Source organism: Enterobacter cloacae complex sp. IR5401 (genome assembly GCF_049238425.1).
In the GTDB taxonomy this organism is placed as follows: domain Bacteria; phylum Pseudomonadota; class Gammaproteobacteria; order Enterobacterales; family Enterobacteriaceae; genus Enterobacter; species Enterobacter hormaechei_C.
Genome location: NZ_JBMKHN010000002.1, coordinates 346,030 through 402,240 on the forward strand (window position 1 = coordinate 346,030; position 56,211 = coordinate 402,240).

Sequence of the window (56,211 nt, forward strand, 5' to 3'; positions counted from 1 at the left end):
TATTATCACCGGCATTTTTATCCAGTTTGAGAACGGGATGAATACCGGGGATCTGGTGACCATCGGTCCGCTCACCGGCACGGTCGAGAGGATGTCGATTCGCTCCGTCGGTGTGCGTCAGGATACCGGCGCGTACCACATTATTCCGTGGTCATCGATCACCACCTTTGCCAACTTTGTGCGCGGCATTGGTTCGGTGGTGGCGAATTATGATGTCGATCGTCACGAAGATGCAGATAAGGCGAAGCAGGCGCTGCGGGATGCGGTGAACGAACTGATGGAGATGGAGGATATTCGCGGGCTGGTGATTGGTGAACCATCGTTCGCGGGCATCGTCGGGCTGACGAACACTGCCTTTACCCTGCGCGTGTCGTTCACCACCCAGCCGCTGAAGCAGTGGACGGTGCGCTTCGCCCTCGACAGCATGGTGAAAAAACACTTCGATCTGGCGAACGTGAGAGCGCCGGTGCAGACGTATCAGGTATTGTCGCCGCCCGCTTCGCCGCTCCCTCCGCAGGAGCCGACGCTGTAAACGAGCCGGGTGGCGGCTTCGCCTTACCCGGCCAGAGAAACGATTATTTGCGGCGTTTGTTATCGTCCATAAAGGACCAGGCAATAAAGCGGCTCTGCTTCTGGCCCTGCGCCATCTCTTTTTTAACCACTTTCACCGCGCCGACGTCGGTCAGCGCGCGGTAAAGCGGCGGCAGGTTATCGCCACGGGAGACCAGCGTGGTAAACCATTTCACCTGACGACCGAAGCCCTTACTCTCGGCAATCATGCGCAGAATAAATGCCACTTCCCCGCCCTCGCACCACAGCTCCTGCTGCTGGCCGCCAAAGTTCAGCGCGCCATCTTCAGCCTGGCCCAGGTTACGCCGCTTGCGTTCACTTCCCGCACGAGCAGAGGCGGCGGAGTCGTGGAATGGCGGGTTGCACAGGGTGGCATCATATTGTTCGTTCTTATGAATAATGCCGTTGAAAATAGCAGCGGCATCCTTCTGACGACGCAGACGAACGGCCCGGCTTAACCCCGGGTTAGCGTTGATAATGGCCTGCGCGCTGGCGAAGGCCTCAGCACCGATCTCGCTGCCGGTAAACCGCCACTGATATTCATGTGCGCCTATCAGGGGGTAGATCAGGTTCGCGCCCGTACCGATATCAAGCACGGTGGCCTGTTTTGGCACCACGCCGCCATTGTCATCCGCCAGCAGATCGGCAAGATGATGGACGTAATCCGCACGTCCTGGCACCGGTGGGCAGAGAAAGCCATCCGGGATGTCCCAGTGCGTAACGCCATAAAAATGGGCCAGCAGCGCTTTGTTCAGCGTCTTAACCGCCAGCGGATCGGCAAAGTTTACCGACGGTTCACCGGCTGGTGTCTGAACAATAAAATCCTGCAATTCCGGGCAGCTCAGGCACAGGGCTTTCATGTCGTAGCGGCTACGGTGGCGGTTACGCGGGTGCAATCCCGGCTTTTGGGAAGTCATGGCATTCTCCTTTAAACAGCCGCGTAAGATACCCTGTGACGGCGCGGGGGTAAATAACTGTCTGAGACGCACAAAAAAACGACAAAAATCAGCGACCTGTATGTCTATGATCTGTCAACAAATTGTCAGAATTTATCGTTCAAAAAATAAGCAGATCATCATCAAATTTTTGCGCTAAATCACACGCGTCAGGCTTCTAAACTTAAGAGGAATCACCTGTTGTTTCTCCTGAGGATGTGATTATGAAAAAATATCTGACCTTTATTATTGCGGGTGCGCTGGCAGGCGCATCGTTCTCAGCCTGGTCCGTTCAACCTCTGACAGACAGCAACGATACCAGCCAGCTACGTGCGGCGGGGACGGTCTCTGTCAGCCGGGCAAGCAACCTTGATGACCTTCAGAACAAGCTGGCCGAAAAAGCGCGTCAGGAAGGGGCTAAAGGCTTCGTGGTGAACGCTGCCGGTGGCGATAACCATATGTACGGCACCGCGACCATCTATAAATAATCGATTCCTTCCCACACTGCATCTGCCAGGCAGATGCAGTTCTCATTCCCTTCCTTCGCCTTGACTGTGCGTTTTTTAACCCCATATTAAGATGAATGGCTTAAACAGATCAGGAGAACATGATGGCTTCCGGCTGGGCGAATGACGACGCCGTTAACGAACAGATCAACAGTACTATTGAAGATGCGGTCGCGCGTGCTCGCGGTGAAATTCCACGCGGCGAAAGTTTGACGGAATGCGAAGAGTGCGGAGATCCGATTCCTGAGGCACGGCGTAAAGCCATTCCTGGCGTACGGCTATGTATTGCCTGTCAGCAGGAGAAAGATTCGAAAAATGCGACACATTCAGGATATAATCGCAGAGGATCGAAAGACAGCCAGTTACGTTGACTTTCCTTTACCGAAGTTAACCGCGCCAGCCGTTTACTTTACGCTCACGACTTTTAGCGAAACGCGTAGCAAATCGTGCCCTTCCGATGGCTTCTGTAAAGCGCATCCACAAGAAGTGTCAATTCCGCTTCTGAATTTATTAATAATCAATAAGTTATTTGTCATTCAATTTTTTTGAGCAACCACGTCAATTCTCTTCGATTTTATCTTCCGCTAAAAACCGTGATACTTATCACATCGACGGAACATCGTCCCTTTAACAGAATAACCTGCGAGAATTGACCTATGAAAACCATCAAATATGCTGTTGCCGCTGTTGCCCTGTCCGCTCTCTCTTTCGGCGCTTTCGCCGTAGAGCCAGTCTCCTCTACTCAGGCACAGGATCTGAACAAAATCGGGGTGGTGAGTGCTGAAGGCGCGACCACGCTGGACGGTCTGGAAGCCAAACTGGCGGAAAAAGCAGCCGCTGCCGGCGCAAGTGGATACACCATCACGTCCACTAACGGTAATAACAAACTGAGCGGTACTGCGGTTATCTACAAGTAATCGAACGAATTATGCTCCACCCTCACCATACCCTCTGGTGAGATGCTCCAACCCTCATTGACCCTGTTGTTGTTACCCTTGTTTGCCCGTCCGCCACTGGACGGGCTTTTTTTGCTTAAAACGACTGTGCCACACGCTGCAATCCGGCTTCCACGGATGCCACTTCCCCTGCCGCCAGCAGGCAGCAGGCCATTTGCAGCTTGATCGACTGCGGAACCGGCACCTTTCCGGCCAGACACTGTACGATCCAGTGCGCGGTGACCTGCGGATCTTTTGACTCGGGCAAGATCACATCGCAGTTCTCCTCCCCACGTTCCAGTACGACCCGCGTCCCGGCAGGCTCAATCAGCATCAGCTGTGGACAACGCTGCGGGTTGGCATAAACCTCCCCTTCCGTCCCGTGCATCAGCAGCGCCCGCCCGCCGATTTCGGCAAAAAATTGTCCGACCCGCGTCACGTACTCCGGATGGGAGACGCTGGAAAGACGTAGCGCGGCGTCTTCGGCAAACGGCGTCGCCAGCTTCGCCAGGGTGTGGGCGCTGTTACGTACTCCCATTCGCCATCGCATGTCCAGCTGCTTTTCCAGCGGCGGGCAGAGCGCGCGCACGGGAATATAGACCGGCTGGTTCCCCTCCAGTTTGGCCTGCGCCTGGCCAGCATGGAGAGTAGGTTCGATGCCTAATAATTCCAGAATGGTTTCTGTCAGCACGCGCGTTGGATCTTCGCTCACGCCATGCACCACCACCGGGAAACCGAGTTTCTGCAACAGAATAGCCAGCAGCGGCGTGAGGTTTGCCTGCTTACGCGCGCCATTGTAGGTCGGGATCACTATCGGCATCGGCTTCGTGACGGGCGGGGTTAAACGCATCGTCTGCGACTGCATGGCCTCATAAAAACCCCGCATCTCCGCCTCACCTTCCCCTTTGATGCGCAGCGCAATCAGAATGCCGCCCATTTCCAGCTCCGGCACGTCGCCATTCAGCATATGCGTGTACAACGCACGGGCCGTTTCCTGGTCCAGATCGCGAGCATGGTTTTTCCCACGCCCTACCTCTTTGATAATTTTGCGGTAATCCACGACATTTCTCCTGACAGCATCATCTTGTTAACAATATAGCCCGATGGACACGCACCCGATAGTGTTTTGTGATCATTATCAACCTGCTGTTTTCAGATAAAAAAATAAACTCAAGCATTATTTGCAATATTTGTGATTGGGACAAAAGATTCGTCTCTGTCCTTTTTTTGATTAAATAAACATCGAAAAGTCATTAAAGGTCAACGGTGAAAACGTCCAGGCAACGTTTTTGCCAGAAACATATCGGGATTTACTATGAACAAGGTTGCATTAGGGTTGTTTATCGCCGCAACGGTGGGATGTTCTGCATCTGCATTTGCGGCAACCAACGGTGAAGGGCAGATTAATTTCACCGGAGAAATTATCGATTCTGCTTGCCAGGTCGTGAATGGATTAAGTAATCCATTAGATGTTCAGTTGGGAAAAGTATCTAAAACGGTATTTACCGGTGCAGGCTCTACCAGCACATTAACGAAGTTTGATATTAAGTTAACCAATTGTCCGGAAACCGTAACCTCGGCAGCGATTAACTTCGGTGGTACCCCGGATGCGGATAATAATGCCGCGCTGGCGTTAACGCCCGATACCGATGCGGCTACCGGTGTGGCTATTCAGCTGGTTGACACGTCCGGGCAGCCTGTCAGCCTGTATACCCCTTCGAAGCAATATCCTTTAGCCTCCGGCACGGCGGTTAACGATCTGGAGTTCGGTGCGCGTTATATTCAAACCCAGGCGGCAGTCACCGCAGGCCCTGCTAACTCTGTATCAACCTTCACCGTTATTTATAACTGATCTTATCAATCCTGAGATATTAATGCTTTTGCGAGCATTAATATCTCATCTTTTTATTGAGAAATCTTTATGCGCCACGGTTATTTACTGAGCACTCTTTTACTGGTAGCAGCCTCGGCACAGGCGGGGGTCGTGATTAATGGCACCCGGCTGGTCTATCAGGGAGATAAAAAGGAATCATCTCTCGGTCTTTCAAACCCTGATACCACGGATTATCTGGTGCAGTCCTGGGTCGATTCTGGCGGTAAAAACCAGGCCAAAGCCCCGTTCCTGATCACCCCGCCGCTTTTTCGACTGGATGCGAAAGAGGATAACGTCCTGCGCGTAGTCCGTACGGGAGGAAATTTACCGGAAGACAGGGAATCTCTGTACTGGCTGAATATTAAAGCGATCCCGTCCTCGAAGCATGTCGAAGGGGTAAATACGCTGCAAATTGCCATTAATACCCGCATTAAATTGCTCTATCGCCCGTCAGCGGTAAAAGGCAGACCAGAAGATGTGGCCGATAAACTTGAATGGCATCGCGAAGGGAATGATTTAGTGGTGAATAATCCCACACCTTTCTTTATGAATTTTCAGACCGTCACCCTGAATGGACAGAAAGTCAAAAAAGCCACCTGGGCTGTGCCGAAAACTGAAACGCATTTTGCTTTACCTGGCAACGTCGGAGGTTCTACCGTCGCGTATTCCATTATTACCGATTACGGCAGCATCAGTCAGACATGGTCTAAACCCGTTCATTAATCGTATTACCCGGTAATAAAATCATCATGTACAGCCATAAAAAGCCGTTCACCTGCCGATTTTCGTCATTGCTGATGGCTATTTGTTGCCTGGCAATGGCGATCTTTGCGCAGCAGGTTTTGGCTGATGATTATTTTAACCCTGCCCTGCTGGACATTGATAACCCGCAGCAGGGAAAGACCGATCTGTCTGTCTATGAAAAAGGTCCCGGCCAGGCACCAGGTAAATATCAGGTCGCGATCTTTATCAATAACAATAAAATTGATACCCGCGACGTGACCTTCAACTTAGTTAAAGATCCACAGGGCACCAGCACGCTCCAGCCTTGTTTTACACTGGACGAATTAAAGAGCCTCGGGATCAAAACGCAAAAATATCCGCAGCTGAGGGCAGAAGGTCAGTGCGCCGATCTACACGCCATCCCTTCGGCATCCGCGACCTTTCGCGTGCGCAATCAGCAGCTGCTGCTGAGCATTCCGCAAAAGGCGCTCGGTCAGGTACCTCGCGGTTACATCGACCCGAAAGAGTTTGACGAAGGGATCAACGCGGGCCTGCTTAATTACAGCGTCAACGCCAGCCAGAGCCATGCGCGCCAGCAGGGTGAAGAGAATAGCAGCAGCCAGTACGTTAACCTGCGTCCCGGCTTCAACATCGGGGCATGGCGCGTTCGTAACTACTCCACCTGGAATCGCAGCACCACGGGTCATGAGGAGGAACAGAAATTCACCTCCGTTTATACCTATGCGCAACGCGATATTGTGGCGATGAAAAGTGACGTGACGGTGGGCCAAAGCACCTCACCTTCCGACGTTTTTGACAGCGTCCCCTATACCGGCGTGGAGCTAAAATCCGACAGCGACATGCTGCCGGACAGCGAGAAAGGCTATGCCCCTATTATTCGCGGCAGCGCCCACAGTAACGCGCAGGTGGTGGTACGCCAGAACGGTTACATCATTTATCAGAACACGGTCGCCCCCGGCGCGTTCGAAATTAACGATCTCTACCCCACCGGCAGCAGCGGCGATCTCCAGGTCACCGTGAAAGAGACCGACGGCAGCGAAAGCCATTTCGTCGTGCCGTTTGCCTCCGTGCCGGTATTGCAGCGTGAAAAAAATCTGCGCTACAGCGTGACTGCCGGACGCTACCGTTCTTATGACAACGACGTCGAGAAGACCCCGTTTGCCCAGGGCAGCGCCATCTACGGTTTACCCTACGGTTTCACCGCCTACGGTGGCGTGCAGCAGAGCAGCCATTACCAGTCTCAGGCGGCTGGCGTCGGGAAAAACATGGGCGATTTAGGCGCCTTTTCCCTTGACGTGACCCGCGCGAAGGCCCTGTTGAAAAAACAGCAGGCCAGCAAAGGCCAGTCGTGGCGCGTGCGCTATAGCAAAGACATCGCCCGGTCAGGCACCAACTTCTCGCTGGCCGGCTATCGCTATAACAGCAAAGGGTTTTACACCCTTGAAGACACCATGGAGTCATATACCCGCTCCGACGACTGGTCTGCACCGCAGCAGCGCCGCGCCCGAACCGAAGCCACCATCGACCAGACGCTGCCGGAAGGCTGGGGATCCGTCACCCTGAGCATGGTGAAAGAGACGTACTGGAGTCAGAGCCAGAACATGACCTCGATGAGCGTCAGCTACAACAATAGCTGGCACGGGGTGAGCTACAGCCTCAGCTACAGCATGAACAAAAACACCCAGGACAGCGATGAAGACGGTAACGAGGTGACAAACGACAACCAGTTCTCGCTGAGCGTCTCGGTGCCGCTGGACCGCTGGATGCATAACACCTGGGCCACCTACAACCTGAACAACACCAAAGACGGCACGACGCAGAACATCGGCCTGAACGGCACGGCGCTGAAAGAGGACAACCTGAACTGGAACATCCAGGAAGGGCTGAGCAGCACCGGCAGCGGTAACTCCACCAGCATCAACGCCGATTATAAAGCGACCTATGGTGAAGTGAGCGCAGGCGTCAGTCAGGATAAATATCAGCAGACCGTGAACGTCGGTTTGCAGGGCGGCGTGGTTGCCCATGCGAACGGAATAACCCTGAGCCAGCCGCTCGGTGACACCATCGCGCTGGTGAAAGCGCCGGGCACGCACGGAACCCATATCACGAACCAGACGGGCGTCGAGACCGACTTCCGCGGCTACACCGTCGTGCCGTTTGTTACCGCGTATCGCCGCAACACCATCGCGCTGGATACCGAAACGCTACCGGACAACGCCGACGTCACCCACGCGGCGCAGATCGTGACGCCAACCCGCGGGGCCGTGGTGCGCGCCAGCTTTAACACCCGCGTGGGTAACCGCGTCCTGATGACGCTTACGCAAAAGGGTAAACCGCTGCCCTTCGGCGCAACGGTCACCACCGAGGATAAGGACAGCGAATTTATTGTCGGCAATGACGGCCAGACCTACCTCTCTGGTCTGCCGCAGCAAGGGCATCTCTACGTTTCCTGGGGACAGGGGGCGAACGAGCACTGCGTCGCTGACTATGCGCTAACGGATGAGAAAGAGAAAACCAGCATCATTAACGCTGCCGCGCAGTGTCACTGATCCACCGTTCAGGCTAACGATTATGCAAATGATTAAACAGTGCTTTTTCTTACTGGTTCTGGGAACCGCCGCGTTATTTATGCCGCATGCGAAGGCGACCTGCACCACGCCGGATCTGCCCAAAATGATTAACGTGGCCCCTATCTCCGTTCCCACGACGCTGGCCGTTGGCGAAACGATCCCGGGTACAGAGCAGAGCGTTCATGTTGCCGGGCACTGCGATCAGAGTATCGACAGCGGACTGGAAATTGTCTCGTGTTACTACGGTACCGGAGCGGAAATTCCGGGGCTGAAGGGAGTATACGAATCCGGCGTACCGGGTGTCGGGGTCGCATTGATGAACGATCAGGGTCAGCGAATCAGCGGAGCAGGCGGAGTACAGTGCGATTCACGCGGAACGCCTGTTGGCTATGTTTCTGGCGATGGCACACAGTCGTTTAACTTTGACGTCACGCTTGAACTGGTCAAAACAAGCGACGCCGTGACCTCCGGCACGCTGGTGCAGTCTCAGACCGAATTCGGCATTGGCGTTTTCGGTCACGAAGGGATCGGCAGCCCTAACCATATTGCGTATGCAGGTAACGTCATTTTGCATCAGGTCACCTGCTCTGTTTCGCCAAAAAATCTCACCGTTAATTTGGGTGATTTTCCCGTCAGTGATTTTATGAGCGTGGGTTTTTTATCCAGCCCCGCTCAAACGTTTAATATCACCGTTAACTGTGACACAACCGTTCAGCCTGAGCTAAAAATCACCAGTGCTAACGGCTACGAGACGGCATTCGAGGGGGTGATCAAACTGACGAAGCAGACAGGCATGGCAACGGGCGTCGGGGTGAGAATGCTGTTTGATGACCGCATTGCGACCTTTGATACCTACGTCAACACTCAAAGCCAAGCCGTTGCCAATGAAACGCTGGAGATCCCCTTTCAGGTTCGCTACGAGCAGATCAGCGATGTGGTGACGCCCGGCCCCGCCAACACCGTAGCAACCATCACTCTCGCCTATAAGTGACCAACATGAAAAAGACAATCGCGTTTCTGACGATGGGCTTACTGGCCCAGGCCCACGCAGACGATATTCAGATCCAGATGACGGGAAATATTTACGCCAATACCTGCATCATTGACAGCGCCAGCCGCAACCTGACGGTGGACTTAGGCCAGACGGTGTCGGGCAGTTTTAAAGACGTGGGGGATACAGGCGAGTGGAAAGACTTTTCCCTGTCAGTATCGCACTGTCCTGCCACGCTGGCGCTTGCCACGGCCTTTTTCTATGGCCAGGCAGACAGCGTGCATCCGACCAAATTTGCCAATATCGGCAGCGCAAAGGGGCTGGCGCTGGAGCTGGCAGACCGGCAGGACAAAATACTGATTGCCCCGCAGGCCGCCTTTAACGCCGCCATCAATCCGAGCGACCACACGGCAACCTTTCCCCTGTCCGCGCGCTACTACGCCACCTCAATGCCCGTCACTGCCGGGACGTTCAGCAGCGTGATTCAGGTGACATTCACTTACCAGTAGGACCGCGCCTCTTTGCACGGATGCTTTTTGTACGCCCGGCAGAGGGTTTTGCCGGGCGTTTTTTTACCTCCGGCACTTCTGGCTGCTCAATCGGGAAGATCGGCAGCGCATTCAGCAGCCGTTGGCCGTAGTTTTTGGTGAGCAGTCGTTTGTCATAAATCACCACCTCGCCCCAACAGCCGTGGCTACGGATCAAACGCCCGACCTGCTGAATAAGGTTAAACGACGCCGCAGGCAGGCTTTGCACTTCAAACGGATAACGGTTCAGGCTTTTCAGCCATTCGCCTTCGGTGATCACCACCGGGCTGTCGATGGGCGGGAAGGCAATTTTGTGGATATGCACCTGCGTCAGGTAGTCACCTTTCAAATCAAGCCCTTCCGCAAAGGACTGTAACCCCACCAGCACGCTGCGCTCGCCGTTATCAATGCGTTTACGGTGGGTTTCCACCAGCCGATAGCGCGGCTGATCGCCCTGCACCAGCAGGAGCAAGCGCAGATCGGTGACGTGCTCCAGGAAGCGTTGCATCGCGCGGCCGCTGACAAACAGCACCAGCATACCGGGGTATTTTTTACTCTCAACCTGCTCGCGGAAGTAGGCCGCCATTTCCGCAATATGCTGCTCTTCGTTATCGATAAGCGGCTCATAGTTCATGCGCGGGATCACCAGCTTGCCCTGCTCACAGTGGTTGAACGGCGAGTCCAGGGCCACAAAACGGTCCCCCGCTTTCTCTTTCAGGCCGCTCATTTCCTGCAACCTTGAGAAGCTGTTCAGTGAACGCAGGGTCGCCGATGTCACTACCACGTGCGGCACGCTGCGCCAGATCAGCTTTTCCAGCTGATCGGCCACGCGGATGCCCACGCAGTGGAAGAAAAGATGTACCTGCCCGTCTCGCACTTCGCGGGTGGCCCACTTTGTCACCGGCGCGCCGGACGCCTGCGCCATTGAGGCCAGCCGCCAGAGTTTGCTCTGCGCCTCAAACATGCCCAGCGCGCGGTTCATTTGCAGCAGAATGCGGTGCAAACGCACCACGTCATGGGTACCGGTTTTCTCGCTGAGATCATTTAAGAACATCTCCGCCAGCCCGCGCAGCTTTTCAAGGTGCTTCGCCAGCTGCTGACAAATTTCCATCACTTCCTGCGGCAACTCCCCCATCGCAAAGCGGTGTTCCGCCTCCTGGGTGGCGGGGAGATACAGGTTAAGAATGTTATTCAGCGAGGCGATGAGGCCGTACACCTCTTCACAGTGCTCGCTCAACCGCTCCGGAACCGCCAGCGGCGGCGTGGTTTTCGGGCGGAACTGCTCCATGCAAGTTGCCACCAGCTTACAGAACAGATCCAGTTGCAGGCGAAACCACGGGGCGGTAATTTCCGCGCTCATCTCCAGCGCATCCCGCGCCACGTCGGGCAGATGATGACCTTCATCGAGCACCAGCAGCAGGTTTTTGGGCTCCGGCAGGACCGCTTCACTCTCCAGTGCGGCCATCACCAGCGCATGGTTGGCGACAACCACCTCCGCTTCCTGAATCTCACGCCGGGCAACAAAGAAAGGGCATTCGCGGTAGTAGTGACAGTTGCGGTTCAGGCAGCTCGCTTTATCGGTGCTGAGCCTGCGCCACAGGTCGTCGCCGATCGCCTGGCTGGTGTGATCCCGCAGGCCGTCCCACCTGTAGCTGTCGAGATCGGCCTTCAGCTTTGCGCACTGCTCCTGCTCCGCCTTGTTGTTTGGCGTCAGCTCGTCATCAAGAAACGCGAGCAGATCCTGCTGGGCGGGTTCACTGCTGGCCAGCGCCGCCAGATTGCGCGGGCAGACGTAGCGCCCGCGACCAAAGGCGGCGGTGAAGCGTAAATCGGGGATAATTTTGCGCAGCAGCGGCAAATCTTTGCTGAAGATCTGATCCTGCAAGGCCACGTTGGCGGTGCTGACCACCAGCGTTTTGTCCTCCTCCCGCGCGATGGCGATGCCGGGAATGAGATACGACAGGGTTTTCCCGACGCCGGTCGGGGCTTCAATCGCCAGATGTCGCCCGTCGTCCCCGGCGAGCGTTTTTGCCACGTCGGCAATCATCTGCCGCTGCGGCGCTCGGGGGATAAAATCGGGGATCTGCTGCTGTAGCGCCTTATACCAGGCGCCTATTTGCGCTTTCAGCGCAGCGGTTAAAGCCATCGGAAAACCTGAAATACTGTATAAACAGCCACTATTGTGGCACTTTCTCTCCGCTGCCGCAAAAAGAAAAGCCCGGCTTTACGACCGGGCTTCCAGATTACTGCGGGTTAGCAGGTTTACGCGGGCGGCGTCGGCGCTGCCCCTCGCCTGCCGGTTTCCCTTCGCCGCTACGCCACGGGTTTTCACCGGCTGGTTTGCTATCGTTATTACGACGCGGCGGTTTGCCCGAAGATTTCGGCGCGCCACCTTCTGAACGACGCGGCTGCTGACCGCGACCACCGCCGCCCTGACCGCGTCCGCCACCCTGACGACCGTTCTGAATTGGCTCGGCTTTGATCGACGGGTCCACTTCATAGCCCGGGGTTTCAATGCGCGGGATCTCTTTCTTCAGCAGGCGTTCAATGTCGCGTAGAAGCTTGTGTTCATCCACGCAAACCAGAGAGAGCGCTTCCCCGGTTGCCGCCGCACGGCCGGTACGGCCGATACGGTGAACGTAATCTTCCGGCACGTTTGGCAGCTCGTAGTTCACCACGTGCGGCAGCTCTTCGATATCCAGACCGCGTGCGGCGATGTCGGTCGCCACCAGCACGCGAATGTCGCCAGATTTAAAGTCCGCCAGCGCGCGGGTACGCGCGCCCTGGCTCTTGTTGCCGTGGATCGCCGCGCTGCGGATGCCGTCTTTATTCAGCTGTTCCGCCAGGTGGTTGGCGCCGTGCTTGGTGCGGGTAAAGACCAGCACCTGCTGCCAGTTGCCCTGTCCGATCATCTGGGAGAGCAGTTCCCGCTTGCGCTTCTTATCCACAAAGTGAACGTGCTGCGTCACCTGCTCGGAGGCGGTGTTGCGGCGCGCGACTTCCACTTCCAGCGGGTTATGCAGCAGCTTTTCCGCCAGCGCCTTGATCTCGTCGGAGAAGGTCGCGGAGAAGAGCAGGTTCTGACGACGCGTCGGCAGCTTCGCCAGCACGCGGCGAATGTCGTGGATGAAACCCATGTCCAGCATACGGTCGGCTTCGTCCAGCACCAGGATTTCGATGTTATCGAGCTTCACCGCGTTCTGGTGTTCCAGATCCAGCAGACGTCCCGGTGTTGCCACCAGCACGTCCACGCCGCCGCGCAGCTTCATCATCTGCGGGTTAATGCTTACCCCGCCGAAAACTACCAGCGAACGAATGTTGAGGTAGCGGCTGTATTCACGCACGTTCTCGCCAATCTGGGCCGCCAGCTCGCGGGTTGGGGTGAGGATCAGCGCACGCACCGGACGACGGCCTTTGGCGTGCGGCTGGTTTTTTACCAACAGCTCCAGCAGCGGCAGGGTAAAGCCCGCGGTCTTACCGGTACCGGTCTGCGCGCTTGCCATCAGGTCACGGCCCTGCAAAACGGCCGGAATGGCCTGCTGCTGGATAGGGGTTGGCTCAACGTAGCCCTGCTCTGCGATGGCGCGCAGAATTTCCGGGTTCAGACCAAGGGAATCAAAAGACATAAAAACTCCGAACCGCCCCGACCATCACAGGTGTAGTTTTCAGGGAGATATAACGAATAGAAGGACAAAAACCACAATGTCGCGAAGGAGCGGAGTGTAGCAGCTTTTGTGACGTGGCGCATAAAATATCCCCGGCGATGACTCGACGTTTGCGCAAATCAGGCATAATCTTAATCAATCGATTGATTAATTTTTAATGCTGCTATGAATACAACCCCAACGACAACCAAAGGCGAACAGGCGAAAAGTCAGCTTATCGCCGCCGCGCTGGCGCAGTTTGGCGAGTATGGTCTGCATGCCACCACGCGGGATATCGCCGCTCAGGCCGGGCAGAATATTGCGGCCATCACCTACTATTTTGGCTCAAAAGAGGATTTATACCTCGCCTGCGCCCAGTGGATCGCGGATTTTATCGGCACCAGCTTTCGCCCGCACGTGGAAGAAGCCACCGCGCTGTTCAGCCAGCCAGAGCCTGACCGGGCTGCCATCCGCCAGCTGATCCTTAACGCCTGTCACAACATGATCCGCCTGCTGACGCACGACGATACGCTGAACCTGAGCAAATTTATCTCCCGCGAGCAGCTCTCCCCCACTGCCGCGTACCAGCTGGTGCACGATCAGGTGATCGCCCCGATGCACAGCCATCTGACCCGGCTGATCGCCGCCTATACCGGACGGGACGCGAGCGATACCGACACCATTTTGCATACCCACGCCCTGCTGGGCGAAGTGCTCGCCTTCCGTCTGGGGCGTGAGACCATCCTGTTACGTACGGGCTGGACACAATTCGATGAGGATAAAGCCGCGCAAATTAGCCAGGTCATTACCTGTCACGTTGATCTGATCCTGCAAGGCTTAACGCAAAGGAGCCAGAAGTCATGAAAAAACCTGTCGCCATCATTCTGGTGGTTGTTGTCTTGCTTGCCGCGGGAACAGGCGGCTGGCTGTGGTATCAGAGCCAGCAGGATCGTGGCCTGACGCTGTATGGCAACGTGGATATCCGCACCGTGAACATGAGCTTCCGCGTTGGCGGACGGCTGGCCTCGCTGAACGTTGACGAAGGCGATGCCATCAAAGCCGGGCAGACGCTGGGGATGCTGGACAAAGCCCCGTTTGAGAACGCGCTGATGCAGGCAAAAGCAGGCGTCTCCGTCGCACAGGCGCAATACGACCTGATGCTGGCGGGCTATCGTGACGAAGAGATCTCCCAGGCGGCCGCTGCCGTTAAGCAGGCAAAAGCCGCCTATGACTATGCGCAGAATTTCTATAACCGTCAGCAAGGCTTATGGAAAAGCCGTACTATTTCCGCCAACGACCTGGAAAACGCGCGCTCATCCCGCGACCAGGCACAGGCGACGCTGAAATCTGCCCAGGATAAGCTAAGCCAGTACCGCACCGGTAACCGTGCGCAGGACATTGCCCAGGCGAAGGCCAGCCTTGAGCAGGCGCAGGCGCAGTTAGCCCAGGCGGAGCTGGATCTGCACGACACCACGTTAATCGCCCCGTCTGACGGCACGCTGATGACCCGCGCCGTGGAGCCGGGCAGCATGCTCAGCGCGGGCAGCACCGTGTTAACGCTCTCCTTAACCCGTCCGGTGTGGGTGCGCGCTTACATTGATGAGCCGAATCTTGGCCAGATGCAGCCGGGCCGCGAACTGCTGCTCTATACCGACGGTCGCCCGGACAAGCCATATCACGGCAAAGTGGGCTTCGTCTCTCCTACCGCCGAGTTCACGCCAAAAACCGTTGAAACCCCGGATCTGCGTACCGACCTGGTGTATCGCCTGCGCATCATCGTCACCGATGCGGACGACGCGCTGCGTCAGGGCATGCCTGTTACCGTGACCTTAAACGACGGGGAACGACATGAATGACGCGGTTATCCAGCTCAACAATCTGGTCAAACGCTTTCCGGGAATGGCTAAACCGGCGGTCGCACCGCTGAATTGTACGATTCAGAAAGGCTATGTGACCGGGCTGGTGGGGCCGGACGGCGCGGGTAAAACCACGCTGATGCGGATGCTGGCGGGATTGCTGAAGCCGGATGAAGGCAGTGCCAGCGTGCTTGGCCTCGATCCGATCAAAGACGACGCGGCGCTCCACGGCATACTCGGCTATATGCCGCAGAAGTTTGGTCTGTACGAAGATCTGACGGTAATGGAAAACCTCAACCTGTACGCCGACCTGCGCAGCGTCACCGGCGAAACCCGGCAGAAAACCTTCGCCCGCCTGCTGGCGTTCACCTCCCTCGGCCCGTTCACCGAACGGCTGGCGGGCAAACTTTCCGGCGGGATGAAGCAGAAGCTGGGGCTGGCCTGCACGCTGGTGGGCGAACCGAAGGTGCTGTTGCTGGATGAACCCGGCGTCGGCGTGGACCCGATTTCCCGCCGTGAACTGTGGCAGATGGTGCACGAGCTGGCGGGTGACGGCATGCTGATCCTCTGGAGTACCTCATACCTTGATGAAGCAGAACAGTGCCGCGACGTGCTGCTGATGAATGAAGGCGAACTGCTCTATCAGGGCGAACCCACCGAGCTGACGCAAACCATGGCCGGGCGAAGTTTTCTGCTGCACAGCGCGCAGGAATCCAACCGCACGCTGCTGCAACGGGTGCTGAAGCTGCCCCAGTTGAGCGACGGGATGATTCAGGGCCGTTCGGTGCGCGTGATCCTCAAAAAAGAGGCCACCGCCGACGATATCCGGCGTGCGCAGGGGATGCCTGAGATCGACATGACAGAGACCGCGCCGCGCTTTGAAGATGCGTTTATCGATCTGCTGGGCGGGGCGGGAACCTCAGAATCACCGCTTGGCGCCATTCTGCACACGGTGGAAGGTACGCCGGGCGAAACGGTCATAGAAGCGAAATCGCTCACCAAAAAATTCGGCGACTTCGCCGCCACCGATAACGTCAATTTTGCCGTGAAGCGCGGCGAGATATTTGGCCTGCTCGGGCCGAACGGCGCAGGGAAATCCACCACCTTTAAAATGATGTGCGGCCTGCTGGTACCAACCTCCGGCAAAGCGCTGGTGCTGAACATGGATCTCAAAGTCAGCTCCGGCAAGGCGCGCCAGCACCTGGGCTATATGGCGCAGAAGTTTTCGCTCTACGGCAACCTGACGGTGGAGCAAAATCTGCGATTTTTCTCCGGCGTCTATGGCCTGCGGGGACGGGCGCAGAACCAGAAGATCGGCCGCATGTGCGACGCCTTCGGCCTGACCGATATCGCCTCGCAGGCGACCGACGCGCTGCCGCTTGGCTTCAAACAGCGGCTGGCGCTGGCCTGCTCACTGATGCACGAGCCGGATATCCTGTTTCTTGATGAACCTACGTCAGGCGTGGATCCCCTCACCCGCCGTGAATTCTGGTTGCATATCAATAGCATGGTGGAAAAAGGCGTGACCGTGATGGTCACCACCCACTTTATGGACGAGGCGGAGTATTGCGACCGTATCGGGCTGGTCTATCGCGGCAAGCTGATTGCCCACGGCACGCCGGATGACCTGAAAGCGCAGGCCGCCGACGACTCGCAGCCAGACCCGACCATGGAGCAGGCGTTTATCACCCTCATTCACGACTGGGATAAGGAGAATACTCATGCGCAGTAACGCCCTCTCCTGGCGCCGGGTGCGCGCCCTGTGCGTTAAAGAGACGCGTCAGATCGTGCGCGATCCCAGCAGCTGGCTGATTGCGGTGGTGATCCCCCTGCTGCTGCTGTTTATTTTCGGCTACGGGATTAACCTCGACTCCAGCAAGCTGCGGGTCGGGATTTTGCTGGAGCAGCAGAGCGAAGAGGCGCTGGACTTCACCCACGCCATGACCGGCTCGCCCTACATCGATGCCACCATCAGCGACAATCGGCAGGAACTGATCCAGAAAATGCAGGCCGGGAAGATTCGCGGTCTGATCGTCATTCCGGTGGATTTCGCGGCCAACATGGCGCGCCCGGGCGCCGATGCGCCGATCCAGGTGATTACCGACGGCAGCGAGCCGAACACCGCGAACTTTGTGCAGGGCTACGCGGAGGGGATCTGGCAGCTCTGGCAGATGCAGCGCGCCGAGGACCGGGGGGAAAAGTTTGAACCGCTGATTGACGTGCAGACACGCTACTGGTTTAACCCCGCCGCCATCAGCCAGCACTTTATTATTCCGGGCGCGGTAACGATTATTATGACGGTGATTGGCGCGATCCTCACCTCGCTGGTGATCGCCCGCGAATGGGAGCGCGGCACCATGGAGGCGCTGCTCTCGACCGAAGTGACGCGCGTCGAGCTGCTGCTGTGCAAGCTTATTCCCTACTACTTCCTCGGCATGCTGGCGATGCTGCTCTGTATGCTGGTGTCCGTCTTTATCCTCGGCGTGCCGTACCGCGGCTCGCTGGTGGTGCTGTTCTTTATCACAAGCCTGTTCTTACTCAGCACGCTGGGGATGGGACTGCTCATCTCCACCATCACCCGCAACCAGTTTAACGCCGCGCAGGTGGCGCTGAACGCCGCTTTTCTGCCGTCGATAATGCTCTCCGGGTTTATCTTCCAGATAGACAGTATGCCTGCCGTCATCCGCGCCGTGACCTACATTATCCCGGCGCGCTACTTCGTGAGCACGCTGCAAAGCCTTTTCCTGGCGGGGAATATTCCGGTGGTGCTGATTATCAACACGCTGTTTTTAATGGCGTCGGCGTTGATGTTTATCGGGTTGACGTGGATGAAAACCAAACGGCGGTTAGATTAAGGAGCGCGCATGTTTCACCGTTTATGGACGTTAATACGCAAAGAGCTGCAATCCCTGCTGCGCGAGCCGCAAACCCGCGCCATTCTGGTGTTGCCGGTGCTGATCCAGGTTTTACTGTTCCCGTTTGCCGCCACCCTTGAGGTGACCAACGCCACCATTGCCATTTACAACGAAGACAACGGCAAACACTCCGTCGAGCTGACGCAGCGCTTTGCGCGTGCGAAAGCCTTTACCCACATCCTGCTGCTGAAAAGCCCGCAGGACATTCAGCCCACCATCGACACGCAAAAAGCGCTGCTGCTGGTGCGCTTCCCGGCGGATTTCTCCCGCAATCTGGATACCTTCCAGACCACGCCGATGCAGCTGATCCTCGACGGGCGTAACTCCAACAGCGCCCAGATCGCAGCCAACTACCTCCAGCAGGTGGTGAAGGATTACCAGCAGGAGCTGATGGACGGCAAACCGAAGCCCAACAACAGCGAACTGGTGGTGCGCAACTGGTATAACCCAAATCTGGACTACAAGTGGTTTGTGGTGCCGTCGCTGATCGCCATGATCACCACCATCGGGGTGATGATCGTCACCTCCCTCTCCGTCGCTCGCGAGCGCGAACAGGGCACGCTGGATCAGCTGCTGGTCTCTCCGCTCGCCACCTGGCAAATTTTCGTCGGCAAAGCGGTGCCGGCACTGATTGTCGCGACGTTCCAGGCCACCATCGTGCTGGGGGTGGGAATTTGGGCCTACCAGATCCCGTTCGCCGGATCGCTGGCGCTGTTTTACTTCACGATGGTGATTTACGGGCTGTCGCTGGTGGGGTTTGGGCTGCTGATCTCCGCACTATGCTCAACGCAGCAGCAGGCGTTTATTGGGGTGTTTGTCTTTATGATGCCGGCGATTTTGCTTTCTGGGTACGTTTCGCCAGTGGAGAACATGCCGGTGTGGTTACAGGATTTGACGTGGATAAACCCGATTCGTCACTTCACGGATATCACCAAGCAGATCTATCTGAAAGATGCGAGTCTGGATATTGTGTGGGGAAGTTTGTGGCCGCTACTGGTCATCGCGGCCACTACGGGCTCAGTGGCCTATGCGATGTTTAGACGAAACATCGCGTAGCTTTTTCTCTTTGGTGAGCAACGACACCACCGCGGGTCCTGCGAGGATAGCCAGACCCGCCAGGGCCAGCAGCAGGTTGTTTTGCAGCACGCGTGACAACAGCCACAGGACGATCATTGCCGCACCAAAATACCAGGTGGTGGTGAGCTCTTCGAGCACATCTCCCACTTCGCGCCAGCGCGCGTCGTGATGACGCTGTAAAAACAGCATCGACAGCACGGTCACGCCGTAAACCACGCATAACCCTAAGCCAACACGCACCAGCGTGCCGCTCATCCAGCCCATCACCAGTACGGCCACGACCAGTAAATGCAACATTATCTGCCAGCAACTCAAACCGGTTGCGACACGAACGCGTTGTTGCCACTTCATGGCTTCTCTCCTGAAGGATTTTTCTCTGCTAATTCAGACTACCGCACTTTACGGAAAATTCCGTAACGCCGCATCTTTTTGTGACGCCTACTACACTTTATTTTCATCGGGATAGTCACCCAGGAAGGTGTTTATGAGCAAAAAAACGCAGCATTTCTCGCTTAAGGTGCTGACGATTAACATTCATAAGGGCTTCACAGCATTTAACCGCCGCTTCATTTTACCGGAGCTGCGCGACGCGGTGCGCACCGTCAGCGCCGATATTGTCTGCCTCCAGGAGGTCATGGGCGCGCATGAAGTGCACCCGATGCATTTCGAAAACTGGCCCGACACGCCCCACTACGAGTTTCTGGCGGATACCATGTGGAGCGATTACGCCTACGGGCGCAATGCGGTCTACCCGGAGGGGCATCACGGTAACGCGGTGCTGTCGCGTTTTCCTATCGAGCATTATGAGAACCGGGACGTCTCCGTTGGCGAGAGTGAAAAACGCGGGCTGTTATACTGTCGTATCACCCCCCCAGAGCTCGATTTTCCCATTCATGTAGGCTGTGTTCATCTTGGCCTGCGTGAAGCCCACCGTCAGGCCCAGCTACAGATGCTGGCAGACTGGACAAATGCGCTGCCGGAGGGCGAGCCCGTGGTGGTGGCCGGTGATTTCAACGACTGGCGACAGCGTGCCAACCATCCGCTGAAGGTGAATGCGGGGCTGGAGGAGATTTTTACCCGCGCACGCGGTCGTCCCGCGCGAACGTTTCCGGTGCGCTTCCCCCTGCTGCGCCTTGACCGCATCTACGTAAAAAATGCCCACGCCAGTAGCCCGACGGCGCTGGCCTTGCTCAACTGGCGACATCTCTCCGACCATGCCCCACTCAGCGCGGAGATCCACTTATGAAATGCACATGGCAGGAAGGTAACCGTATTACGCTGCTGGAAAATGGCGATAACTATTATCCGGCGGTTTTTGAGGCGATTAGCCACGCACAGCAGAAAGTCTTTCTGGAAACGTTTATCTGGTTTGAAGATGACGTGGGCAGGCAGTTGCATAGCGCACTGCTGCATGCCGCTCGTCGCGGTATAAAAATCGAGGTCCTGCTCGACGGATATGGTTCGCCGGATCTCAGCGACGAATTTGTTAACGAGCTCACCGCCGCAGGGGTGGTGTTCCGCTATTACGATCCCGGCCCGCGTCTGTTCGGCATGCGCACCAACCTGTTCCGCCGTATGCACCGCAAAATTGTGGTGGTGGATGAAACGGTGGCCTTCGTGGGCGGCATTAACTACTCCGCCGAGCATATGTCGGATTACGGTCCCGAAGCGAAACAGGACTACGCGATCCGTATCGAAGGGCCGGTAGTGCAGGACATCCAGCTGTTCGTGCTGGAAAACTTACCCGGCAAGGAGGCCGTCCGCCGCTGGTGGCGACGCCGTCACCGCCCGGAGGAGAACCGCAAGCCCGGCGAGGCGCAGGCCCTGTTCGTCTGGCGTGATAACGAGGAGCATCGGGACGATATCGAGCGTCATTACCTGAAGATGCTGGCGAACGCGAAGCGCGAGGTGATTATCGCCAACGCCTATTTCTTCCCCGGTTACCGGATTTTGCATGCCATGCGCAACGCGGCCCGACGCGGCGTGAGCGTGAAGCTTATCGTGCAGGGTGAGCCCGATATGCCGATTGTGAAGGTGGGCGCGCGTCTGCTCTATCGCTATCTGGTCAAAAGCGGCGTGCAGATCTATGAATATCGCCGCCGCCCGCTGCACGGCAAAGTCGCCGTGATGGATGACCACTGGGCGACCGTCGGCTCCAGCAACCTTGATCCGCTGAGCTTATCGCTGAATCTGGAAGCGAACCTCATCATCCACGATCGCCAGTTTAATCACACCCTGCGCGATAACCTTCAGGGTCTTATTAATAAAGACTGCGTGCGTGTGGATGAGTCCATGGTGCCGAAACGGAGCTGGTGGAACGTGGGCATCGGCGTGGTGGTGTTCCACTTCCTGCGCCACTTCCCGGCCATGGTGGGCTGGCTGCCCGCGCATACGCCGAAACTGGCGCTGGTGGATCCGCCTGTGCAACCCGAAATGGAAACCCAGGACCGCGTAGAGGCGGAAGATGGAGGGAAAACCTGATGTCGAAATCTCATCCTCGCTGGCGGCTGGCGAAAAAAATCCTGACCTGGCTGTTCTTTATTGCCGTCGCGGTCCTGCTGGTGGTGTATGCCCAGAAGGTGGACTGGGAAGAGGTGTGGAAAGTTATTCGCAACTACAACCGGACAGTCCTGCTGGGTGCCGTTGGGCTGGTGATTGTGAGCTACCTGATGTACGGCTGCTATGACCTGTTGGGACGCGCCTACTGCGGGCATAAGCTTGCCAAACGGCAGGTTATGCTGGTGTCATTCATCTGCTACGCCTTTAACCTGACGCTGAGCACCTGGGTGGGCGGGATTGGTATGCGCTATCGCCTGTACTCCCGCCTTGGCTTACCGGGTGGCACCATTACGCGTATTTTCTCCTTAAGCATAACCACCAACTGGCTGGGGTATATTCTGCTGGGCGGGGTGATTTTCACCATCGGCGTGGTGCAGCTGCCTGCGCACTGGTACATCGATGAGGCCACTCTGCGCATTCTGGGCATCGTACTGCTGCTGATCATCGCGGCCTACCTGTGGGCCTGCGCCTTTGCCAAACGTCGTCACATGACCATTAAAGGCCAGAAGCTGGTGCTGCCGTCATGGAAGTTTGCCGTCCTGCAAATGGTGGTTTCCAGCGCCAACTGGATGGCGATGGGGGCCATTATCTGGCTGTTAATTGGCGAAGATGTGAATTACTTCTTCGTGCTGGGCGTGTTGCTGGTAAGCAGTATTGCCGGGGTGATTGTGCATATTCCGGCGGGTATTGGCGTACTGGAAGCGGTGTTTATCGCGCTGCTTGCGGGGGAGCATGTGTCTCACGGGACGATTATCGCCGCCCTGCTCGCGTACCGCATGATCTACTACTTCCTGCCGCTGGCGCTGGCAACGGTCTGTTATCTGGTGCTGGAGAGTCGGGCGAAGAAGCTGCGCGCGAAGAACGAGAAGGCGATGGCAAAATAAAAGCAAAACGGCAACTTCGTTGCCGTTTTTAGGGTTTGTTCCCTCTCCCTGTGGGAGAGGGTCAGGGTGAGGGCATCAGACAGCGCCACCCTCACTAACGACGGTTGCCGAAGATACGCAGCAGCATCAGGAACAGGTTGATGAAGTCCAGATAAAGCGTCAACGCGCCCAGAATCGAGTATTTGCGCAGGTTTGAACTGTCACGAACATCAATTTGCTCACCGATGTTTTTCAGCTTCTGGGTGTCGTAGGCGGTTAAGCCCACGAAGATCACCACCCCGATATAGGTCACCGCCCACATCAGCGCGTCACTCTTCAGCCACAGGTTCACCAGCGACGCCAGCACAATCCCAATCAGCCCCATAAACAGCATGTTGCCGAAGCCGCTCAGGTCACGTTTGGTGGTGTAGCCGTACAGGCTCATCACACCGAACATCCCGCCGGTCACCACAAAGGTGCTGGCGATGGAGGAGTAGGTGTAAACGATGAAAATACTGGAAAGCGTCAGCCCGGTCAGCGCCGAATAGAGCATAAACAGCGTGGTCGCCATACCCGAGCTGAGCTTGTGCACCAGCCCGGAGAGCACAAATACCAGCGCCAGTTGCGCAATAATCAGCCCAAAGAAGGTGATTTTGCTGGAGAAGATAAACATCATCAGTTCAGGCGTGTTTGCCGCATACCACGCGATAAACGCGGTAAGCAGCAGGCCAACCGTCATCCAGCCATATACCTGAGCCATGTAGGTTTGCAGCCCGCTACGGGTCTGCTGAACTATCGAATCGGAACGCGGAAATCGGTCCATGATTCACTCCTGATTAAGTAAACACACATGTTAAGACTAACACATCCACGTAAACCTGTTACCAACGGCTGGCGGCATGCTTATCGCTGTCGCGTGATTCCACCCAGCGCTCACCTTCCGGCGTCGCTTCACGTTTCCAGAACGGCGCTTTGGTTTTAAGATAATCCATGATGAACTCCCCCGCCGCAAACGCACTCCCGCGATGGGCGCTGGTGACGCCGACAAACACAATCTCTTCGCCGGGCCACATTTCGCCGATGCGATGGATAACCGTAACGCGTCCCAGCGGCCAGCGGCCTCGCGCCTCTTCGACAATGGCCGCCAGTGATTTTTCGGTCATCCCCGGATAGTGCTCCAGCGTCAGCGCTTTTACGCTGTCGCCGAGGTTGTGGTTACGCACTTTTCCGGTAAACGTCACGACCGCGCCGTCTTCATCGCGCTCTGCCAGCCAGCTGTATTCGGTACCGACGCTAAAGCGCTCAGGGCCGACCAGAATTCGGGTTTCCGTCATCTTAACCCCCTGTTACCGGCGGGAAGAAGGCCACTTCGTCCCCATCGGCCAGCGGGTGGGTCAACTCCACCAGCGTCTGATTCACGGCGGCCAGCAGTTTGCCTTCATCCAGCGCCAGCGCCCAACGGTCGCCTTGCGCCGCCAGATGCGCGCGCAGGGCGGCGACGTTTTCGAAAGAGCCGTCCAGCGTCAGGCTGTCGGTATTGACCAGCTCACGGACCTGGGCAAAAAAAAGCACCTTAATCATGGCTTTCTACCTTAAAATCGCCGGATTTGCCGCCGCTTTTTGCCAACAGACGCACCGGGCCAATCACCATATCTTTCTGCACCGCTTTACACATGTCGTAAATGGTCAGCGCCGCCACGGAGGCCGCCGTCAACGCCTCCATCTCCACGCCGGTTTTCCCGGTTAAGCGGCACAAGGACTCGATACGCACGCGATTATGCGCCGGCTGCGCCTGCAAATTTACCTCCACTTTGCTGAGCATCAGCGGATGGCAGAGCGGAATGAGGTCCCAGGTACGTTTAGCGGCCTGAATACCAGCGATACGGGCGGTGGCAAACACATCACCCTTGTGATGGCTGCCGTCGATAATCATCGCCAGCGTCTCCGGCAGCATGGTGATGAACGCTTCAGCACGCGCCTCGCGCACCGTTTCGGCTTTGGCGGAGACATCCACCATATGCGCTTCGCCAGCGGCGTTTATGTGGGTCAGTTGTGACATAGCTTATTTCTTTAAATGGGGATGGAAATTACACGGACGGGTACGAGCATCCAGCTGCGGGGCAATAATGTTTTCCCACGCGGTGCGGCAGGCTTTGGTCGACCCCGGCATGGCGAAGATCAGCGTCTTGTTCGCCACCCCCGCGACAGCACGGGACTGAAGCGTAGAGGTACCAATCTCTTCAAACGAGAGCATGCGGAACACTTCGCCGAAGCCTTCCACTTCGCGATCGAACAGCGGGAGCAGCGCTTCCGGCGCCTGGTCGCCTGCGGTAAAGCCGGTGCCGCCAGTGATCAGCACCACCTGGACGTCATCGTTCGCAATCCACTGTGAGACCTGAGCGCGAATGGCGTAACGGTTTTCTTTGACGATCGCTTTATCAACAATCTGGTGTCCGGCTTCGTGTGCCGCCTCGCGCAGCCAGTGGCCGGAGGTATCATCCTCTTCACCACGACGTTCGGAAACGGTAAGAATAGCAATGCGTGTCGGGATAAATTCCGCGCTTACTTGACTCATCTTCTGGTTCCTTCTAAAGCCTGATTACCCGCCGATATAGGACAGGTTCTGAGTAATGCCGGTGTTGCCCTGATGCAGGAAATGGGTCTGCTTTTTGTGCGTCAGCGCCTCGGAAATACGTGCTTCAAGCGCGTCCTGCTGGGCGTCATCTTCCAGCAAATCGCGTAGATCGACGCCGCCATCCCCGAACAGGCAAAGATGGAGCTTGCCGACGGAGGAGACGCGCAGGCGGTTGCAGCTGGCACAGAAGTCTTTTTCATAGGGCATGATCAGGCCGATTTCGCCTTCATAATCCGGATGACAAAAGACCTGCGCCGGGCCATCGCTGCGCTGACGGATCTGGTGGATCCAGCCGCGTTTCAGCAGTTCGTCGCGCAACACCATGCCGGAAATATGGTGACGGCGGAACAGCTCGCTGCCCTCGCCCGTTTCCATCAGCTCGATAAAACGCAGTTGAATGGGACGGGATTTAATCCACGCCAGGAAGGTGTCCAGCTGATGGTGGTTTACGTCGCGCATCAGCACCGTGTTGACTTTGACTTTTTCGAACCCGGCGGTAAACGCCGCATCGATGCCGTCCATCACCTGGCGGAACTTGTCCTGACCGGTAATGGCGTGAAACTGCCGGGCATCAAGGCTGTCCACGCTGACGTTGATCGCCGTCAGCCCCGCATCGCGCCAGTTCGCCACGTCACGCGCCATGCGGTAACCGTTGGTGGTCACCGCGATCTGGCGGATACGTTCGTTTTCACGCACGGCGGCAATAATGTCAGGGAAATCACGACGCAGGGAGGGCTCTCCCCCGGTAAGACGCACTTTTTCCGTGCCGAGTTCCGAGAACGCACGCGTAACGCGGCGTACTTCATCCACGGAGAGAAAGCCATTATTGGTGACGCTGCCCGGCTTGTAGCCATCGGGCAGGCAGTAGGTGCAACGGAAGTTGCACACATCGGTAATCGACAGACGCAAGTAGTAAAACTTACGCGCGAAAGCATCAGTAAGTTGTGAAGCCATGTACACCTTTCCAGATCGGGAGGCACAGTCATTTCTTTCTGTACCCTGGTGGCAAATCCGCCACGGCCAGGGCGCCATATCTCTCGACACAGGCGCCAGGGCTAGAGTGTATGTTTTCAGTTTTGAAAACGTGGTTATGGCGATAGTAGCGTGGAAATCGCCACTTCGCCATTGTCGCTTTTCGCTATATAAATTTATACATAACGATGTTATCGTGCATTTTCACTACAGAATACGCAAAAACAGCGCTTTCGCATTGATATACGTCATTATGGATTGTGAGAGGCATCGTCTTTTAGGAGTAGTTGCGTTACTGTGACGCAAGCTTAACAGGATAAGGAATAGGTATGCGCAATCGCACTTTTGCGGATCTGGACCGCGTGGTCGCTCTTGGCGGAGGTCACGGGCTGGGACGGGTTATGTCGTCGTTATCGTCACTGGGCTCACGCCTGACGGGCATCGTGACAACAACGGACAACGGCGGCTCAACCGGGCGGATCCGACGTGCTGAAGGCGGGATAGCCTGGGGCGACATGCGCAACTGCCTCAACCAGCTCATCACTGAGCCAAGCGTGGCCTCGGCGATGTTTGAGTACCGTTTTGGCGGGAATGGCGAACTTTCAGGCCATAACCTTGGAAATCTGATGTTAAAGGCGCTGGATCACCTGAGCGTGCGCCCTCTGGAAGCGATCAATTTAATTCGTAACCTGCTAAAAGTGGATGCGTTCCTGATCCCAATGTCCGAACAGCCGGTAGATTTGATGGCGATCGATGCTGACGATCACGAAGTGTATGGTGAAGTGAATATCGACCAGCTTCTTCTGCCGCCAAAAGAGCTGATGACCTACCCCAGCGTACCCGCAACGCGTGAAGCGGTAGAAGCGATTGGCGAGGCCGATCTGATCCTGATTGGGCCGGGAAGTTTTTACACCAGCCTGATGCCGATCCTGCTGGTGAAAGAGCTGGCGCAGGCGCTGCGCAGAACGCCTGCGCCCATGGTCTATATCGGTAATTTAGGCCGCGAACTCAGCCCGGCGGCGGCAAGCCTGTCGCTGGCGGATAAGCTGGACCTGATGGAACAGTACGTTGGTAAGAAAATTATCGATGGTGTCGTGGTCGGACCGAAAGTGGATGTATCAGGGATTGGCGATCGCGTGGTGGTACAGGAGCCGCTGGAAGCCAGCGATATTAAATATCGCCACGACCGCCATCTGCTACGCGAGGCGCTGGAGAAGGCGATTCAGGCATTAGGTTAGGTTCGTTTTGTGCGGCCTGATGCCCTCACCCCGGCCCTCTCCCACAGGGAGAGGGAGAAAACGCCACCGGGCAAAAAATTCACGATGCCGCAATAAACAGATCCCGCAGCTGATGCAGCTGATCGCGGATTTGCGCAGCCTCTTCGAACTCCAGGTTCTGCGCATGCTGCATCATCTGCCCTTCCAGCTCGTGGATCTTCTGCTGCAACGCTTTCGGCGTCAGCGCGACGGTATCCTCTTCCACCACTGAACGGGCCTTGCCGCGGCCTTTCGCTTTGGTCTTCGCAATGTTCTGACCCAGCGCCAGGATATCCACCACCTTCTTGTTCAGCCCCTGCGGCGTGATGCCGTGCTCTTCGTTATAGCGCTGCTGCTTCTCGCGACGACGTTCCGTTTCGCCAATCGCTTTGGCCATCGACGGGGTGATTTTATCCCCGTACAGGATCGCCTTCCCGTTGACGTTACGCGCGGCGCGGCCAATGGTCTGGATCAGCGAGCGCTCGGAACGCAGGAAGCCCTCTTTGTCCGCGTCCAGAATCGCCACCAGCGACACCTCAGGCATATCCAGCCCTTCTCGCAGAAGGTTAATCCCTACCAGCACGTCGAACTCACCCAGACGCAGATCGCGGATGATCTCCATACGCTCCACGGTATCGATATCCGAGTGCAGATACCGCACCTTCTCACCGTGTTCTTCCAGATACTCCGTCAAATCTTCCGCCATACGTTTGGTGAGCGTGGTAACCAGCACGCGCTCGTTGATGGCGGAACGGGCACGTATTTCCGAGAGCAGATCGTCCACCTGCGTCGCCACCGGACGCACCTCGATAATCGGATCCAGCAGCCCGGTCGGACGCACCACCTGGTCCACCACGTCATCACCGGATTTTTCCAGCTCGTAGTTGCCCGGCGTCGCCGATACGTAGATGGTCTGCGGAGCAAGCGCCTCAAATTCTTCAAACTTCATCGGACGGTTGTCCAGCGCTGACGGCAGTCGGAACCCGTACTCCACCAGCGTCTCTTTACGCGCGCGGTCACCGCGGTACATCCCGCCTATCTGGGGGATCGTAACGTGGGATTCGTCGATCACCAGCAGGCCGTCCGCCGGAAGGTAGTCAAACAGCGTCGGCGGCGCTTCGCCCGGCCCGCGCCCGGAGAGGTAGCGCGAGTAGTTTTCGATGCCGGAGCAGTAGCCCAGCTCGTTCATCATCTCCAGATCGAACTGGGTACGCTGGCTCAGGCGTTGCTCTTCCAGCAGCTTATTGTTCGCCAGCAGCACCTTGCGGCGGTCCGCCAGCTCAATTTTGATCTCTTCCATCGCCTGCACGATACGCTCGCGTGGCGTCACGTAGTGCGTTTTCGGGTAGATGGTGAAGCGCTGGATCACCGACTCGACGTGACCGGTCAACGGATCGAACAGCGACAGGCGTTCAACCTCTTCGTCGAACAGCTCCACGCGCAGCGCCATGTCGTCCGATTCCGCCGGGAAGATATCAATCACCTCGCCGCGCACGCGGAAGGTCCCGCGCTGGAACGCCTGATCGTTACGGGTGTACTGCAACTCCGCCAGACGGCGCAAAATCGCCCGCTGATCGATGATCATCCCCTGCGTCAGGTGCAGCATCATCTTGAGATAAAGATCCGGATCGCCCAGGCCGTAGATCGCCGACACCGAGGCCACCACCACCACATCACGACGCTCCAGCAGCGCCTTGGTCGCCGACAAACGCATCTGCTCGATATGTTCGTTCACCGAGGCATCTTTCTCGATAAACGTGTCGGAGCTGGGAACGTAGGCTTCCGGCTGGTAGTAGTCGTAGTAGGAGACGAAATACTCCACCGCGTTTTCCGGGAAGAACTCTTTCATCTCACCATACAGCTGCGCCGCCAGCGTTTTGTTCGGCGCGAGGACCATCGTCGGACGCTGGAGATCGGCAATGACGTTGGCAATGGTAAAGGTTTTGCCCGAACCGGTAACCCCCAGCAGGGTCTGGTGCGCCAGCCCGTCCTCCAGCCCCTCTTCCAGGCGACGAATAGCCTCGGGCTGATCCCCGGAAGGACGGAAAGCAGAATTCAGTTTAAACGGTTTACTCATGGGCGACGACCTGATGACAGAATAAGCGGCAGGTGAGTAATTTTACTCGTTGTGGCCAGGATTGCCAGTAAAAAACACTGGATGAAAAACCAGTAGCGTGTCAGGATATTTAGCGTAGCGCAGAGAGGATTAGTGCGTTCGCGAGCCAAATTTCGACTGTGACAAAATAAAACACCAGCCTCAGGGGGTTATCCCCAGAACTATTACTTTTTTAACATTTGTCAAGGGCGGTTATGAAAGTTTTATGGCAACAGGTGTCGCTGGCGTTGAGGGAATTGCTTTTATCTAATTCTTTAAAAAATAAAGACTAATTTATTAAGCCGCGTTTCCCATCAATTTGGTCGTAACCCGCGTATTCTCTCGCTTATCGCGTGTTTTCTAACTCTAATGCACAAGGTTATCCACAGGAATAGTGGATAACTGCCTCCAGCCCGTACAGCATGCACTTCAGCAAATTCCCGGTTTTTCCCACGAAGCGGCAGTAAAAAATTTTTATCACTCTTTTTTGCCTGGAAAACGTTCATTTTTTCATAAGCAACTGGCGAGATCTTAATCACAATTCTGTCATTTCTCCTGCACCACGATTCGACATACGCGGCACCGGGAATGTGCATTTCGTATAAACGTACTGCTTTTGATAGTGAGTTATTCCTAAAAATGGCCTTTTTTTAATCATTATGAAGTTCCTGGCAGGCGTTTTGCAGACATCACTCTGTGCATCACCCCCACACATTTTTAAGGAGAGAAAGATGTTGAGTCTGCGTGCTGTAAATCAGTTTTACGGAAGCCAACATACGCTATGGAACGTGAATATCGATTTCCCGCAAGGCATCTGTACGGGCATTGTTGGCCTGCCTGGCATGGGTAAATCCACGCTCATGAACTGCATTACCGGAAAGGTGCCCGTTGAGAGCGGCACCATCATCTGGCATGAGGCTGGCGCGCCGCCGCATAACTTGCTCAACCCTGCGTCAGCATTCCCGGCGCCGCCGACGATAGGCTACGTCCCGCAGGATCGGCGGATATTTTCCCAGCTGACCGTCGATGAAAATCTGCATATCGCTATGCGGGCGACGGGGAAATCCGACCCGACATCAAAAAATGACGTGTACGCCCTGTTTCCGGAGCTCTATCCGCTGCGACAGAGCCGTGCCTCTGCGCTGTCCCCCGACGACCAGTATCAGCTGGCTCTCGCCAGTGCGCTGGTTAATCGCCCGCGCGTGTTGATTCTGGATGAGCCCATGTATGGCGCAGGGCATGGTTTCGCGCGCAGGCTGGGGCAGTTGCTGGTGCGGCTGAATCGGGAGCTGGGAATGACGGTGCTGTTAGCTGAGCAACAGCTGTCGTTTATCCGCCGGGTAGCGGATCGTTTCTGCATGCTCTATCGCGGGCGTAACGTGGCACAGGGCCACGTTAACGAGCTGGATGACGACCTTATTGCGCACTGGATGGCGCGGGACATAAGGCGCTAAGGTCAAGATAGCGTCCGGTTTCCGCCTGCTCTGCGCCGTCGGCAAGCCACGGGATCTCGCCGAGAAACGGCGCAGGCAGCCCCCGCTTCAGCGTCGCCAGGTACTCAGCATGACGTTTACCCGGCGCAACCACGTCATTGGCAATCCACCCTGCCAGACGCAACCCGGCCTGCTGCACGGCCTGAGCGGTCAGCATGGCGTGATTGATACAGCCAAGCTTCACGCCGACCACCAGAATGACCGGAAGCTGCTCGGCCTGCACCCAGTCAGCAAATGTCTGCTCGTCGGACAGCGGGGTAAACCAGCCGCCAGCCCCCTCCACCAGCACCCAGTCGGCCTGCGTTTCCAGGTCGCGTAACCCGGAAGAGAGCACCGAAAAATCAATCGGACGATCTTCATCGGCGCTGACGATGTGCGGCGAGGTGGGTTCAGCAAAGGTATAGGGGTTCACCGCAGAATAGGCCAGCGCAAGGCTGCTATTACGCTGTAGCGCCAGCGCATCGGTATTGCGTAAGCCTTCCGGCGTCATCTCGCTGCCGGAGGCTACGGGCTTATACCCGGCAGTTGTTTTCCCCAGCAGACGCGCCGCCTGCAACAGCGCGGCGCTGGCAACCGTTTTACCGACTTCAGTGTCCGTGCCGGTAACAAAATAACGTTCAGTCACGTTCAATAATCCCATGAAAAAGATGATAAGAGAGCGGGAACCGGCCCCGCTCCTGCGGCCAGGTCAGCTCGAGACGCTGGAGTTGGCCGCGGGTAAGGGGTTTCTTCTCCCGTCCGGCGTGCAGGTGCGTCGCGCCTATGCCCTTAAGCGATCGCATGGCGCTTAACGCATCGCTAAATTCGAGGGTGACGGTCTGGACCACGCTGCGATAGCGCCAGCCTGCCAGCGCCTGAGTGACCTGTTCGTGCGAGAGAAACCGGTTGGCATGAGGCTGTGCATCCACTGCCCTCCACGCCTGATTCAGCTCCGGCAACGAACTTTCCAGCAGGGTGGTAAAGGCCACCGCTCCGCCGGGCCGCGCCACGCGGTATAACTCGCGTAGGGCCTGCGGCAGGCTGGCGCACCACTGCACCGCCAGATGGCTCCAGACGAGGTCAAACAGCGCATCCTCCAGCGGGATGGCCTCGATATCGGCCACCAGATAACGGTCTGCTGACTGCTGCTGGCGGGCTTCATCCAGCATCTGCGCGGATAAATCCAGCGCCGTGACGTGGCTACCTGTTGCGCGCCAGTAACGGCTATTGCCGCCTGGCCCGCAGCCTGCGTCGAGCACCTGCGCAAAACGCCCGTCACCGAGCGCGGCCAGCAGCCCGCGGGCGCTCAGGCGTTGCAGCTCATCGTGCCGTGAATAGCTTTGCGCTGCCCGGCCAAACGCGGCGGCAACGGCCTGTTTATTGACGGGAGACATACAGTGCCTCCAGAAGCGTATCGATATCCTGCGGCTCATGCGCTGCCGTGAGCGTCAGACGCAAGCGCGCGGTGCCTGGTGGCACGGTGGGTGGGCGGATCGCCGTGACCCACTGCCCGCGTTCTCGTAGCGCCTGTGCCAGCATCAGCGCCCGATGGTTTTCACCCACAATCACGGGCTGAATGGCGCTGTGCGAGTCGGTAAGCCGGTAAGACAGCTCGCTTATCCCTCGGCGAAAACGCTGAATATGGTCGGCCAGGCGCGCCCGGCGTTCAGCGCCGTCTTCGCCGCGGATCACCGCAAGCGACGCAGAGAGCGCCACGGCCTGCGCCGGGGGCATGCTGGTGCTGTAGATCAGGTGCCGGGCGAACTGCACCAGGTAATCGGCCACCGGCTCGCTGCACAACACCGCGGCGCCGCTGACGCCGAAGCCTTTGCCGAAGGTGACCACCAGCAGTTCCGGCCTGACGCGTTGCTGGTGCGCGCTTCCGCGCCCCTCCTCGCCGGTGACGCCAATGCCGTGGGCATCGTCGACCAGCAGCCAGGCGTTCTGCTGTTTTGCGACGTCATGCAAGGTGGCAAGGGGCGCGCTGTCGCCGTCCATGCTGAATACCCCTTCCGTCACCGCCAGCTGAAGCCCTGAACAGGGTTTACCCAGCAGGACGTTCAACTGAGAGGCATCGTTATGGGCAAAACGCCGCAGCTGCGCCGGGCTGAGACTGGCCGCTTCAAGCAGAGACGCGTGGCTCAGGCGGTCCGCGATGATGCGGTCGTCTTTGCCCATCAGGGCGGCAATCACCGCCTGATTCGCGGCAAAACCGGAGATAAACAGCAGCGCCCGCGGGTAGCCCAGCCAGTCGGCCAGCTCTTCCTCCAGCGCCTGATGCGCCGTGGTGTAGCCGCTGACGTGCCCGGAGCCACCGCTGCCCACGCCGTAACGATCCGCGCCCTGCTGCCAGGCGCGAACGATCTGCGGGTGCTGGCTCAGTCCCAGATAATCGTTGCTGGAGAAATTACAGAACCGCTCTCCTTCCCGGGTGAGAAAACGGCCTGCACCGTTTTCCACTACCCTGCGCACCCGAAACGCATCCGCCGCCCGCCGCTCGTCGAGCGCGGTCCTGATACGTGCCTGCCAGGTCATACGGCTGCCGCGTTGTAGAACTGGTCGGTGTCGGCGTTAAAAATCTGCTGCTCCAGCTGCTGCTGTTGCTCGTTATCCCCCGCCTGTACCCCGGTCTGGTGTGGGTTCAGCCCCAGCTTTCGGAACAGCTGGACGTCTTTGTCCTCTTCCGGGTTTGGCGTGGTCAGCAGTTTGCAGCCGTAAAAGATGGAGTTGGCCCCGGCCATGAAGCACATCGCCTGGGTCTGCTCGCTCATCTGCTCGCGACCGGCAGAGAGGCGAACGTAAGAGGTCGGCATCATGATGCGCGCCACCGCGATGGTGCGGATGAAATCGAAGGCATCCACGTCCTCGTTATCCGCCAGCGGCGTGCCTTTTACCTTCACCAGCATGTTGATGGGCACGCTTTCCGGCGGGATCGGCAGGTTTGCCAGCTGTAACAGCAGGCCGGCACGATCTTTTACCGTCTCGCCCAGTCCCACGATCCCGCCGGAACAGACCTTGATCCCCGCATCACGCACTTTATCAAGCGTGTCCAGACGCTCCTGATAGGTGCGCGTGGTGATGATGTTGCCGTAGAACTCCGGCGAGGTATCGAGGTTGTGGTTGTAGTAATCCAGCCCCGCCGCCGAGAGACGCTGCGCCTGCTCCTCGTTCAGCGTGCCCAGGGTCATGCAGGCTTCAAGCCCCATCTCCTTCACCCCCTTCACCATCTGCTCCAGATAGGGCATGTCGCGGTCATGCGGGTTTTTCCACGCCGCACCCATGCAGAAGCGGGTCGAGCCAGCGTTTTTGGCCTTGCGCGCGGAGTCGAGCACTTGCTCGACTTCCATCAGGCGCTCGGATTCGAGACCGGTTTTATAGCGCGCGCTTTGCGGGCAATATTTGCAGTCTTCCGGGCAAGCCCCGGTTTTGATCGACAGCAGCGTGCTGACCTGAACATGACGCGGATCGAAGTGCTGGCGGTGCACCTGTTGCGCCTCAAACATCAGCTCCAGGAAAGGTTTATTGAATAATTCAGTGACTTGCGACATCGTCCAGCGTGCGTGGTGAGCCATCGGGCTTCTCCAAAGGGTTTTGTTAATTGTCGGTTCGGTTTATACTTGTAAACCTAAAACTTTTCAAAATGGTTTACAAGTCGATTATGACCCAGGACGATCTCGCCTTCGACAAGCAGCATATCTGGCACCCTTACACCTCCACGACCCGCCCCCTTCCCGTCTATCCGGTAGCCTCTGCCCACGGCTGCGAGCTGCATCTCGCCAGCGGCGAGCGGCTTGTTGACGGGATGTCCTCCTGGTGGGCGGCGATCCATGGCTACAACCACCCGCGTCTGAACGCGGCGATGAAAGCGCAGATTGACCAGATGTCACACGTGATGTTTGGCGGGATCACACATCAGCCCGCGGTGGATTTATGCCGTCGCCTGGTAGCGATGACGCCTGAATCGCTGGAGTGTGTTTTCCTGGCCGACTCCGGCTCGGTGGCCGTGGAAGTGGCGATGAAAATGGCGTTGCAGTACTGGCATGCGAAGGGCGAAACGCGCCAGCGGTTCCTCACCTTCCGCAACGGCTATCACGGCGACACCTTCGGGGCGATGTCGGTGTGCGATCCGGACAACTCCATGCACAGCCTGTGGAAAGGCTACCTGCCGGAAAACCTGTTTGCGCCAGCCCCGCAGAGCCGCTTCGACGGCGAATGGGACGAGATGGACATGGTGGGCTTCGCGCGGCTGATGGCGGCCCATCGCCACGAGATTGCCGCCGTTATTCTCGAACCGATTGTGCAGGGCGCGGGCGGAATGCGGATCTATCACCCCGAGTGGCTGAAGCGCATTCGGAAGATGTGCGACCGCGAAGGAATTTTGCTGATTGCCGATGAGATCGCCACCGGCTTTGGCCGTACCGGGAAGCTGTTTGCCTGCGAGCATGCGGGGATCGCGCCGGATATTCTGTGCCTGGGGAAAGCGCTCACCGGCGGCACCATGACGCTCTCCGCCACGCTTACCACGCGCCAGGTTGCCGACACCATCAGCGACGGCGACGCGGGCTGCTTTATGCACGGCCCGACGTTTATGGGCAACCCGCTGGCCTGCGCCGTGGCAAGCGAAAGCCTCGCCATTCTGGAGAGCGGCGCGTGGCAGACGCAGGTGGCGGCGATTGAGGCGCAGCTGAAGCAGCAGTTAAGCGCGGCGGCGGAAGCGGAATACGTCGCGGACGTCCGCGTACTGGGCGCCATCGGGGTAATCGAGACAACGCATCCGGTGAACATGGCCGCGTTGCAGCGCTTCTTCGTTGACCAGGGCGTGTGGGTGCGACCTTTCGGTAAGCTGATTTACCTCATGCCGCCGTACAGCATTTCTGCGGATCAGCTCCGCAAGCTGACCGGGGCAGTGGTTGAAGCCGTTAACACTTCAGCGCATTTCGCGATTTAACCCCATGCGTTACACTTTCTGAATGAGTGAGTAACGAGGGAAATCGGATGAAAATCATCAGTAAAGATTTGCGCGACGGCGAAAAGCTGCCGGAACGTCACGTGTTTAACGGGATGGGTTATCAGGGGGATAATATCTCTCCCCATCTGGCGTGGGACGATGTGCCAGCGGGAACCAAAAGTTTTGTTGTGACCTGCTACGATCCGGATGCGCCAACCGGGTCGGGCTGGTGGCACTGGATCGTGGCAAACCTGCCCGCCGACACGCGCGTATTACCGCAGGGCTCCGGTTCCGATCTGGTTGCTCTGCCTGACGGTGCGATTCAGACGCGCACTGACTTTGGCAAAGCGGGCTACGGCGGCGCGGCGCCGCCAAAAGGGGAAACGCACCGCTATATCTTCACCGTGCACGCGCTGGATGTGGACAAGATTGAGGTCGACGAAGGGGCGAGCGGCGCGATGGTAGGCTTTAACGTGCATTTCCATTCGCTGGGTAGCGCGTCGATTACGGCGATGTATTCGTAATCGTGCGGGCTGATGCCCTCACCCCGGCCCTCTCCCACAGGGAGAGGGTTAGGGTGAGGGTAAAAATCACAGCACGGAAGGCAATAACCCCACCAGCCGCCCTTCTTCCAGAAGCTGCATCGCCTTATCAATATCCGGCGCAAAGAAGCGGTCGTCATCGTAGTGCGTAACGTGCTCGCGCAGCGTATGACGCGCCTGCTCCAGCAGCGGGCTGGATGTTAGCCCTTCGCGCAAATCAATACCCTGACACGCCGCCAGCCACTCCACCGCCAGCACGCCGCGGGTGTTAGAGGCCATCTCCCACAGACGACGCCCGGCAGCCGGGGCCATCGACACGTGATCTTCCTGGTTGGCTGAGGTTGGCAGGCTGTCCACGCTGTGCGGGTGCGACAGCGCCTTGTTCTCGCTTGCCAGTGCCGCGGCGGTGACCTGGGCGATCATAAAGCCCGAGTTCACGCCGCCGTTACGCACCAGGAATGGTGGCAGCTGGGACATGTGCTTATCCATCATCAGCGCGATTCGACGCTCAGACAGCGCCCCGATTTCGGCAATCGCCAGCGCGATATTATCTGCCGCCATCGCCACCGGCTCGGCGTGGAAGTTGCCGCCAGAAACCACCTCGTTTTCCTGGGCAAACACCAGCGGGTTATCGGACACCGCATTGGCCTCCACCAGCAGCACTTCTGCCGCCTGGCGCAGCTGAGTCAGGCATGCGCCCATCACCTGCGGCTGGCAGCGCAGGGAATACGGATCCTGCACCTTCTCGCAGTTATGGTGTGATTCGGCAATGTCGCTGGTATCGGTAAGTACGTGGCGGTACATGGCAGCGGCATCAATCTGACCGCGCTGGCCGCGCACCTCGTGGATGCGGGCATCGAACGGACGACGCGAGCCGAGCACCGCCTCAGTGGTCAGTGCACCGCACACCACCGCCGAGGCGAACAGATCTTCCGCTTCAAACAGACCGCGCAGCGCGAAAGCGGTCGACGCCTGCGTGCCGTTGAGCAGCGCCAGCCCCTCTTTTGCCGCGAGGGTGATCGGCGTTAAACCGGCTTTTTTCAGCGCCTCTTTCGCAGGCAGCCACTCCCCTTGCCAGCGCGCCTGGCCTTCACCCAGCAGGAGCAGCGACATATGCGCCAGCGGCGCCAGATCGCCGGAGGCGCCGACGGAGCCCTTCGCCGGGATCCACGGATAAACTTCCGCATTGACCAGCGCCATCAGCGCCTGGATCACGCTCAGACGAATGCCGGAAAACCCACGCGCCAGGCTGTTGATTTTCAACACCATCATCAGGCGGACGATCTCATCGTCCAGCGGCTGGCCAACCCCCGCCGCGTGCGACAGCACCAGCGAACGCTGTAAATTCTCCAGATCGTGCGTGGCGATGCGGGTCTGCGCCAGCAGGCCAAACCCGGTATTGATGCCGTAGGCGGTGCGCCCCTCCCCCACAATCGCCTCCACGCAGGCCACGCTGTCGTTAATGGCACGGTGGGCGCTTTCATCAAGGGAGAGTGTCACCGGCTGACGCCAGACGTGACGCAGCTGTTTGAGCGTCAGCGAGCCGGGAGTAAGTGTTAACGCGTTCATGCAGGCTTTCCTTGTGTGGCGGGGATCATCGGCAGGTTCAGGCCCTGCTCTTTGGCACAATCAATGGCAATCTCGTAACCCGCATCCGCGTGACGCATCACGCCGGTTGCCGGGTCGTTGTGCAGCACGCGAGCGATACGCGCGGCCGCTTCATCAGTTCCGTCACAGACGATGACCATCCCGGAGTGCTGGGAGAAGCCCATCCCGACGCCGCCGCCGTGGTGCAGCGACACCCAGGTCGCGCCGCTGGCGGTGTTCAGCAGGGCATTCAGCAGCGGCCAGTCGGAGACCGCATCCGAGCCGTCGCGCATGGCTTCGGTTTCACGGTTCGGACTGGCGACAGAGCCGGAGTCCAGGTGGTCGCGGCCAATGACGATCGGCGCGGAGACTTCGCCGCTGCGCACCATTTCGTTAAAGGCGAGGCCGAGTTTTTGCCGCCACTCCAGCCCGACCCAGCAGATACGCGCCGGCAGGCCCTGGAAGTTAATGCGCTCGCGCGCCATATCCAGCCAGCGATGCAGGTGTTCGTCATCGGCGACAATCTCTTTCACTCTGGCATCGGTTTTGTAGATATCCTCCGGATCGCCGGACAGGGCAACCCAGCGGAACGGCCCAATGCCGCGGCAGAACAGAGGACGGATATAGGCGGGCACGAAGCCGGGGAAGTCAAAGGCGTTATTCACCCCCATTTCTTTCGCCATCTGGCGGATGTTATTCCCGTAATCAAAGGTCGGAATACCCATCTTACTGAAGGCCAGCATCGCGGAGACGTGTTCCGCCATGGCGCGTTTAGCCGCCAGTACCGTGCCCTCAGGATCGGTTTCCGCTTTTTGCTGGTAGTCTTCCCACGTCCAGCCTTTTGGCAGATAGCCGTGGAGCGGATCGTGAGCGCTGGTCTGGTCGGTGACCAGATCCGGACGCACGCCGCGCGCCACCAGTTCCGGCAGAATATCCGCCGCGTTGCCGCACAGGGCAACCGACACGGCTTTGCCTTCAGCGGTGTACTTTTTGATGCGCGCCAGCGCGTCATCGAGGTTGTCGGCCTGTTCATCGACATAGCGGGTACGCAGACGGAAATCGATGCGGCTCTGCTGGCACTCAATGTTCAGGGAGCACGCGCCCGCCAGCGTCGCGGCCAGCGGCTGCGCGCCGCCCATGCCGCCCAGTCCGGCGGTGAGCACCCAGCGGCCTTTCAGTGAGCCGTTATAGTGCTGACGGCCCGCTTCCACGAAGGTTTCATAGGTGCCCTGCACAATCCCCTGGCTGCCGATGTAGATCCAGCTACCGGCGGTCATCTGGCCGTACATGGCCAGCCCTTTTGCGTCCAGCTCGTTGAAGTGTTCCCACGTCGCCCAGTGCGGCACCAGGTTGGAGTTGGCAATCAGCACGCGGGGCGCATTTTTATGGGTTTTGAATACGCCAACCGGTTTGCCGGATTGCACCAGCAGCGTTTCGTCGTTTTCGAGATTCGTCAAAGACTCGACAATCGCGTCATAGCACGCCCAGTTGCGTGCGGCGCGGCCAATGCCGCCGTAGACCACCAGCTCGTGGGGATTTTCTGCTACCTCAGGATCAAGGTTGTTCATCAACATGCGCAGCGGTGCTTCGGTGAGCCAGCTTTTTGCGGTGAGCGTGGTGCCGCGCGCGGCGCGGACATCCTGCTTGCGGTATTTATCTGACGACATTGTGTGTTCCTCATAAGGGACAGATGATGCATTTAGATATACTTGTATAGACAAGCACACACAAGGTCGGATTTAACAAAAAAGATACAATTTTGCTATATTGCGTTAGCGATCACGCTTATAAAACTTATGACATAAAGTGGCCCTGCAACCGGTAGCGATTTCCCGGGAACAGCAGCTTCGCATGCGACACAATTTGCGAGGACGACCAGGTACGACGGCGGATCAGCAGGCAGGGATCGTGCTCTTTAATACGCAACAGCTCGCATTCCTGCGGCGTGGCGCGCACGGCTTCCACAATATGCTCCCCTTCCGTCAGCGGGGCGACGAGCGAGAGATACGCATGCGGTGTGGTTTGGGTGTAATCCTGATTCAGATAGTCCGGTATCCGCTCCGCGTTGACGCAGCGATCTTCAATCTGGACCGGAATGTCGTTCTCATAGTGCACCATCACCGAATGGAAAATCCGGGTGCCCTCGGTAACGTTCAGCTCGATGGCCTGTTCGGCGCTGGCCTGCGTCTCTTCAAGCACCAGCACCTCGCAGTGGTGCTGATGGTTGCGGGCGGCAATTTCATCGGCAATGCTGCGGATTTCAAACAGCGCCGACTGTCCTTTTGGCTCCGCCACAAATGTCCCGACCCCTTGCAGGCGCACCAGCAACCCTTCATCGGTCAGTTCACGCAGTGCGCGGTTGATGGTCATTCGGCTAAAGCCAAACTGCGCCACCAGCTCGGCCTCGGACGGAATGCGGTCGTGCGGGCGCCAGACGCCGGCGGCGATTTTTTCGCTGATCGCCTGCTTCACCTTTTCGTAAAAAGGCGCGGGAGGACTCGGCTGCGGCAGGGGCGAGCGTGAAAACATCATGACTCCTTGAATGTTGTTATGCCCACCAGTGAGCAATTTGCCAGGCCAGTCGGGCGGCAAGCTTCGCCCCCTGACCGTCCCGATCGTAGTGCGGATTAAATTCCACCAGATCCGCCGCCTGTAGTTTACCGCTTCGGCAGATACGCTCAATCACCGGGAACAGATCCAGCGCCGGGATCCCCAACGCCGCAGGGGCGGACACGGCGGGCATTTCTGCGGCAGGCAGCACATCGAGGTCAACGGTGAGATAAACCCGGTCTGCCTGCGTAAGCACGCTATCCAGCGCGGATAGCGCATCCCGGCGAAAATCGAGATCTTCAACCAGCGTCACGTTCAACCGCTCAGCTTCCTCCCACAGCGCCTGAGTATTCGCCGCACGGCTTACCCCCAGGCAGGCGTAGTGAAACACCCGAGACTGAGACGCGCAGTAGTGCGCCAGCTGGCGGAACGGCGTGCCGGACGTTGCCCGTTCAGCCTTGCGTAAATCGAGGTGCGCATCCAGGTTGATCACCGCAATGCGATCGTTCGGAAAGGCGTCCAGCACGCCGCGCCCGTGCGCCCAGGCGGTTTCATGTCCACCGCCGAAAACCAGAGTACGCATCCCGGATTGCTGGCACGCGGTTATGGCCTCGCTCAGCGCCTGCTGTGCCGCCTCCAGCGCGTGGCCTTCAACATAAACAGAACCCATATCCACGAGGCGCGCATGCCCCTGATGGCTCGCCATATTCGCCAGCGCGCCGCGCAACACATCGGGCGCCTGTGCAGCACCGGGCCTGCCCTGGTTACGCTTAACCCCTTCATCACATTCAAAGCCCAGCAGGGCAATGCCTGACGGCACGGGAGAAAAGTGTTCGCGCTGCTGTATGGTCTGGAAGAGACGTTTCGCGGTGCTGGACTCGGCGCTGTCGTCACGCCCCTGCCAGACCTGCGGGGAGACGGGATGCCACAGTTTCATGCTACCTGCCCCCGAAACACGCGTTGATACAAAGGATTCCGCCCCGGCTCGTAAACCATCTCAACCGGATGATTCGCCTCCCAGACGACGAAATCAGCCACATAACCGGGCTTTAACTGCCCGTGCGTCGCAGCACGTCCTAGCGCCTGCGCCGCATGCCGCGTCACGCCAGCCCAGGCCTCTTCCGGCGTGAAGCCAAACTGGACGCAGGCCATGTTCATTGCCAGATGCAGGCTGGCAAACGGACTGGTGCCCGGGTTGTAGTCGGTAGCCACCGCCATCGGCACACCCTGCTCTCTGAGCTGCGCCACCGGTGGACGCTGGCGCTCCTGAAGAAAATAGAACGCGCCGGGGAGCAATACCGCCACCGTGCCGCTTTGCGCCATCGCCTGAATACCTGCATCATCGAGATACTCAATATGATCGGCCGACAGCCCTTTATACTGGCTGACCAGCGCCGCGCCGCCAAGATTCGACAGTTGTTCTACATGCCCTTTTACCGGGATCCCGAGCGCGGCGGCGGCCCTGAACAGGCGCTCGGTTTGCGCCGGGGTAAAGCCGACGTTTTCACAAAACACGTCCACCGCTTCAAATAACTCTTTTTGCCACAGCGTGGGCATGATCTGCTCACAGACCAGTGCCAGATAGGCATCCGGATCCTGTCGGTACTCGGCAGGAACGGCGTGCGCGGCCAGCAGCGTCGGGCTGATATCGACCAGATTATTCAGGCTGAGCTGGCGGGCAACCAGCAGCATTTTCTCTTCGGCTTCGGCATTCAGACCGTATCCTGATTTGATTTCAACGGTCGTTACGCCTTCATTCATCAGCCGCTGGAGTCGCTGCTGCGCCACCGTCAGGAGCGTTTCCGGCGAACTGTTGCGGGTGACCGTGACCGTGGCGTTAATTCCGCCGCCCTGCGCGCTAATGGTCTGATATGACACGCCGTTAAGCCGTTGCTCCCATTCCGCTGCACGATCGCCGCCGAACACCAGATGGGTGTGGCAATCGATCAGGCCGGGAGTAACCAGACGCCCGTCGAGATCGACACACTGACGATGCCCGGAGGGGATCTCGGATTCAGGAATAATGGCCAGAATCGTCTGGCCGCGCACAACGAGGGCATGTTGTTCTCTCAGGCCGTAGGGTTCCGCCTCGCCTGTCGCCAGGGTTGCCAGTCGCGCATTTCGCCATATAACATCATCGGGATTAAGCTGCTGCATGTGCCTTCCACTTGTCATGGGTTGTATAGACATTTATTTTCATCTGCCGCCTGCTGTCAACCGCATTGGGGGAAAATGTTATTTATTTGTGATGACTTTCCCGTCGCCTGCGGGCAAAAATGCAACTTTTCCGGTTTTTATCTTCCCGTTTCGCTCAACTTAGTATAAAAAAGCAGGCTATTTCGTCTATCCAGATAAGACTTGCATACCCAGGAGCATTACCTTGAATATTTCCAGGATTTCCCGTCTGGCGTTGGCACTCGCCTTTGGCGTGACTTTATCCGCTTGCAGTTCAATACCACCGGATCAGCAACCTTCTGAGCAGGTTGCTCCGGGCACCGCTTCCCGTCCGATCCTGTCAGCGGCTGAAGCGAAGAACTTCACCCGGGCGCACTATTTCTCGGCGATGGATCCCAATGCAGCCCCGTGGACGCCTTCTTCTATTAACCTGCCGAAACAGCCAGACTTCGTTGTCGGCCCGGCCGGGGCGCAGGGCGTTACACACACCTCTATTCAGGCAGCCGTTGATGCCGCAATCACCAAACACAGCGCCTCTCGTCAGTACATTGCCATCCTGCCGGGTGAATACGAAGGAACCGTTTATGTTCCGGCGGCACCGGGAAGCATTACACTTTACGGCCTGGGCGAAAAAGCGGTCGACGTAAAAATTGGCCTGGCGATTGATTCAGAGATCGACAGCACCACCTGGCGCCATCTGGTGAACCCGGCCGGTAAATACATGCCAGGTAAACCGGCGTGGTATATGTTTGATAACTGCCAGCGCAAGCGTGCCGCCACCATTGGCGTGATGTGTTCGGCGGTATTCTGGTCACAAAACAATGGCCTGCAATTGCAAAACCTGACCATTCAGAACACCCTGGGCGACAGCGTTGACGCAGGTAATCATCAGGCCGTGGCGCTGCGTAGCGATGGCGACAAGGTACAGATTAACAACGTCAATATCCTGGGCCGCCAGAACACCTTCTTCGTGACCAACAGCGGCGTGCAGAATACCCTTCAGAACAACCGTCTGACGCGTACTCTGGTCACCAACAGCTACATTGAAGGCGACGTGGATATGGTCTCTGGCCGCGGCGCGGTGGTATTTGATAACACCGACTTCCGCGTGGTGAATTCACGTACGCAGCAGGAAGGTTACGTCTTTGCACCGGCCACGCAGTCTAACCTGTTCTATGGCTTCCTGGCCGTGAATAGCCGCTTTACTGCTGCTGGCGATGGCGTGGCGCAGCTTGGTCGCTCTCTGGACGTGGACTCCGCCACTAACGGCCAGGTCGTGATCCGCGACAGCGTGATTAACGAAGGCTTTAACATGGCGAAACCGTGGGCGGATGCGGCGATCTCGAAACGTCCTTTCTCCGGCAACACCGGCACGGTGGATGATAAAGACAACGTGCAGCGTAACCTGAACGACGCTAACTTCAACCGCATGTGGGAATACAACAACCGCGGTCTGGGTAGCAAAGTGGTTGCTGAGCCGAAGCAGTAAAATGCCTGCTGCCGGGTGGCGGCTGCGCCTTACCCGGCCTGCCACATGCATTAACCGCGCATAAAAAACCTCGCATTTGCGAGGTTTTTTTCGTCTACGGATCAATGAGCGTTAATCACAACCCACATCGGCCCTTGTCCGACCGCATAGCGTCCTTTCTCTTCCAGTAGACCCTGCAAGCCCTGGATTTCATAGAGCGCAATGTGGTGGGATTTCTGCCCCGCCGCAATCAGGTATTTGCCGCTGTGGTCGACATTAAAGCCGCGCGGCTGGGTTTCTGTCGGCTGGAAGCCCTCAACTGCCAGAACGCTGCCGTCTTCGGAGACGCTGAAGACGGTGATCAGACTGGAGGTACGGTCACAGGCATACAGGTGACGGCCATCCGGCGTGATGTGAATGTCTGCCGCCCAGCGTGTGTCAGAGAAATTAGATGGCATCATGTCCAGCGTCTGTACGCACTCGATCTGCCCGTTAGGATCGTTCAGCTCCCACACGTCTACCGAGCTGTTCAGCTCGTTAACGACATAGGCATACTGCTGATTCGGGTGGAAGACCATGTGGCGCGGGCCTGCGCCTTCAACGGTGGTGACTTCCGCCGGGCTCTGCGCGACCAGATGGCCGTCATCGCTCAGGGTAAACAGGCAGATGCGGTCCTGCTTAAGCGCTGGCACCCACAGCGTGCGGTTATCCGGCGAAATGTTGGCTGAGTGGCAACCTTCGAGCCCTTCTACCACGTCGACGGTTTCAACGGGAATACCGTCTTCCAGGCGGGTGACGCTCACGCAGCCTGCATTGTAGGAGCCGCTGAAGATAAAGTTGCCTTTATGGTCAGTGGAAATATGGGTCGGGCTGCCCGGCAGCGGGGCTTCTGCGGTATAGGTCAGCGCGCCGTCATCCGGGGAGATGCGGTATGCCAGTACGCGGAATTCGGGGCGTACGCCGACATAAAGAAAACGTTTATCCGGGCTGACGACCATCGGCTGCACCTGGCCTGGCACATCAACAACCTGAACCAGCGTAAGCGAACCTTCTGTATTCAAACGCCAGACATGGATCTGCTGACTTTCAGGACTGGCGGTATAAACGGTTTGTTTCATGAATACTCCTGATTATTTTTAACGGTGAATGCTGAATTGTAGTCCGGGATTTTGCAGGGTTCCGCTCTCGGTGTACCATCCCGACAGACCTTAAATTCAACATTAACCCGGAAGAAAAAATGACCTCGCGAGTGATTGCCCTGGATTTAGACGGAACACTGCTTACCCCTCAGAAAACCCTGCTCCCCTCTTCTCTTGAGGCCCTCAAACGAGCCCAGGAAGCGGGGTATCAACTTCTCATCGTAACGGGTCGACATCACGTAGCCATTCATCCTTTTTATCAGGCACTGGGCTTAGATACACCTGCAATTTGTTGTAATGGCACCTATTTGTATGATTATCAGGCAAAAAAGGTTTTAGCCTCCGATCCGCTTCCCGTTACGCAGGCGCTGCAATTGATTGATTTACTGGATGAGCACGCCATTCACGGCCTGATGTATGTGGATAACGCCATGGTGTATGAACGCCCTACCGGCCATGTGATCCGCACCAGCAACTGGGCCCTGTCTCTGCCGGAAGCGCAGCGTCCGGTGTTTACTCAGGTTTCCTCCCTGCGCCAGGCGGCGGAAGACGTCGAAGCAATCTGGAAATTTGCCCTGACCGATGAAGACACCGCCAAACTGAATACCTTCGCAAAACATGTCGAGCATACGCTGGGTCTGGAATGTGAATGGTCCTGGCACGATCAGGTGGATATCGCCCGCAAAGGCAACAGCAAAGGAAGGCGTCTGACTCAGTTCGTTGAATCGCAGGGCGGATCAATGCAGGACGTAATTGCCTTCGGCGATAACTATAACGACATCAGCATGCTGGAAGCGTCCGGAACGGGCGTGGCGATGGGTAATGCCGATGACGCGGTGAAAGCGCGCGCTGACGTGGTGATTGGTGATAACACCACCGACAGCATCGCGCAGTATATCTATACCCACCTGCTGTGATCAGGCGGTTATGGAAACGCTCTTGATTTGCGCGTAAAGCCACAGGCCAGGCTTGATACCCAGCTCATCCCTGGCCCACGGGCTGATGCGCGCCCACAGCGTTCTGCTGCCTACTTCCAGCTGCACTTCCACCTGGCCGTTATCATCAAAACACTGCGCCACTTTTGCGCGCAAAATATTGCGGATACTGGTTTGCAGCGGCGGTTGCAGCACCAATGAGACATCCGACGCCTGAATGCGGATCCGTAACGTGGACTGAATCGGCGTATCGATTTTATTCACCCACAAATGCTGATCGCCCAGCGCCAGCGCGGTCATCGCGTAGTGCGGATGGTGCTCCAGCACGCTCACCTTCAGAATGCTGCTCTGCTGCTCCTTTGGCAGCCATGGATGCATAACGCTGCTGCCCCACACCTCCTCCAGATTGCCGAATGCCTTCACCCTGCCCGCTTCGAGCACCAGCACTTTGTCGGCCAGATGTAAAATCTCATCCAGCGAATGGCTGACGTAGAGCATTGGCACATTGATTTCCCGCGCCAGACGTTGCAGATACGGCAGCAGCTCGCGCTTGCGCGGAATATCCAGCGAGGCCAGCGGCTCATCCAGCAGCAGCAGTTCCGGCGCGGTTAACAGGGCGCGGCCAATCGCCACACGCTGTTTTTCACCACCCGACAGCGACGACGGCAGACGATCCAGCAGCGGTTCGATGCCCAGCAGCGCCACCAGCTTATTGAACTGTCCGGCCATGCTTTTTGCCATGCCGTAACGCAGGTTCCCGCGAACGCTGTAGTGCGGAAACAGGCGCGCATCCTGAAACACATAGCCGATACGGCGTTTGTCCGGTGACAGGCAGACCTTCTTCTCCGCGTCATTTAAGACGCGGTTATTTAGCACAATACGGCCAGACTGGGGACGCGTCAGGCCGCTAATCGCATTAATCAGCGACGTTTTCCCCGCCCCGGACACGCCAAAAATGGCGGTGATACCGCTGGCAGGCAGCGTTTCGTTCAGCGTCAGGGTGTGACTGCCCAGGGTTTGCGTAAAGTTGAGTTCCAGCATCACGATTTCCCCATCCGTTCACGGCTGAGGCGCGCCAGCCACTCAGACACCAGCAGCGAGACCAGAGCGAGCACAATCGAAATAATACACAGCCGGGCCGCCGCACCTTCGCCGCCCGGGGTCTGAATCAGGGTATACATGGCCGACGGGATGGTCCGCGTCTCGCCGGGAATGTTGGACACAAAGGTGATGGTCGCGCCAAACTCACCCAACGAGCGGGCGAAGGCTAACACCGTACCGACGATAATGCCTGGTAACGTAAGCGGAAGCGTAATGGTCAGGAATACCCGCCAGCGGCCTGCGCCCAGCGTGCGGGCGGCCTGTTCTAACCGGATATCCACCCCTTCCAGCGCCAGGCGGATAGCGCGCACCATCAGCGGGAAGGACATTACTGCCGCGGCCAGAACCGCGCCGCGCCAGCTGAAAGCAAAGGTCAGTCCGAACCAGTCGTACAGCCATTCGCCGATAAAACCGCGTCGCCCCATGGAGATCAGCAGCAGATATCCGACCACCACAGGCGGTAAGACAAGCGGAAGATGGAGAACACTGTCGAGCAGGGCTTTGCCTGGAAACTTCACGCGAACCAGTAACCAGGCAAAGAACACCCCAAAGGGCAAACTCAGCGCAACCGCCAGGGAAGAGACTTTCAGGCTCAGCAGCACGGCCTGCCATTCAGGTTCGGTCAATATCATTCGTGAGTCGTAAATCCGTAACGTTTAAAGATAGCGGACGCTTCCGGCCCCTTCAGGTAGTCAACGAAGGCCGTCACGCTCGCATTTTTATGCCCATCAACTATCGCAACAGGATATTCCACTTTCTTATGCGAGTCTTCCGGGAAGGTACCCACTACCTTCACGCCTTTACTGGCGACGGCATCGGAGCCGTAAACGATCCCGAGTGGCGCTTCGTTACGCTCCACCAGCGCCAGCGCGCCACGCACATCTTCTGCGGGAGCCAGCTTCGGCGATAAGGTTTCCCATGCGCCAAGTTTTTGCAGCGCTTCTTTCGCATAAATCCCGGCAGGAACATGCTCCGGATCGCCCACCGCCAGACGACCACCGTTGAGCAGACGGGTCCAGTCCGTCTGTTTGTTGATGGCGATGTCGCCCTGCTTGCTGTTTGCGGGTGCAACCACCACCAGGCTATTTCCCAGCAGCGTTTCGCGGGTAGCCGTATCAACAGATTTTTTCTCCACCGCGTAATCCATCCATTTCTGATCGGCAGAGATGAACAGATCCGCGGGCGCCCCCGCTTCAATCTGGCGGGCCAGCGTGGACGAGGAGGCAAACGACGAGACCACCTCGACGTTTTTCTCTTTTTTGTATACCGCAGCAATATCCTGCATCGCGTTAGTCAGCGACGCCGCCGCAAAGACCGTGATTTTTCCTTCATCCGCCAGCGCGTGGCCGGTGAGTGAGAGAGTCAGCGTTGCCCCTGCGAAAAGGCGTACCCATGAACGTGCCATTTGAAGCTCCTGTGCGTATCGTTATATACAAATAAATATAACGATATATCGCAGGCGTTCCTAGCGCTAAATCGTACCCATTAATGCGTAAACTCAAGGAACGTTGTAAAAGATATCGGCGGGAGAGGAATAAACTTGAGAGCAAAACGCCCGGGCTGGCCGGGCGTTTTGGAGGAAATCATTGCTGCTTTTTAGGCTGGTCACGACGATGACCAATGTTCGAAAAGACGTTGAACACTTCACCCAGGCCGTAGATGGCACCGAGGATGATAGCCATCACTACTGGCACCATGATTACCGCGAATACCAGACTTTTCAACAACTCTAACATGGTTTTCTCCAGATCTTGTGAACGGCTTATTCTACCCTGAAAAGTAAGAAAAACATCCCCTTTTGTGCGGTGCGCTTTCCGCCCCCGGGCATTTGGGTCACAATAGCCTTTTTGCCGGGACACTGTTATGCAGGCCGAAATTCTCCTCACCCTACGACTTCAGCAGAAGCTTTTCGCCGATCCGCGACGTATCGCCCTGTTAAAACAAATAGAACAAACTGGCTCGATTAGCCAGGGAGCAAAAAACGCCGGCATCAGCTATAAAAGCGCCTGGGATGCGATTAACGACATGAACACCCTGAGTGAACACACGCTGGTTAAGCGCGCCACCGGCGGGAAAGGCGGCGGCGGCGCCGTGTTGACGCGTTACGGGCAACGTCTGATCCAGCTCTACGATTTACTGGCGCAGATCCAGCAAAAAGCATTTGATGTGCTGAGCGATGACGACAACCTGCCGCTGGACAGCCTGCTGGGCGCCATCTCCCGTTTCTCTTTGCAGACCAGCGCCCGTAACCAGTGGTTTGGTACGGTGACGGGGCGCGATCATTCGCAGGTGCAGGAGCATATTGAGATCCTGCTCGCGGACGGCACGACGCGCCTGAAAGCCGCCATCACCGCGCAAAGTGGTCAACGCCTTGGGCTGAACGAAGGTCAGGAGGTGCTGGTATTACTCAAAGCCCCCTGGATCAGCATCACGCTTAACCCTGAGCAGGCCGCAGAGGCCGACAACCAGCTGCGGGGACGCATCAGCCACATCGAGCGCGGCGCAGAACAGTGTGAAGTGCTGATGACCCTGCCGGATGGACAGTCGCTCTGCGCCACCGTTCCGGTGAACGACGCGACCGAATTAGACGAAGGTGCTGTGGTGACCGCATATTTCAATGCAGACAGGGTAATTATCGCCACATTGTGCTAAGCGCATTGACAACCCTGCTTACACTGAGTATCCCTGACATCTGTTGCTGCAAAAAATGGGATAACACATGTCATCATTGCATATTTCGCAAGGCACGTTTCGTCTTAGCGATACCCGTACCTTATCGCTGCCAGAGTTAACCCTTCGCGCCGGAGAAAGCTGGGCGTTTGTGGGCTCTAATGGCAGCGGAAAATCCGCGCTGGCCCGCGCTTTGGCTGGCGAAATAACCCAACTGAAGGGTGAACGTCGGTGCACCTTTACCCGGCTGACGCGCCTTTCCTTCGAACAGCTGCAAAAGCTGGTCAGCGATGAGTGGCAGCGTAACAATACCGATTTGCTCAGCCCCGGCGAAGAAGATACCGGCCGCACGACGGCGGAAATTATCCAGGATGAGATAAAAGATCCTGCCCGCTGTCAGCAGCTGGCGGAGCAATTTGGCATTACCGCCCTGCTTAACCGCCGTTTCAAATATCTTTCTACCGGTGAGACGCGCAAAACGCTGCTGTGTCAGGCGCTGATGAGCGAGCCGGAACTCTTGATCCTGGATGAACCGTTTGACGGACTGGATGTACAGTCCCGCGCGCAGCTGGCAGCGTTGCTGGCGTCGCTTAACCAGCAGGGATACACCCTTGTACTGGTCCTGAACCGCTTTGATGAGATCCCGGATTTCGTACATTATGCAGGCGTGCTGGCGGACTGTAGCCTGACCGAAACCGGCGAGAAAGCCGTACTGCTTCGGCAGGCGCTGATTGCGCAGCTGGCCCACAGCGAGAAACTGGACGGTATTGCCCTGCCGGAGCCGGATGCGCCTTCGGCGCGCCACGGGCTGGATCCTGACCAGCCGCGCATTGTGCTGCGCGATGGGGTGGTTGCTTACGACGATCGCCCTATTCTTAATCACCTCAGCTGGACGGTTAATCCTGGTGAGCACTGGCAGATCGTCGGCCCCAACGGGGCGGGTAAATCCACGCTGCTGAGCCTGATCACCGGGGATCACCCGCAGGGATACAGCAACGATCTCACCCTGTTCGGCCGTCGCCGCGGCAGCGGGGAAACCATCTGGGATATCAAAAAGCACATCGGCTATGTCAGCAGCAGCCTGCATCTGGACTACCGGGTGAGCACCACGGTGCGAAACGTGATCCTCTCTGGCTTCTTCGACTCCATTGGTATTTATCAGGCGGTATCCGACAAGCAGCACAAGCTGGCGCAGCAGTGGCTGGATATTCTGGGTATGGATAACCGGGTCGCCGATGCACCCTTCCACAGCCTGTCGTGGGGGCAGCAGCGGCTGGCATTGATCGTCCGCGCGCTGGTTAAGCACCCTACGCTGCTGATTCTGGATGAACCGTTGCAGGGGCTGGATCCGCTCAACCGTCAGCTGATCCGCCGCTTTGTGGATGTCCTGATTAGCGAAGGTGAAACCCAGCTGCTGTTTGTGTCCCACCATGCTGAAGATGCCCCGTCCTGCATCACCCATCGGCTGGAATTTGTGCCTGACGGCGAGCAATACCGCTACCTGCTGAACAAAATCGATTAACGCTAGGAGGGCGCTGCCCTCCGCTTTTCAGACAACCTGCAACAATACATCTCTATCTCTTTGATCTACAATGCACTCAGTCTGAGAAAAAGCGCGTGTGAAAACCAGTGTAAACGATACCACTATTTTATCCCATGTCACACTTTTCGCGTCTCTGATATGCTATGGTTAATTCATACCATAAGCCTAATGGAGCGAAATATGCGAGTTCTGGTAACAGGTGGTAGCGGTTACATAGGAAGTCATACCTGTGTGCAACTGCTGCAAAGCGGCCACGATGTTGTCATTCTTGATAACCTGTGCAACAGTAAGCGCAGCGTGCTGCCGGTCATTGAACGCCTTTCGGGTAAACAGCCGACTTTCGTTGAAGGCGATATCCGCAATGAAGCATTGATGACTGAAATCCTTCACGATCACGCGATTGAAACCGTTATCCACTTCGCGGGCCTGAAAGCGGTTGGCGAATCGGTGGCAAAACCGCTTGAGTACTATGACAACAACGTCAACGGTACCCTGCGTCTGATCTCCGCCATGCGTGCGGCCAACGTTAAAAACTTTATCTTCAGCTCTTCCGCAACCGTCTACGGCGATCAGCCAAAAATTCCTTACGTTGAAAGCTTCCCGACCGGTACGCCGCAAAGCCCGTATGGCAAAAGCAAGCTGATGGTAGAGCAGATCCTGACCGACCTGCAAAAAGCCCAGCCTGAGTGGAGCATCGCGTTGCTGCGCTACTTCAACCCGGTCGGCGCGCATCCTTCAGGTGATATGGGCGAAGATCCGCAGGGCATTCCTAACAACCTGATGCCGTATATCGCGCAGGTTGCCGTAGGGCGTCGCGATTCCCTGGCGATTTTTGGTAACGATTATCCCACCGAAGATGGCACCGGCGTGCGCGATTACATTCACGTCATGGATCTGGCCGACGGCCACGTGGCGGCGATGCAGCAACTGGCGGACAAACCGGGCGTGCATATTTACAACCTCGGCGCCGGGATTGGCAGCAGCGTGCTGGATGTGGTGAATGCTTTCAGTAAAGCCTGCGGCAAGCCGGTGAAGTATCACTTCGCTCCCCGCCGTGATGGCGACCTCCCGGCTTACTGGGCCGATGCCACCAAAGCGGATAAAGAGCTCAACTGGCGTGTCACCCGCACGCTCGATGAAATGGCACAGGATACCTGGCACTGGCAATCACGCCATCCGCAGGGCTATCCGGACTAAGGATTTGTCATGACGCAATTCAATCCCGTCGATCACCCGCATCGTCGTTTTAACCCGCTCAGCGGGCAATGGATTTTAGTTTCACCGCATCGCGCCAAGCGCCCCTGGCAGGGGGCGCAAGAGACGCCTGCCAAACAGACGCTGCCGCAGCATGATCCGGACTGTTTCCTCTGCCCGGGCAATACCCGCGTGACGGGCGATAAAAACCCGGACTACAAAGGCACCTTCGTGTTTACTAACGACTTTGCCGCGCTGATGACCGATACGCCGGACGCGCCGGAAAGCCATGACCCGCTGATGCGCTGCGAAAGCGCCCGCGGCACCAGCCGCGTGATCTGCTTCTCGCCCGATCACAGCAAAACGTTGCCGGAGCTGAGCGTGGATGCCCTGAAAGAGGTGGTCAGCACCTGGCAGGTGCAAACCGCGGAGCTGGGCCAGAGCTATCCGTGGGTGCAGGTGTTTGAAAATAAAGGCGCGGCGATGGGCTGCTCCAACCCACATCCGCACGGTCAGATCTGGGCGAACAGCTTCCTGCCGAACGAAGCCGAGCGTGAGGACCGACTGCAAAAAGCGTATTTCACCCAGAACGGTTCGCCTATGCTGGTGGATTACACCCAGCGTGAGCTGGCGGATGGCAGCCGTACCGTGGTGGAAACCGAACACTGGCTTGCGGTAGTCCCTTACTGGGCGGCGTGGCCATTTGAGACGCTGCTGCTGCCGAAAGCCCATGTTCAGCGCATTACCGAACTCAGCGACGCCCAGCGTGACGACCTGGCGCTGGCGCTGAAAAAACTGACCAGCCGCTACGACAACCTCTTCCAGTGCTCCTTCCCCTACTCCATGGGCTGGCACGGCGCGCCGTTTAACGGCGAAGAGAATCAACACTGGCAGTTACATGCACACTTCTACCCGCCGCTGCTGCGCTCAGCAACGGTACGTAAATTCATGGTGGGCTATGAAATGCTGGCGGAAACCCAGCGCGACCTGACGGCGGAACAGGCGGCAGAACGTCTGCGTGCCGTTAGCGACGTCCATTACCGCGAATCAGGAGTCTAAAAATGAGTCTGAAAGATAAAACACAATCCCTGTTTGCTGAAAAATTTGGCTACCCTGCCACCCATGTTATCCAGGCGCCAGGCCGCGTTAATCTGATCGGCGAGCACACCGACTATAACGACGGTTTTGTCCTGCCGTGTGCCATCGACTACCAGACGGTGATCAGCTGTGCGAAACGCGACGATCGTCATGTGCGAGTAATCGCCGCGGATTACGGCAACGAAATTGACGAATTTTCCCTCGATGCGCCGATCGTGACCCACGACAGCCAGCAGTGGTCGAACTATGTTCGCGGCGTGGTGAAGCACTTGCAAAAGCGTAACAAGAATTTCGGCGGGGCCGATCTGGTGATCAGCGGCAACGTGCCGCAGGGGGCGGGATTAAGCTCTTCCGCATCTCTGGAAGTGGCGGTCGGCACCGTGTTCCAGCAGCTTTATCATCTGCCGCTGGACGGGGCGCAGATCGCCCTGAACGGTCAGGAAGCGGAAAACCAGTTCGTGGGCTGCAACTGCGGCATTATGGATCAGCTGATTTCCGCGCTGGGCAAGAAAGAACACGCTTTGCTGATTGACTGTCGCTCCCTCGGGACCAAAGCGGTTCCGCTGCCTAAAGGTGCGGCTGTGGTGATCATCAACAGCAACTTCAAACGCACCCTGGTGGGCAGCGAGTACAACACCCGTCGCGAACAGTGCGAAACCGGCGCGCGCTTCTTCCAGCAGCCAGCCCTGCGTGATGTCTCACTTGATGAATTTAACAAGGTCGCCCACGAGCTGGACCCGGTTGTCACGAAGCGCGTGCGCCATATACTGACCGAAAATGCCCGTACCGTAGAAGCCGCCTCCGCGCTGGCGAAAGGTGACCTGAAACGGATGGGCGAGCTGATGGCCGAATCGCATGCCTCCATGCGTGACGATTTCGAAATCACCGTGCCGCAAATCGACACCCTGGTTGAAATTGTGAAAGCCACGATTGGCGACAAAGGCGGCGTGCGTATGACCGGCGGCGGATTTGGCGGGTGCGTCGTCGCCCTCGTGCCGGAAGAGCTGGTCCCTGCCGTCCAGGACGCCGTGGCTAAGCAGTACGAAGCCAAAACGGGCATCAAAGAAACTTTCTACGTCTGTAAAGCATCACAAGGAGCCGGACAGTGCTAAACGAAATACCTACACTCGCACCGGATGGTCTGCCGTATCGCCTGTTAACCCTGCGCAACAGCGCCGGGATGGTGGTTACGCTGATGGACTGGGGCGCAACGTTACTTTCTGCCCGCGTACCGATGCCTGACGGCAGCGTGCGCGAAACCCTGCTCGGCTGCGCATCGCCGGAGCAGTATATCGAGCAGACCGCTTTTCTGGGCGCATCCATAGGCCGCTACGCTAACCGCATCGCCAGAAGCCGGTTTACGCTGGACGGCGTAACGTATTCCCTGCTTGCCAGCCAGGGCGAAAATCAGCTGCACGGCGGCCCGGAAGGGTTTGATAAACGTCGCTGGAAGATTGTGCAGCAAAATGACGCTGAGGTCTGGTTCTCTCTGGACTCCCTCGATGGAGACCAGGGCTTCCCGGGCAATCTCACCGCAACGGCGCGCTTCACCCTGACCGAAGATAATCGCATCGCCATTGAGTACCGCGCGACCGTCGATAAGCCGTGCCCGGTCAACCTGACTAACCACGCCTATTTCAACCTTGACGGTAATCAGACCGATGTCCGCAGCCACAAACTCCAGATCCTGTCGGACGAGTATCTGCCGGTCGATGAGATGGGTATCCCTTATCAGGGGCTGAAACCGGTAAGCGGTAATAGCTTTGATTTTCGTCAGCCGAAAACCATCGCCCAGGATTTCCTGAGTGATGACGATCAGCGCAAGGTGAAAGGCTACGACCACGCGTTCCTGTTGCAGGCGAAAGGCGATCTTTCTCAACCTGCCGCACAGGTCTGGTCTGCTGATGAGAAGTTACAGATGACGGTCTACACCACCGCCCCCGCCCTACAGTTCTATTCCGGTAACTATCTGGAGGGTACCACGGCGCGCGAACATGACGCCTACGGCGCCTGGCAAGGCCTGGCGCTGGAGAGCGAGTTCCTGCCAGACAGTCCTAACCATCCTGAATGGCCGCAGCCGGACTGCGTGCTACGTCCGGGTGAAGAGTACGTAAGCGTCACCGAGTATCATTTCATTCCGCGCGCTTAATGTCCGGCGGCGCACGGGCCTACAAATGTAGGCCTGATAAGCGAAGCGCCATCCGGCAAAAAAGCCTGGCCCTCACCCCGAGGGCTTTTTTATCTCCGCCTTGCTGAAAATAGCGGC

At 57.5% G+C, this 56,211-nt stretch carries 55 protein-coding genes and 1 riboswitch (1 of these 56 only partly in view); of the genes, 29 read left to right on the forward strand and 26 right to left on the reverse strand.

The window, feature by feature from the left end; all coding sequences use genetic code 11:
- A protein-coding gene (gene ybiO / locus ACOTX1_RS04630) for a mechanosensitive channel protein (RefSeq protein ID WP_023315681.1) crosses the window boundary here: on the forward strand, window positions 1-532 show its 3' end. The gene continues 1,679 nt to the left of window position 1, outside the view; 532 of the gene's 2,211 nt are visible here — the last part of the coding sequence; its start codon lies off the left edge, out of view; it ends in the stop codon at window positions 530-532.
- A 43-nt stretch (window positions 533-575) separates the two neighbouring features.
- Here ybiO and rlmF read toward each other — a convergent pair whose 3' ends face one another.
- Window positions 576-1,487, reverse strand: a complete 912-nt coding sequence (gene rlmF, locus ACOTX1_RS04635) for a 23S rRNA (adenine(1618)-N(6))-methyltransferase RlmF (RefSeq protein WP_023315680.1) — start codon at window positions 1,485-1,487, stop codon at window positions 576-578.
- A 242-nt stretch (window positions 1,488-1,729) separates the two neighbouring features.
- On the opposite strand from rlmF, the gene mcbA reads away from it, so the two are divergent.
- From mcbA to ybiJ, 3 genes are all read left to right on the forward strand, one after another.
- Window positions 1,730-1,993 carry a DUF1471 family periplasmic protein McbA gene (mcbA, locus tag ACOTX1_RS04640; RefSeq protein ID WP_023315679.1) on the forward strand — a complete coding sequence of 88 codons (264 nt, stop codon included), beginning with the start codon at window positions 1,730-1,732 and terminating at the stop codon, window positions 1,991-1,993.
- Window positions 1,994-2,115: 122 nt separating this feature from the next.
- Window positions 2,116-2,382, forward strand: a complete 267-nt coding sequence (locus ACOTX1_RS04645; RefSeq protein WP_003858472.1) for a DksA/TraR family C4-type zinc finger protein — start codon at window positions 2,116-2,118, stop codon at window positions 2,380-2,382.
- Window positions 2,383-2,667: 285 nt separating this feature from the next.
- Window positions 2,668-2,928, forward strand: coding sequence for a DUF1471 family protein YbiJ (gene ybiJ / locus ACOTX1_RS04650; RefSeq protein ID WP_003858474.1), 261 nt, complete (start codon window positions 2,668-2,670; stop codon window positions 2,926-2,928).
- Window positions 2,929-3,043: 115 nt separating this feature from the next.
- Here ybiJ and ybiB read toward each other — a convergent pair whose 3' ends face one another.
- A complete protein-coding gene (ybiB, locus tag ACOTX1_RS04655) occupies window positions 3,044-4,006 on the reverse strand; it encodes a DNA-binding protein YbiB (RefSeq protein WP_023315678.1) in 963 nt (320 codons plus the stop codon).
- Between the two features lie 255 nt (window positions 4,007-4,261).
- Between ybiB and ACOTX1_RS04660 the strand changes: the two genes are divergently transcribed.
- The 5 genes from ACOTX1_RS04660 to ACOTX1_RS04680 all read left to right on the forward strand — a co-directional run bounded on the left by ACOTX1_RS04660 (window position 4,262) and on the right by ACOTX1_RS04680 (window position 9,633).
- On the forward strand, window positions 4,262-4,798 hold the full coding sequence (locus ACOTX1_RS04660; RefSeq protein WP_003858476.1) for a fimbrial protein: 537 nt from the start codon (window positions 4,262-4,264) through the stop codon (window positions 4,796-4,798).
- Between the two features lie 69 nt (window positions 4,799-4,867).
- Window positions 4,868-5,542, forward strand: coding sequence for a fimbrial biogenesis chaperone (locus ACOTX1_RS04665; RefSeq protein ID WP_023315677.1), 675 nt, complete (start codon window positions 4,868-4,870; stop codon window positions 5,540-5,542).
- 26 nt (window positions 5,543-5,568) lie between these two features.
- Complete coding sequence (locus ACOTX1_RS04670; protein ID WP_023315676.1) at window positions 5,569-8,112, forward strand: fimbria/pilus outer membrane usher protein; 2,544 nt, start codon at window positions 5,569-5,571, stop codon at window positions 8,110-8,112.
- A 22-nt stretch (window positions 8,113-8,134) separates the two neighbouring features.
- On the forward strand, window positions 8,135-9,124 hold the full coding sequence (locus ACOTX1_RS04675; protein WP_023315675.1) for a fimbrial protein: 990 nt from the start codon (window positions 8,135-8,137) through the stop codon (window positions 9,122-9,124).
- 5 nt (window positions 9,125-9,129) lie between these two features.
- Complete coding sequence (locus ACOTX1_RS04680; RefSeq protein ID WP_003858483.1) at window positions 9,130-9,633, forward strand: fimbrial protein; 504 nt, start codon at window positions 9,130-9,132, stop codon at window positions 9,631-9,633.
- Here the strand turns inward: ACOTX1_RS04680 and dinG are convergent.
- Together dinG and rhlE are read right to left on the reverse strand one after the other, a co-directional pair.
- Entirely contained in the window at window positions 9,620-11,797 is a 2,178-nt protein-coding gene (dinG, locus tag ACOTX1_RS04685; RefSeq protein WP_263521491.1) for an ATP-dependent DNA helicase DinG, read from the reverse strand. The two genes, ACOTX1_RS04680 and dinG, sit on opposite strands and share 14 nt — an antisense overlap.
- Window positions 11,798-11,894: 97 nt before the next feature.
- Entirely contained in the window at window positions 11,895-13,277 is a 1,383-nt protein-coding gene (gene rhlE, locus ACOTX1_RS04690; protein WP_003858487.1) for an ATP-dependent RNA helicase RhlE, read from the reverse strand.
- A gap of 204 nt (window positions 13,278-13,481) precedes the next feature.
- Here rhlE and cecR point away from each other — a divergent pair, with 204 nt between their 5' ends.
- Genes cecR through ACOTX1_RS04715 form a run of 5 tightly spaced genes read left to right on the forward strand, consistent with a single transcriptional unit; the run spans window position 13,482 to window position 19,122 of the window.
- On the forward strand, window positions 13,482-14,159 hold the full coding sequence (gene cecR / locus ACOTX1_RS04695) for a transcriptional regulator CecR (protein ID WP_003858489.1): 678 nt from the start codon (window positions 13,482-13,484) through the stop codon (window positions 14,157-14,159).
- Window positions 14,156-15,151, forward strand: coding sequence for a secretion protein HlyD (gene hlyD / locus ACOTX1_RS04700; RefSeq protein WP_023315672.1), 996 nt, complete (start codon window positions 14,156-14,158; stop codon window positions 15,149-15,151). The genes cecR and hlyD overlap by 4 nt, the downstream gene beginning before the upstream one ends.
- A complete protein-coding gene (locus tag ACOTX1_RS04705) occupies window positions 15,144-16,883 on the forward strand; it encodes an ATP-binding cassette domain-containing protein (RefSeq protein ID WP_126497640.1) in 1,740 nt (579 codons plus the stop codon). Before hlyD ends, ACOTX1_RS04705 begins: the two co-directional genes overlap by 8 nt.
- Window positions 16,873-18,006: an ABC transporter permease gene (locus tag ACOTX1_RS04710; RefSeq protein WP_023315670.1), complete on the forward strand. Its 1,134-nt coding sequence runs from the start codon at window positions 16,873-16,875 to the stop codon at window positions 18,004-18,006. The genes ACOTX1_RS04705 and ACOTX1_RS04710 overlap by 11 nt, the downstream gene beginning before the upstream one ends.
- A 9-nt stretch (window positions 18,007-18,015) precedes the next feature.
- Window positions 18,016-19,122, forward strand: a complete 1,107-nt coding sequence (locus ACOTX1_RS04715; RefSeq protein WP_023315669.1) for an ABC transporter permease — start codon at window positions 18,016-18,018, stop codon at window positions 19,120-19,122.
- On the opposite strand, the gene ACOTX1_RS04720 is transcribed toward ACOTX1_RS04715, so the two are convergent.
- The gene (locus tag ACOTX1_RS04720) at window positions 19,084-19,494 is read right to left on the reverse strand and encodes a YbhQ family protein (RefSeq protein ID WP_003858499.1); all 411 of its coding nucleotides are present in this window, start codon (window positions 19,492-19,494) and stop codon (window positions 19,084-19,086) included. The genes ACOTX1_RS04715 and ACOTX1_RS04720 overlap by 39 nt on opposite strands.
- A 133-nt stretch (window positions 19,495-19,627) precedes the next feature.
- Between ACOTX1_RS04720 and ACOTX1_RS04725 the strand changes: the two genes are divergently transcribed.
- The 3 genes from ACOTX1_RS04725 to ACOTX1_RS04735 are packed head-to-tail and all read left to right on the forward strand — an operon-like array spanning window position 19,628 to window position 22,586.
- Window positions 19,628-20,389 carry an endonuclease/exonuclease/phosphatase family protein gene (locus ACOTX1_RS04725; protein ID WP_023315668.1) on the forward strand — a complete coding sequence of 254 codons (762 nt, stop codon included), beginning with the start codon at window positions 19,628-19,630 and terminating at the stop codon, window positions 20,387-20,389.
- A complete protein-coding gene (gene clsB / locus ACOTX1_RS04730) occupies window positions 20,386-21,624 on the forward strand; it encodes a cardiolipin synthase ClsB (RefSeq protein ID WP_003858503.1) in 1,239 nt (412 codons plus the stop codon). The genes ACOTX1_RS04725 and clsB overlap by 4 nt, the downstream gene beginning before the upstream one ends.
- Window positions 21,624-22,586, forward strand: a complete 963-nt coding sequence (locus ACOTX1_RS04735) for a lysylphosphatidylglycerol synthase domain-containing protein (RefSeq protein ID WP_003858505.1) — start codon at window positions 21,624-21,626, stop codon at window positions 22,584-22,586. The genes clsB and ACOTX1_RS04735 overlap by 1 nt, the downstream gene beginning before the upstream one ends.
- A 94-nt stretch (window positions 22,587-22,680) precedes the next feature.
- Here ACOTX1_RS04735 and ACOTX1_RS04740 read toward each other — a convergent pair whose 3' ends face one another.
- The 6 genes from ACOTX1_RS04740 to moaA all read right to left on the reverse strand — a co-directional run bounded on the left by ACOTX1_RS04740 (window position 22,681) and on the right by moaA (window position 26,154).
- A complete protein-coding gene (locus ACOTX1_RS04740) occupies window positions 22,681-23,388 on the reverse strand; it encodes a Bax inhibitor-1/YccA family protein (protein WP_003858508.1) in 708 nt (235 codons plus the stop codon).
- Between the two features lie 58 nt (window positions 23,389-23,446).
- Window positions 23,447-23,899, reverse strand: a complete 453-nt coding sequence (gene moaE, locus ACOTX1_RS04745; protein ID WP_003858509.1) for a molybdopterin synthase catalytic subunit MoaE — start codon at window positions 23,897-23,899, stop codon at window positions 23,447-23,449.
- Between the two features lies 1 nt (window position 23,900).
- Entirely contained in the window at window positions 23,901-24,146 is a 246-nt protein-coding gene (gene moaD / locus ACOTX1_RS04750) for a molybdopterin synthase sulfur carrier subunit (RefSeq protein ID WP_003858510.1), read from the reverse strand.
- Window positions 24,139-24,624, reverse strand: coding sequence for a cyclic pyranopterin monophosphate synthase MoaC (gene moaC, locus ACOTX1_RS04755; protein WP_003858511.1), 486 nt, complete (start codon window positions 24,622-24,624; stop codon window positions 24,139-24,141). The genes moaD and moaC overlap by 8 nt, the downstream gene beginning before the upstream one ends.
- A 3-nt stretch (window positions 24,625-24,627) precedes the next feature.
- On the reverse strand, window positions 24,628-25,140 hold the full coding sequence (gene moaB, locus ACOTX1_RS04760; RefSeq protein WP_003858514.1) for a molybdenum cofactor biosynthesis protein B: 513 nt from the start codon (window positions 25,138-25,140) through the stop codon (window positions 24,628-24,630).
- Window positions 25,141-25,164: 24 nt separating this feature from the next.
- Entirely contained in the window at window positions 25,165-26,154 is a 990-nt protein-coding gene (gene moaA / locus ACOTX1_RS04765) for a GTP 3',8-cyclase MoaA (protein WP_023315666.1), read from the reverse strand.
- A riboswitch (molybdenum cofactor riboswitch) is annotated at window positions 26,142-26,275 on the reverse strand. (Overlaps the previous gene by 13 nt.)
- 226 nt (window positions 26,276-26,501) lie before the next feature.
- On the opposite strand from moaA, the gene yvcK reads away from it, so the two are divergent.
- Complete coding sequence (gene yvcK / locus ACOTX1_RS04770; protein WP_023299636.1) at window positions 26,502-27,410, forward strand: uridine diphosphate-N-acetylglucosamine-binding protein YvcK; 909 nt, start codon at window positions 26,502-26,504, stop codon at window positions 27,408-27,410.
- 79 nt (window positions 27,411-27,489) lie between these two features.
- Here the strand turns inward: yvcK and uvrB are convergent, their stop codons facing one another.
- Window positions 27,490-29,505, reverse strand: a complete 2,016-nt coding sequence (uvrB, locus tag ACOTX1_RS04775; protein ID WP_003858519.1) for an excinuclease ABC subunit UvrB — start codon at window positions 29,503-29,505, stop codon at window positions 27,490-27,492.
- A gap of 749 nt (window positions 29,506-30,254) precedes the next feature.
- On the opposite strand from uvrB, the gene ACOTX1_RS04780 reads away from it, so the two are divergent.
- Window positions 30,255-30,977 carry an ABC transporter ATP-binding protein gene (locus ACOTX1_RS04780; RefSeq protein WP_023315665.1) on the forward strand — a complete coding sequence of 241 codons (723 nt, stop codon included), beginning with the start codon at window positions 30,255-30,257 and terminating at the stop codon, window positions 30,975-30,977.
- On the opposite strand, the gene bioD is transcribed toward ACOTX1_RS04780, so the two are convergent.
- From bioD to bioB, 4 genes are read right to left on the reverse strand one after another with little or no spacing between them, the layout of a single operon-like run.
- Complete coding sequence (gene bioD / locus ACOTX1_RS04785; protein ID WP_003858523.1) at window positions 30,940-31,641, reverse strand: dethiobiotin synthase; 702 nt, start codon at window positions 31,639-31,641, stop codon at window positions 30,940-30,942. The genes ACOTX1_RS04780 and bioD overlap by 38 nt on opposite strands.
- Window positions 31,634-32,389, reverse strand: a complete 756-nt coding sequence (gene bioC / locus ACOTX1_RS04790) for a malonyl-ACP O-methyltransferase BioC (protein ID WP_023315664.1) — start codon at window positions 32,387-32,389, stop codon at window positions 31,634-31,636. The genes bioD and bioC overlap by 8 nt, the downstream gene beginning before the upstream one ends.
- Window positions 32,373-33,530, reverse strand: coding sequence for an 8-amino-7-oxononanoate synthase (gene bioF, locus ACOTX1_RS04795; protein ID WP_022650640.1), 1,158 nt, complete (start codon window positions 33,528-33,530; stop codon window positions 32,373-32,375). Before bioF ends, bioC begins: the two co-directional genes overlap by 17 nt.
- Window positions 33,527-34,567: a biotin synthase BioB gene (gene bioB, locus ACOTX1_RS04800; protein WP_023315663.1), complete on the reverse strand. Its 1,041-nt coding sequence runs from the start codon at window positions 34,565-34,567 to the stop codon at window positions 33,527-33,529. The genes bioF and bioB overlap by 4 nt, the downstream gene beginning before the upstream one ends.
- Before the next feature lie 86 nt (window positions 34,568-34,653).
- Between bioB and bioA the strand changes: the two genes are divergently transcribed.
- Together bioA and ACOTX1_RS04810 are read left to right on the forward strand one after the other, a co-directional pair.
- Window positions 34,654-35,943, forward strand: a complete 1,290-nt coding sequence (gene bioA / locus ACOTX1_RS04805; protein WP_032628176.1) for an adenosylmethionine--8-amino-7-oxononanoate transaminase — start codon at window positions 34,654-34,656, stop codon at window positions 35,941-35,943.
- Window positions 35,944-35,990: 47 nt separating this feature from the next.
- Window positions 35,991-36,467: a kinase inhibitor gene (locus ACOTX1_RS04810; protein ID WP_003858531.1), complete on the forward strand. Its 477-nt coding sequence runs from the start codon at window positions 35,991-35,993 to the stop codon at window positions 36,465-36,467.
- 66 nt (window positions 36,468-36,533) lie between these two features.
- On the opposite strand, the gene hutH is transcribed toward ACOTX1_RS04810, so the two are convergent.
- From hutH to hutI, 5 genes are all read right to left on the reverse strand, one after another.
- The gene (gene hutH / locus ACOTX1_RS04815) at window positions 36,534-38,054 is read right to left on the reverse strand and encodes a histidine ammonia-lyase (RefSeq protein WP_032667132.1); all 1,521 of its coding nucleotides are present in this window, start codon (window positions 38,052-38,054) and stop codon (window positions 36,534-36,536) included.
- The gene (gene hutU / locus ACOTX1_RS04820; protein ID WP_003858533.1) at window positions 38,051-39,739 is read right to left on the reverse strand and encodes a urocanate hydratase; all 1,689 of its coding nucleotides are present in this window, start codon (window positions 39,737-39,739) and stop codon (window positions 38,051-38,053) included. Before hutU ends, hutH begins: the two co-directional genes overlap by 4 nt.
- 127 nt (window positions 39,740-39,866) lie before the next feature.
- Window positions 39,867-40,601, reverse strand: a complete 735-nt coding sequence (locus tag ACOTX1_RS04825) for a histidine utilization repressor (RefSeq protein ID WP_003858534.1) — start codon at window positions 40,599-40,601, stop codon at window positions 39,867-39,869.
- Window positions 40,602-40,620: 19 nt separating this feature from the next.
- Complete coding sequence (hutG, locus tag ACOTX1_RS04830) at window positions 40,621-41,559, reverse strand: formimidoylglutamase (RefSeq protein ID WP_003858535.1); 939 nt, start codon at window positions 41,557-41,559, stop codon at window positions 40,621-40,623.
- On the reverse strand, window positions 41,556-42,779 hold the full coding sequence (gene hutI / locus ACOTX1_RS04835) for an imidazolonepropionase (protein ID WP_023315660.1): 1,224 nt from the start codon (window positions 42,777-42,779) through the stop codon (window positions 41,556-41,558). Before hutI ends, hutG begins: the two co-directional genes overlap by 4 nt.
- 223 nt (window positions 42,780-43,002) lie before the next feature.
- Between hutI and ACOTX1_RS04840 the strand changes: the two genes are divergently transcribed.
- Window positions 43,003-44,286, forward strand: coding sequence for a putative acyl-CoA thioester hydrolase (locus tag ACOTX1_RS04840; protein ID WP_023315659.1), 1,284 nt, complete (start codon window positions 43,003-43,005; stop codon window positions 44,284-44,286).
- A gap of 101 nt (window positions 44,287-44,387) precedes the next feature.
- Here ACOTX1_RS04840 and pgl read toward each other — a convergent pair whose 3' ends face one another.
- Window positions 44,388-45,383: a 6-phosphogluconolactonase gene (gene pgl, locus ACOTX1_RS04845; protein ID WP_023315658.1), complete on the reverse strand. Its 996-nt coding sequence runs from the start codon at window positions 45,381-45,383 to the stop codon at window positions 44,388-44,390.
- Window positions 45,384-45,502: 119 nt separating this feature from the next.
- On the opposite strand from pgl, the gene ACOTX1_RS04850 reads away from it, so the two are divergent.
- Window positions 45,503-46,321, forward strand: a complete 819-nt coding sequence (locus ACOTX1_RS04850; RefSeq protein WP_003858539.1) for a pyridoxal phosphatase — start codon at window positions 45,503-45,505, stop codon at window positions 46,319-46,321.
- Here the strand turns inward: ACOTX1_RS04850 and modC are convergent, their stop codons facing one another.
- From modC to ACOTX1_RS04870, 4 genes are all read right to left on the reverse strand, one after another.
- Complete coding sequence (gene modC, locus ACOTX1_RS04855) at window positions 46,322-47,380, reverse strand: molybdenum ABC transporter ATP-binding protein ModC (RefSeq protein ID WP_003858541.1); 1,059 nt, start codon at window positions 47,378-47,380, stop codon at window positions 46,322-46,324. It lies immediately after the preceding gene.
- Window positions 47,380-48,072: a molybdate ABC transporter permease subunit gene (gene modB, locus ACOTX1_RS04860; RefSeq protein ID WP_003858545.1), complete on the reverse strand. Its 693-nt coding sequence runs from the start codon at window positions 48,070-48,072 to the stop codon at window positions 47,380-47,382. The genes modC and modB overlap by 1 nt, the downstream gene beginning before the upstream one ends.
- Entirely contained in the window at window positions 48,069-48,845 is a 777-nt protein-coding gene (gene modA, locus ACOTX1_RS04865) for a molybdate ABC transporter substrate-binding protein (protein ID WP_022650631.1), read from the reverse strand. The genes modB and modA overlap by 4 nt, the downstream gene beginning before the upstream one ends.
- Window positions 48,846-49,023: 178 nt before the next feature.
- Window positions 49,024-49,176, reverse strand: a complete 153-nt coding sequence (locus tag ACOTX1_RS04870; RefSeq protein ID WP_003858549.1) for an AcrZ family multidrug efflux pump-associated protein — start codon at window positions 49,174-49,176, stop codon at window positions 49,024-49,026.
- 127 nt (window positions 49,177-49,303) lie between these two features.
- Between ACOTX1_RS04870 and modE the strand changes: the two genes are divergently transcribed.
- From modE to galM, 6 genes are all read left to right on the forward strand, one after another.
- Entirely contained in the window at window positions 49,304-50,092 is a 789-nt protein-coding gene (gene modE / locus ACOTX1_RS04875) for a molybdenum-dependent transcriptional regulator (protein WP_023315656.1), read from the forward strand.
- A 67-nt stretch (window positions 50,093-50,159) separates the two neighbouring features.
- Window positions 50,160-51,632 carry a molybdate ABC transporter ATP-binding protein ModF gene (gene modF / locus ACOTX1_RS04880; protein ID WP_023315655.1) on the forward strand — a complete coding sequence of 491 codons (1,473 nt, stop codon included), beginning with the start codon at window positions 50,160-50,162 and terminating at the stop codon, window positions 51,630-51,632.
- Window positions 51,633-51,833: 201 nt separating this feature from the next.
- The gene (gene galE / locus ACOTX1_RS04885) at window positions 51,834-52,850 is read left to right on the forward strand and encodes a UDP-glucose 4-epimerase GalE (RefSeq protein WP_003858554.1); all 1,017 of its coding nucleotides are present in this window, start codon (window positions 51,834-51,836) and stop codon (window positions 52,848-52,850) included.
- Between the two features lie 9 nt (window positions 52,851-52,859).
- On the forward strand, window positions 52,860-53,906 hold the full coding sequence (galT, locus tag ACOTX1_RS04890) for a galactose-1-phosphate uridylyltransferase (protein ID WP_022650627.1): 1,047 nt from the start codon (window positions 52,860-52,862) through the stop codon (window positions 53,904-53,906).
- 2 nt (window positions 53,907-53,908) lie between these two features.
- Complete coding sequence (gene galK / locus ACOTX1_RS04895) at window positions 53,909-55,057, forward strand: galactokinase (RefSeq protein WP_003858559.1); 1,149 nt, start codon at window positions 53,909-53,911, stop codon at window positions 55,055-55,057.
- Window positions 55,051-56,094 (forward strand): galactose-1-epimerase, encoded by a 1,044-nt coding sequence (galM, locus tag ACOTX1_RS04900; protein ID WP_022650626.1) that lies wholly within the window; start codon window positions 55,051-55,053, stop codon window positions 56,092-56,094. Before galK ends, galM begins: the two co-directional genes overlap by 7 nt.
- Window positions 56,095-56,211: the final 117 nt, after the last annotated feature.

What these genes read in the sequence shown, in the direction of transcription:
- bioA (WP_032628176.1), top strand. Translation starts at nt 34,654, where the DNA reads ATGACCCAGGACGATCTCGCCTTCGACAAGCAGCATATCTGGCACCCT.
- moaB (WP_003858514.1), bottom strand. Translation starts at nt 25,140, where the DNA reads ATGAGTCAAGTAAGCGCGGAATTTATCCCGACACGCATTGCTATTCTT.
- ACOTX1_RS04740 (WP_003858508.1), bottom strand. Translation starts at nt 23,388, where the DNA reads ATGGACCGATTTCCGCGTTCCGATTCGATAGTTCAGCAGACCCGTAGC.
- galK (WP_003858559.1), top strand. Translation starts at nt 53,909, where the DNA reads ATGAGTCTGAAAGATAAAACACAATCCCTGTTTGCTGAAAAATTTGGC.
- mcbA (WP_023315679.1), top strand. Translation starts at nt 1,730, where the DNA reads ATGAAAAAATATCTGACCTTTATTATTGCGGGTGCGCTGGCAGGCGCA.
- ACOTX1_RS04780 (WP_023315665.1), top strand. Translation starts at nt 30,255, where the DNA reads ATGTTGAGTCTGCGTGCTGTAAATCAGTTTTACGGAAGCCAACATACG.
- modB (WP_003858545.1), bottom strand. Translation starts at nt 48,072, where the DNA reads ATGATATTGACCGAACCTGAATGGCAGGCCGTGCTGCTGAGCCTGAAA.
- bioF (WP_022650640.1), bottom strand. Translation starts at nt 33,530, where the DNA reads ATGACCTGGCAGGCACGTATCAGGACCGCGCTCGACGAGCGGCGGGCG.
- dinG (WP_263521491.1), bottom strand. Translation starts at nt 11,797, where the DNA reads ATGGCTTTAACCGCTGCGCTGAAAGCGCAAATAGGCGCCTGGTATAAG.
- hutI (WP_023315660.1), bottom strand. Translation starts at nt 42,779, where the DNA reads ATGCAGCAGCTTAATCCCGATGATGTTATATGGCGAAATGCGCGACTG.
- galE (WP_003858554.1), top strand. Translation starts at nt 51,834, where the DNA reads ATGCGAGTTCTGGTAACAGGTGGTAGCGGTTACATAGGAAGTCATACC.
- rlmF (WP_023315680.1), bottom strand. Translation starts at nt 1,487, where the DNA reads ATGACTTCCCAAAAGCCGGGATTGCACCCGCGTAACCGCCACCGTAGC.
- ACOTX1_RS04660 (WP_003858476.1), top strand. Translation starts at nt 4,262, where the DNA reads ATGAACAAGGTTGCATTAGGGTTGTTTATCGCCGCAACGGTGGGATGT.
- ACOTX1_RS04670 (WP_023315676.1), top strand. Translation starts at nt 5,569, where the DNA reads ATGTACAGCCATAAAAAGCCGTTCACCTGCCGATTTTCGTCATTGCTG.
- ACOTX1_RS04720 (WP_003858499.1), bottom strand. Translation starts at nt 19,494, where the DNA reads ATGAAGTGGCAACAACGCGTTCGTGTCGCAACCGGTTTGAGTTGCTGG.
- ACOTX1_RS04715 (WP_023315669.1), top strand. Translation starts at nt 18,016, where the DNA reads ATGTTTCACCGTTTATGGACGTTAATACGCAAAGAGCTGCAATCCCTG.
- modA (WP_022650631.1), bottom strand. Translation starts at nt 48,845, where the DNA reads ATGGCACGTTCATGGGTACGCCTTTTCGCAGGGGCAACGCTGACTCTC.
- ACOTX1_RS04665 (WP_023315677.1), top strand. Translation starts at nt 4,868, where the DNA reads ATGCGCCACGGTTATTTACTGAGCACTCTTTTACTGGTAGCAGCCTCG.
- ACOTX1_RS04825 (WP_003858534.1), bottom strand. Translation starts at nt 40,601, where the DNA reads ATGTTTTCACGCTCGCCCCTGCCGCAGCCGAGTCCTCCCGCGCCTTTT.
- ACOTX1_RS04645 (WP_003858472.1), top strand. Translation starts at nt 2,116, where the DNA reads ATGGCTTCCGGCTGGGCGAATGACGACGCCGTTAACGAACAGATCAAC.
- ybiJ (WP_003858474.1), top strand. Translation starts at nt 2,668, where the DNA reads ATGAAAACCATCAAATATGCTGTTGCCGCTGTTGCCCTGTCCGCTCTC.
- modC (WP_003858541.1), bottom strand. Translation starts at nt 47,380, where the DNA reads ATGCTGGAACTCAACTTTACGCAAACCCTGGGCAGTCACACCCTGACG.
- ACOTX1_RS04710 (WP_023315670.1), top strand. Translation starts at nt 16,873, where the DNA reads ATGCGCAGTAACGCCCTCTCCTGGCGCCGGGTGCGCGCCCTGTGCGTT.
- rhlE (WP_003858487.1), bottom strand. Translation starts at nt 13,277, where the DNA reads ATGTCTTTTGATTCCCTTGGTCTGAACCCGGAAATTCTGCGCGCCATC.
- moaA (WP_023315666.1), bottom strand. Translation starts at nt 26,154, where the DNA reads ATGGCTTCACAACTTACTGATGCTTTCGCGCGTAAGTTTTACTACTTG.
- ACOTX1_RS04705 (WP_126497640.1), top strand. Translation starts at nt 15,144, where the DNA reads ATGAATGACGCGGTTATCCAGCTCAACAATCTGGTCAAACGCTTTCCG.
- clsB (WP_003858503.1), top strand. Translation starts at nt 20,386, where the DNA reads ATGAAATGCACATGGCAGGAAGGTAACCGTATTACGCTGCTGGAAAAT.
- hlyD (WP_023315672.1), top strand. Translation starts at nt 14,156, where the DNA reads ATGAAAAAACCTGTCGCCATCATTCTGGTGGTTGTTGTCTTGCTTGCC.
- ACOTX1_RS04725 (WP_023315668.1), top strand. Translation starts at nt 19,628, where the DNA reads ATGAGCAAAAAAACGCAGCATTTCTCGCTTAAGGTGCTGACGATTAAC.
- ACOTX1_RS04680 (WP_003858483.1), top strand. Translation starts at nt 9,130, where the DNA reads ATGAAAAAGACAATCGCGTTTCTGACGATGGGCTTACTGGCCCAGGCC.
- cecR (WP_003858489.1), top strand. Translation starts at nt 13,482, where the DNA reads ATGAATACAACCCCAACGACAACCAAAGGCGAACAGGCGAAAAGTCAG.
- uvrB (WP_003858519.1), bottom strand. Translation starts at nt 29,505, where the DNA reads ATGAGTAAACCGTTTAAACTGAATTCTGCTTTCCGTCCTTCCGGGGAT.
- modE (WP_023315656.1), top strand. Translation starts at nt 49,304, where the DNA reads ATGCAGGCCGAAATTCTCCTCACCCTACGACTTCAGCAGAAGCTTTTC.
- hutU (WP_003858533.1), bottom strand. Translation starts at nt 39,739, where the DNA reads ATGTCGTCAGATAAATACCGCAAGCAGGATGTCCGCGCCGCGCGCGGC.
- bioC (WP_023315664.1), bottom strand. Translation starts at nt 32,389, where the DNA reads ATGTCTCCCGTCAATAAACAGGCCGTTGCCGCCGCGTTTGGCCGGGCA.
- pgl (WP_023315658.1), bottom strand. Translation starts at nt 45,383, where the DNA reads ATGAAACAAACCGTTTATACCGCCAGTCCTGAAAGTCAGCAGATCCAT.
- ACOTX1_RS04850 (WP_003858539.1), top strand. Translation starts at nt 45,503, where the DNA reads ATGACCTCGCGAGTGATTGCCCTGGATTTAGACGGAACACTGCTTACC.
- moaD (WP_003858510.1), bottom strand. Translation starts at nt 24,146, where the DNA reads ATGATTAAGGTGCTTTTTTTTGCCCAGGTCCGTGAGCTGGTCAATACC.
- ACOTX1_RS04675 (WP_023315675.1), top strand. Translation starts at nt 8,135, where the DNA reads ATGCAAATGATTAAACAGTGCTTTTTCTTACTGGTTCTGGGAACCGCC.
- moaC (WP_003858511.1), bottom strand. Translation starts at nt 24,624, where the DNA reads ATGTCACAACTGACCCACATAAACGCCGCTGGCGAAGCGCATATGGTG.
- galT (WP_022650627.1), top strand. Translation starts at nt 52,860, where the DNA reads ATGACGCAATTCAATCCCGTCGATCACCCGCATCGTCGTTTTAACCCG.
- yvcK (WP_023299636.1), top strand. Translation starts at nt 26,502, where the DNA reads ATGCGCAATCGCACTTTTGCGGATCTGGACCGCGTGGTCGCTCTTGGC.
- bioB (WP_023315663.1), bottom strand. Translation starts at nt 34,567, where the DNA reads ATGGCTCACCACGCACGCTGGACGATGTCGCAAGTCACTGAATTATTC.
- hutG (WP_003858535.1), bottom strand. Translation starts at nt 41,559, where the DNA reads ATGAAACTGTGGCATCCCGTCTCCCCGCAGGTCTGGCAGGGGCGTGAC.
- modF (WP_023315655.1), top strand. Translation starts at nt 50,160, where the DNA reads ATGTCATCATTGCATATTTCGCAAGGCACGTTTCGTCTTAGCGATACC.
- ACOTX1_RS04870 (WP_003858549.1), bottom strand. Translation starts at nt 49,176, where the DNA reads ATGTTAGAGTTGTTGAAAAGTCTGGTATTCGCGGTAATCATGGTGCCA.
- hutH (WP_032667132.1), bottom strand. Translation starts at nt 38,054, where the DNA reads ATGAACGCGTTAACACTTACTCCCGGCTCGCTGACGCTCAAACAGCTG.
- ACOTX1_RS04810 (WP_003858531.1), top strand. Translation starts at nt 35,991, where the DNA reads ATGAAAATCATCAGTAAAGATTTGCGCGACGGCGAAAAGCTGCCGGAA.
- ACOTX1_RS04735 (WP_003858505.1), top strand. Translation starts at nt 21,624, where the DNA reads ATGTCGAAATCTCATCCTCGCTGGCGGCTGGCGAAAAAAATCCTGACC.
- moaE (WP_003858509.1), bottom strand. Translation starts at nt 23,899, where the DNA reads ATGACGGAAACCCGAATTCTGGTCGGCCCTGAGCGCTTTAGCGTCGGT.